Annotated in this window: 64 protein-coding genes and 1 pseudogene (1 of these 65 cut by a window edge); 31 read left to right on the forward strand and 34 right to left on the reverse strand. The window is 64.0% G+C overall.

The genetic code is table 11. The features are described from left to right. Positions 1-51: 51 nt before the first annotated feature. Positions 52-408 carry a hypothetical protein gene (locus AC0L2X_RS22845; protein ID WP_473600397.1) on the reverse strand — a complete coding sequence of 119 codons (357 nt, stop codon included), beginning with the start codon at positions 406-408 and terminating at the stop codon, positions 52-54. A gap of 190 nt (positions 409-598) precedes the next feature. Between AC0L2X_RS22845 and AC0L2X_RS22850 the strand changes: the two genes are divergently transcribed. After that, positions 599-895: a hypothetical protein gene (locus AC0L2X_RS22850; RefSeq protein ID WP_473560335.1), complete on the forward strand. Its 297-nt coding sequence runs from the start codon at positions 599-601 to the stop codon at positions 893-895. 203 nt (positions 896-1,098) lie between these two features. Here AC0L2X_RS22850 and AC0L2X_RS22855 read toward each other — a convergent pair whose 3' ends face one another. Next, positions 1,099-1,794, reverse strand: coding sequence for an XRE family transcriptional regulator (locus AC0L2X_RS22855; protein WP_292663302.1), 696 nt, complete (start codon positions 1,792-1,794; stop codon positions 1,099-1,101). Between the two features lie 82 nt (positions 1,795-1,876). On the opposite strand from AC0L2X_RS22855, the gene AC0L2X_RS22860 reads away from it, so the two are divergent. The 3 genes from AC0L2X_RS22860 (at position 1,877) to AC0L2X_RS22870 (ending at position 3,641) form a co-directional block, all read left to right on the forward strand. Beyond that, entirely contained in the window at positions 1,877-2,269 is a 393-nt protein-coding gene (locus AC0L2X_RS22860; RefSeq protein ID WP_473600398.1) for a hypothetical protein, read from the forward strand. 69 nt (positions 2,270-2,338) lie between these two features. Next, positions 2,339-2,974, forward strand: a complete 636-nt coding sequence (locus AC0L2X_RS22865; protein ID WP_473560339.1) for a GcrA cell cycle regulator — start codon at positions 2,339-2,341, stop codon at positions 2,972-2,974. A 61-nt stretch (positions 2,975-3,035) separates the two neighbouring features. Next, on the forward strand, positions 3,036-3,641 hold the full coding sequence (locus AC0L2X_RS22870; RefSeq protein WP_352661502.1) for a DUF6456 domain-containing protein: 606 nt from the start codon (positions 3,036-3,038) through the stop codon (positions 3,639-3,641). Between the two features lie 44 nt (positions 3,642-3,685). On the opposite strand, the gene AC0L2X_RS22875 is transcribed toward AC0L2X_RS22870, so the two are convergent. Together AC0L2X_RS22875 and AC0L2X_RS22880 are read right to left on the reverse strand one after the other, a co-directional pair. Next, complete coding sequence (locus AC0L2X_RS22875) at positions 3,686-3,994, reverse strand: hypothetical protein (protein WP_254819673.1); 309 nt, start codon at positions 3,992-3,994, stop codon at positions 3,686-3,688. A gap of 222 nt (positions 3,995-4,216) precedes the next feature. After that, positions 4,217-4,480, reverse strand: coding sequence for a hypothetical protein (locus AC0L2X_RS22880; RefSeq protein WP_352490059.1), 264 nt, complete (start codon positions 4,478-4,480; stop codon positions 4,217-4,219). A 271-nt stretch (positions 4,481-4,751) separates the two neighbouring features. Here AC0L2X_RS22880 and AC0L2X_RS22885 point away from each other — a divergent pair, with 271 nt between their 5' ends. After that, positions 4,752-5,030 carry a DUF2285 domain-containing protein gene (locus tag AC0L2X_RS22885; RefSeq protein WP_352490061.1) on the forward strand — a complete coding sequence of 93 codons (279 nt, stop codon included), beginning with the start codon at positions 4,752-4,754 and terminating at the stop codon, positions 5,028-5,030. Between the two features lie 243 nt (positions 5,031-5,273). Here the strand turns inward: AC0L2X_RS22885 and AC0L2X_RS22890 are convergent, their stop codons facing one another. The 3 genes and pseudogenes from AC0L2X_RS22890 to AC0L2X_RS22900 form a co-directional block, all read right to left on the reverse strand. Beyond that, a complete protein-coding gene (locus AC0L2X_RS22890; protein ID WP_473560341.1) occupies positions 5,274-7,244 on the reverse strand; it encodes an acyltransferase family protein in 1,971 nt (656 codons plus the stop codon). Positions 7,245-7,436: 192 nt separating this feature from the next. After that, a pseudogene (locus tag AC0L2X_RS22895) lies at positions 7,437-7,657 on the reverse strand (alkylphosphonate utilization protein). Positions 7,658-8,075: 418 nt separating this feature from the next. Next, positions 8,076-8,363: a hypothetical protein gene (locus AC0L2X_RS22900; protein WP_473560343.1), complete on the reverse strand. Its 288-nt coding sequence runs from the start codon at positions 8,361-8,363 to the stop codon at positions 8,076-8,078. Between the two features lie 260 nt (positions 8,364-8,623). Between AC0L2X_RS22900 and AC0L2X_RS22905 the strand changes: the two genes are divergently transcribed. Beyond that, complete coding sequence (locus AC0L2X_RS22905; RefSeq protein WP_473560345.1) at positions 8,624-10,609, forward strand: AI-2E family transporter; 1,986 nt, start codon at positions 8,624-8,626, stop codon at positions 10,607-10,609. 117 nt (positions 10,610-10,726) lie between these two features. On the opposite strand, the gene AC0L2X_RS22910 is transcribed toward AC0L2X_RS22905, so the two are convergent. The 8 genes from AC0L2X_RS22910 to AC0L2X_RS22945 form a co-directional block, all read right to left on the reverse strand. Then, a complete protein-coding gene (locus AC0L2X_RS22910; RefSeq protein WP_473560407.1) occupies positions 10,727-11,662 on the reverse strand; it encodes a phosphatidate cytidylyltransferase in 936 nt (311 codons plus the stop codon). Positions 11,663-11,684: 22 nt separating this feature from the next. Then, on the reverse strand, positions 11,685-12,347 hold the full coding sequence (locus tag AC0L2X_RS22915; RefSeq protein ID WP_292664595.1) for a lysophospholipid acyltransferase family protein: 663 nt from the start codon (positions 12,345-12,347) through the stop codon (positions 11,685-11,687). Positions 12,348-12,355: 8 nt separating this feature from the next. Next, the gene (locus AC0L2X_RS22920) at positions 12,356-12,784 is read right to left on the reverse strand and encodes a hypothetical protein (RefSeq protein ID WP_473560347.1); all 429 of its coding nucleotides are present in this window, start codon (positions 12,782-12,784) and stop codon (positions 12,356-12,358) included. Further along, the gene (locus AC0L2X_RS22925; RefSeq protein WP_473560348.1) at positions 12,781-14,124 is read right to left on the reverse strand and encodes a phosphatase PAP2/dual specificity phosphatase family protein; all 1,344 of its coding nucleotides are present in this window, start codon (positions 14,122-14,124) and stop codon (positions 12,781-12,783) included. Before AC0L2X_RS22925 ends, AC0L2X_RS22920 begins: the two co-directional genes overlap by 4 nt. A gap of 2 nt (positions 14,125-14,126) precedes the next feature. Further along, positions 14,127-15,914: a bifunctional alpha/beta hydrolase/class I SAM-dependent methyltransferase gene (locus AC0L2X_RS22930; protein ID WP_473560350.1), complete on the reverse strand. Its 1,788-nt coding sequence runs from the start codon at positions 15,912-15,914 to the stop codon at positions 14,127-14,129. 25 nt (positions 15,915-15,939) lie between these two features. Continuing rightward, entirely contained in the window at positions 15,940-16,542 is a 603-nt protein-coding gene (locus AC0L2X_RS22935) for a CDP-alcohol phosphatidyltransferase family protein (protein WP_352490075.1), read from the reverse strand. A gap of 109 nt (positions 16,543-16,651) precedes the next feature. Beyond that, a complete protein-coding gene (locus tag AC0L2X_RS22940) occupies positions 16,652-16,975 on the reverse strand; it encodes a hypothetical protein (protein WP_473560351.1) in 324 nt (107 codons plus the stop codon). 264 nt (positions 16,976-17,239) lie between these two features. Next, the gene (locus AC0L2X_RS22945; RefSeq protein ID WP_473560352.1) at positions 17,240-17,605 is read right to left on the reverse strand and encodes an endonuclease domain-containing protein; all 366 of its coding nucleotides are present in this window, start codon (positions 17,603-17,605) and stop codon (positions 17,240-17,242) included. A gap of 239 nt (positions 17,606-17,844) precedes the next feature. On the opposite strand from AC0L2X_RS22945, the gene AC0L2X_RS22950 reads away from it, so the two are divergent. Then, positions 17,845-18,057, forward strand: coding sequence for a hypothetical protein (locus AC0L2X_RS22950; RefSeq protein ID WP_352490081.1), 213 nt, complete (start codon positions 17,845-17,847; stop codon positions 18,055-18,057). Positions 18,058-18,214: 157 nt separating this feature from the next. Then, complete coding sequence (locus AC0L2X_RS22955) at positions 18,215-18,484, forward strand: DUF982 domain-containing protein (protein ID WP_473560354.1); 270 nt, start codon at positions 18,215-18,217, stop codon at positions 18,482-18,484. Between the two features lie 108 nt (positions 18,485-18,592). Here AC0L2X_RS22955 and AC0L2X_RS22960 read toward each other — a convergent pair whose 3' ends face one another. Then, positions 18,593-18,862, reverse strand: coding sequence for an usg protein (locus AC0L2X_RS22960; RefSeq protein WP_023718102.1), 270 nt, complete (start codon positions 18,860-18,862; stop codon positions 18,593-18,595). Positions 18,863-19,225: 363 nt separating this feature from the next. Here AC0L2X_RS22960 and AC0L2X_RS22965 point away from each other — a divergent pair, with 363 nt between their 5' ends. From AC0L2X_RS22965 to AC0L2X_RS22980, 4 genes are all read left to right on the forward strand, one after another. Next, the gene (locus AC0L2X_RS22965) at positions 19,226-19,540 is read left to right on the forward strand and encodes a co-chaperone GroES (protein ID WP_473600399.1); all 315 of its coding nucleotides are present in this window, start codon (positions 19,226-19,228) and stop codon (positions 19,538-19,540) included. A 58-nt stretch (positions 19,541-19,598) separates the two neighbouring features. Next, positions 19,599-21,230, forward strand: a complete 1,632-nt coding sequence (gene groL / locus AC0L2X_RS22970) for a chaperonin GroEL (RefSeq protein WP_473560356.1) — start codon at positions 19,599-19,601, stop codon at positions 21,228-21,230. 104 nt (positions 21,231-21,334) lie between these two features. Then, entirely contained in the window at positions 21,335-21,550 is a 216-nt protein-coding gene (locus AC0L2X_RS22975) for a hypothetical protein (protein WP_473560357.1), read from the forward strand. Beyond that, a complete protein-coding gene (locus tag AC0L2X_RS22980) occupies positions 21,547-22,176 on the forward strand; it encodes a DUF982 domain-containing protein (RefSeq protein ID WP_473560359.1) in 630 nt (209 codons plus the stop codon). The genes AC0L2X_RS22975 and AC0L2X_RS22980 overlap by 4 nt, the downstream gene beginning before the upstream one ends. Before the next feature lie 192 nt (positions 22,177-22,368). On the opposite strand, the gene AC0L2X_RS22985 is transcribed toward AC0L2X_RS22980, so the two are convergent. The 6 genes from AC0L2X_RS22985 to AC0L2X_RS23010 form a co-directional block, all read right to left on the reverse strand. Next, entirely contained in the window at positions 22,369-22,647 is a 279-nt protein-coding gene (locus AC0L2X_RS22985) for a GNAT family N-acetyltransferase (RefSeq protein ID WP_473560361.1), read from the reverse strand. After that, a complete protein-coding gene (locus AC0L2X_RS22990; RefSeq protein WP_473560413.1) occupies positions 22,559-22,864 on the reverse strand; it encodes a hypothetical protein in 306 nt (101 codons plus the stop codon). Before AC0L2X_RS22990 ends, AC0L2X_RS22985 begins: the two co-directional genes overlap by 89 nt. Before the next feature lie 97 nt (positions 22,865-22,961). Further along, positions 22,962-23,978: an ABC transporter permease gene (locus tag AC0L2X_RS22995; RefSeq protein ID WP_473560362.1), complete on the reverse strand. Its 1,017-nt coding sequence runs from the start codon at positions 23,976-23,978 to the stop codon at positions 22,962-22,964. Further along, complete coding sequence (locus AC0L2X_RS23000; protein ID WP_473560364.1) at positions 23,975-25,567, reverse strand: sugar ABC transporter ATP-binding protein; 1,593 nt, start codon at positions 25,565-25,567, stop codon at positions 23,975-23,977. Before AC0L2X_RS23000 ends, AC0L2X_RS22995 begins: the two co-directional genes overlap by 4 nt. A 226-nt stretch (positions 25,568-25,793) precedes the next feature. After that, on the reverse strand, positions 25,794-26,744 hold the full coding sequence (locus AC0L2X_RS23005) for a substrate-binding domain-containing protein (protein ID WP_352867706.1): 951 nt from the start codon (positions 26,742-26,744) through the stop codon (positions 25,794-25,796). A 229-nt stretch (positions 26,745-26,973) separates the two neighbouring features. After that, positions 26,974-27,981, reverse strand: a complete 1,008-nt coding sequence (locus AC0L2X_RS23010) for an aldo/keto reductase (protein ID WP_352564222.1) — start codon at positions 27,979-27,981, stop codon at positions 26,974-26,976. Between the two features lie 185 nt (positions 27,982-28,166). Here AC0L2X_RS23010 and AC0L2X_RS23015 point away from each other — a divergent pair, with 185 nt between their 5' ends. From AC0L2X_RS23015 to AC0L2X_RS23045, 7 genes are all read left to right on the forward strand, one after another. Then, on the forward strand, positions 28,167-28,391 hold the full coding sequence (locus tag AC0L2X_RS23015; RefSeq protein ID WP_473560366.1) for a hypothetical protein: 225 nt from the start codon (positions 28,167-28,169) through the stop codon (positions 28,389-28,391). A 292-nt stretch (positions 28,392-28,683) separates the two neighbouring features. Next, complete coding sequence (gene ligD, locus AC0L2X_RS23020; protein WP_473560368.1) at positions 28,684-31,182, forward strand: DNA ligase D; 2,499 nt, start codon at positions 28,684-28,686, stop codon at positions 31,180-31,182. A gap of 221 nt (positions 31,183-31,403) precedes the next feature. Then, a complete protein-coding gene (gene ku, locus AC0L2X_RS23025) occupies positions 31,404-32,318 on the forward strand; it encodes a non-homologous end joining protein Ku (RefSeq protein WP_473560370.1) in 915 nt (304 codons plus the stop codon). Further along, entirely contained in the window at positions 32,315-33,409 is a 1,095-nt protein-coding gene (locus AC0L2X_RS23030) for a tetratricopeptide repeat protein (RefSeq protein WP_473560372.1), read from the forward strand. The genes ku and AC0L2X_RS23030 overlap by 4 nt, the downstream gene beginning before the upstream one ends. A gap of 1 nt (position 33,410) precedes the next feature. After that, complete coding sequence (locus AC0L2X_RS23035) at positions 33,411-34,082, forward strand: hypothetical protein (protein WP_473560374.1); 672 nt, start codon at positions 33,411-33,413, stop codon at positions 34,080-34,082. Positions 34,083-34,298: 216 nt separating this feature from the next. Beyond that, entirely contained in the window at positions 34,299-34,943 is a 645-nt protein-coding gene (locus AC0L2X_RS23040) for an alpha/beta hydrolase family protein (protein WP_473560375.1), read from the forward strand. A gap of 9 nt (positions 34,944-34,952) precedes the next feature. Beyond that, positions 34,953-35,723 (forward strand): exodeoxyribonuclease III, encoded by a 771-nt coding sequence (locus AC0L2X_RS23045; RefSeq protein WP_473560377.1) that lies wholly within the window; start codon positions 34,953-34,955, stop codon positions 35,721-35,723. A 38-nt stretch (positions 35,724-35,761) separates the two neighbouring features. Here AC0L2X_RS23045 and AC0L2X_RS23050 read toward each other — a convergent pair whose 3' ends face one another. From AC0L2X_RS23050 to AC0L2X_RS23060, 3 genes are all read right to left on the reverse strand, one after another. Beyond that, positions 35,762-36,226, reverse strand: a complete 465-nt coding sequence (locus AC0L2X_RS23050; protein ID WP_473560379.1) for a GFA family protein — start codon at positions 36,224-36,226, stop codon at positions 35,762-35,764. A 96-nt stretch (positions 36,227-36,322) separates the two neighbouring features. Beyond that, entirely contained in the window at positions 36,323-36,526 is a 204-nt protein-coding gene (locus AC0L2X_RS23055) for a tautomerase family protein (protein ID WP_473560381.1), read from the reverse strand. Positions 36,527-36,559: 33 nt separating this feature from the next. Next, positions 36,560-37,300, reverse strand: a complete 741-nt coding sequence (locus AC0L2X_RS23060; protein ID WP_473560383.1) for an SDR family oxidoreductase — start codon at positions 37,298-37,300, stop codon at positions 36,560-36,562. Between the two features lie 100 nt (positions 37,301-37,400). On the opposite strand from AC0L2X_RS23060, the gene AC0L2X_RS23065 reads away from it, so the two are divergent. Next, positions 37,401-38,306 carry a LysR family transcriptional regulator gene (locus AC0L2X_RS23065; RefSeq protein WP_473560409.1) on the forward strand — a complete coding sequence of 302 codons (906 nt, stop codon included), beginning with the start codon at positions 37,401-37,403 and terminating at the stop codon, positions 38,304-38,306. Between the two features lie 742 nt (positions 38,307-39,048). Beyond that, a complete protein-coding gene (locus AC0L2X_RS23070; RefSeq protein ID WP_473560384.1) occupies positions 39,049-40,671 on the forward strand; it encodes an ABC-F family ATP-binding cassette domain-containing protein in 1,623 nt (540 codons plus the stop codon). A 61-nt stretch (positions 40,672-40,732) separates the two neighbouring features. On the opposite strand, the gene AC0L2X_RS23075 is transcribed toward AC0L2X_RS23070, so the two are convergent. Continuing rightward, positions 40,733-41,164 (reverse strand): SAM-dependent methyltransferase, encoded by a 432-nt coding sequence (locus AC0L2X_RS23075; RefSeq protein WP_473560386.1) that lies wholly within the window; start codon positions 41,162-41,164, stop codon positions 40,733-40,735. Positions 41,165-41,288: 124 nt separating this feature from the next. Here AC0L2X_RS23075 and AC0L2X_RS23080 point away from each other — a divergent pair, with 124 nt between their 5' ends. The 3 genes from AC0L2X_RS23080 to AC0L2X_RS23090 all read left to right on the forward strand — a co-directional run bounded on the left by AC0L2X_RS23080 (position 41,289) and on the right by AC0L2X_RS23090 (position 43,945). Further along, positions 41,289-41,459, forward strand: a complete 171-nt coding sequence (locus tag AC0L2X_RS23080) for a hypothetical protein (protein WP_023675693.1) — start codon at positions 41,289-41,291, stop codon at positions 41,457-41,459. Positions 41,460-41,651: 192 nt separating this feature from the next. Then, positions 41,652-42,773, forward strand: coding sequence for a KamA family radical SAM protein (locus AC0L2X_RS23085; RefSeq protein WP_473560411.1), 1,122 nt, complete (start codon positions 41,652-41,654; stop codon positions 42,771-42,773). Positions 42,774-43,150: 377 nt separating this feature from the next. Continuing rightward, positions 43,151-43,945: a hypothetical protein gene (locus AC0L2X_RS23090; protein ID WP_473560388.1), complete on the forward strand. Its 795-nt coding sequence runs from the start codon at positions 43,151-43,153 to the stop codon at positions 43,943-43,945. Here the strand turns inward: AC0L2X_RS23090 and yghU are convergent. After that, positions 43,942-44,829 (reverse strand): glutathione-dependent disulfide-bond oxidoreductase, encoded by an 888-nt coding sequence (gene yghU, locus AC0L2X_RS23095; protein ID WP_473560389.1) that lies wholly within the window; start codon positions 44,827-44,829, stop codon positions 43,942-43,944. The two genes, AC0L2X_RS23090 and yghU, sit on opposite strands and share 4 nt — an antisense overlap. Positions 44,830-45,058: 229 nt before the next feature. Here yghU and AC0L2X_RS23100 point away from each other — a divergent pair, with 229 nt between their 5' ends. After that, entirely contained in the window at positions 45,059-45,964 is a 906-nt protein-coding gene (locus AC0L2X_RS23100) for a S1C family serine protease (RefSeq protein WP_352564250.1), read from the forward strand. 15 nt (positions 45,965-45,979) lie between these two features. Here the strand turns inward: AC0L2X_RS23100 and AC0L2X_RS23105 are convergent, their stop codons facing one another. The 5 genes from AC0L2X_RS23105 to AC0L2X_RS23125 form a co-directional block, all read right to left on the reverse strand. Further along, positions 45,980-46,591: a hypothetical protein gene (locus AC0L2X_RS23105; protein ID WP_473560391.1), complete on the reverse strand. Its 612-nt coding sequence runs from the start codon at positions 46,589-46,591 to the stop codon at positions 45,980-45,982. 43 nt (positions 46,592-46,634) lie between these two features. Beyond that, entirely contained in the window at positions 46,635-46,799 is a 165-nt protein-coding gene (locus AC0L2X_RS23110; RefSeq protein WP_352661396.1) for a hypothetical protein, read from the reverse strand. 251 nt (positions 46,800-47,050) lie between these two features. Then, entirely contained in the window at positions 47,051-47,233 is a 183-nt protein-coding gene (locus AC0L2X_RS23115) for a DUF3606 domain-containing protein (RefSeq protein WP_352490958.1), read from the reverse strand. Positions 47,234-47,244: 11 nt separating this feature from the next. Then, positions 47,245-47,553, reverse strand: coding sequence for a hypothetical protein (locus AC0L2X_RS23120; RefSeq protein ID WP_352661393.1), 309 nt, complete (start codon positions 47,551-47,553; stop codon positions 47,245-47,247). Further along, the gene (locus AC0L2X_RS23125; protein WP_473560393.1) at positions 47,550-47,936 is read right to left on the reverse strand and encodes a hypothetical protein; all 387 of its coding nucleotides are present in this window, start codon (positions 47,934-47,936) and stop codon (positions 47,550-47,552) included. Before AC0L2X_RS23125 ends, AC0L2X_RS23120 begins: the two co-directional genes overlap by 4 nt. Between AC0L2X_RS23125 and AC0L2X_RS23130 the strand changes: the two genes are divergently transcribed. Together AC0L2X_RS23130 and AC0L2X_RS23135 are read left to right on the forward strand one after the other, a co-directional pair. Further along, a complete protein-coding gene (locus tag AC0L2X_RS23130; protein ID WP_473600400.1) occupies positions 47,935-48,096 on the forward strand; it encodes a hypothetical protein in 162 nt (53 codons plus the stop codon). The genes AC0L2X_RS23125 and AC0L2X_RS23130 overlap by 2 nt on opposite strands. A 122-nt stretch (positions 48,097-48,218) precedes the next feature. Further along, positions 48,219-49,178, forward strand: coding sequence for a prohibitin family protein (locus AC0L2X_RS23135; protein ID WP_473560396.1), 960 nt, complete (start codon positions 48,219-48,221; stop codon positions 49,176-49,178). 63 nt (positions 49,179-49,241) lie between these two features. On the opposite strand, the gene AC0L2X_RS23140 is transcribed toward AC0L2X_RS23135, so the two are convergent. Next, positions 49,242-49,808, reverse strand: a complete 567-nt coding sequence (locus tag AC0L2X_RS23140) for an RBBP9/YdeN family alpha/beta hydrolase (RefSeq protein WP_473560398.1) — start codon at positions 49,806-49,808, stop codon at positions 49,242-49,244. Between the two features lie 111 nt (positions 49,809-49,919). On the opposite strand from AC0L2X_RS23140, the gene AC0L2X_RS23145 reads away from it, so the two are divergent. Further along, positions 49,920-50,393, forward strand: a complete 474-nt coding sequence (locus tag AC0L2X_RS23145) for an Lrp/AsnC family transcriptional regulator (RefSeq protein ID WP_352490963.1) — start codon at positions 49,920-49,922, stop codon at positions 50,391-50,393. A 5-nt stretch (positions 50,394-50,398) separates the two neighbouring features. Here the strand turns inward: AC0L2X_RS23145 and AC0L2X_RS23150 are convergent, their stop codons facing one another. Then, on the reverse strand, positions 50,399-50,875 hold the full coding sequence (locus tag AC0L2X_RS23150) for an Lrp/AsnC family transcriptional regulator (RefSeq protein WP_473560401.1): 477 nt from the start codon (positions 50,873-50,875) through the stop codon (positions 50,399-50,401). A 157-nt stretch (positions 50,876-51,032) separates the two neighbouring features. Between AC0L2X_RS23150 and AC0L2X_RS23155 the strand changes: the two genes are divergently transcribed. The 3 genes from AC0L2X_RS23155 to AC0L2X_RS23165 all read left to right on the forward strand — a co-directional run. Next, positions 51,033-51,785, forward strand: coding sequence for a tryptophan 2,3-dioxygenase family protein (locus AC0L2X_RS23155; protein WP_473560402.1), 753 nt, complete (start codon positions 51,033-51,035; stop codon positions 51,783-51,785). A gap of 360 nt (positions 51,786-52,145) precedes the next feature. Then, complete coding sequence (locus tag AC0L2X_RS23160) at positions 52,146-52,577, forward strand: DoxX family protein (protein WP_254819626.1); 432 nt, start codon at positions 52,146-52,148, stop codon at positions 52,575-52,577. 299 nt (positions 52,578-52,876) lie between these two features. After that, on the forward strand, positions 52,877-53,148 hold the 5' portion of the coding sequence (locus AC0L2X_RS23165) for a hypothetical protein (protein ID WP_352490967.1). The gene runs 82 nt beyond the window's last position; 272 of the gene's 354 nt are visible here — the first part of the coding sequence; the start codon lies at positions 52,877-52,879; the stop codon falls past the right edge of the window.

Genomic DNA, 53,148 nt, shown 5'->3' on the forward strand with positions numbered 1-53,148 from the left:
GCGCGACGTCGGCGATCGCAATATCCGTTTTGACTTGCAAGGGGGGCGCCTTCAGGCGGTCTCGAGCGCCCAGAGACGATGGCCGTAGAGGCGGAAGAACCGGGCGAAGAGGCGCTGCTGCCTGGCGCGGGCGAGGTCGGCGGCGCGCCTTTCCTGCCGCCAGCGCGGCAGGTTGTGGAACATCGCCAGGAAGCGTGCGGCGTCCTCGAGTGCCTCCTCGGCTGACTGCGCCGGGCGGATCGCCACCAGGAACAGAGCGCGGCTCGGCTTCATCTGGTCAATCGCCGCCTTGCGCTGGCGATGACCCTGGCGTGCCTTGCGGATGCCGTCCTGGCGGATGGCCGCGAAAGCGGCAAGCATGGCCGGGCTGTCGCCGCTATAGCCGCAGGCATGGGCGAACTGGTCCATCGTCGTTCCCTTGCTGCCGGCCGGCTGCGGTTCTGTGGCTCGCGCGGATTCCAGTCCGCACCAGATATAAGCATAACTCAAATAATTGAACAAGTGAAACTTTCACGGTGATGTAGCGGAACCGACTCGACTCCGCTCTGAAAACCGATAATTATATGTGAACAAAGCAGGAACAATGATGGGGATGGCCATGGCATTGGTAGGCAAGGAAGCGACGATCGCCGATGTTGTGTCGATTGCCGTCGAGTGCATCGATTGCGGCCGAAACAGGTGGTGGAAGCCGGCTGAGCTCAAGCGGCATGGGGTGATGCCGGAGACACCGCTGGCCGCACTTTCAGGGCGCCTGATCTGCAAGGCCTGCAGGGCGGACGGCCTGCCGGGCGCGGCCGTCTCGATCCAGACCGCCTTCATCGACGACCGGCAACGGACCCGCGCCGAGGCGCGGATGCTCAACGGTCGAGACCTGGAGCAATCGAGGCGGGCTTGAGGGGAGGAACTTCCTTCTCCCCTTGTGGGAGAAGGTGGATCGGCGCGTAGCGCCGAGCCGGATGAGGGGTGCTGGAAGAAACTCGGCGTTAAAAAATATGGAACGATTTTAAAGCCTTACGTAGCGATCCGTCCGGCACCCCTCATCCGACCGAGCTTCGCTCGGCCACCTTCTCCCACAAGGGGAGAAGGGAAAGCGGTCCCTCAATACCCCAGCAATTCCTTGAGCGGGATGACGCGGAAGACGTTCTTGATGGCGTAGCGGTTGAAGGTCAGCGTCTTCGGCGGGTTGTACTGTTCGACGATCAGCTCAGCGGCGGTGCGCTTGACCAGCTTCTTGATGAAGGCCTTGCCGTTTTGCTCGTTCTCCTCGGGCAGCGTCTCGATCACCACATGGTCGCCGGGCACGGCGTCGCGGCCGCCGCAATAGATCATCTCGCCGGGCTCGTAGCGCGGCACCATCGAATCGCTCAGCACGTGCAGCGCAAACACATTGCGCAGATGCCGGATCCCCGGCGGCCGCTGGACATAGCCGGCCGGCTGGCCATTGAAGGTGAAGTCGCCATCGTCGCCGCCGACGGCGGTGCCGAGAAGCTGGATGTCCATCGGCCCGGCGGGCAGGGGGCCGGGATCGGTGACGATCTCGGCATCGGCGACCGGTCCGGCATCTTCGAGGAAGACGACCTCGCCCTTGCCGAGTGCCACCGGGTCGACGCGCAGGAAAGCGGCGGTCTTCAAGAGGTTCTCGGTCTTGGGCAGGTTGCGCCCGGTCTCCCAGTTGCCGACGGCAGCGACGTCGGTGTCGTTGTGCTCGGCAATGTGACGCATCACCAGGCCGCGCTGCTTGCGCGCCCGGCGGATCGCCGCTCCGACCTTGATCGACAGTGCAGTTTTCGCCATGGCTCCATCTGAGGCATAAGATTCGGTTTCGTCTATGCAAGAATCGCTTGCATTATGATTTGAGTTATGCTTTTATATGGGCATGCACAAGTCGCTTCACCAGCTTTCCGTCATCGAATCCGTCGTTCAGCGCGCCGGCAGCGCTCGCCTGGGGGCGGTACCGCAAACGATCGCCAAGGCCGTGCCAACCCTTTCCCCTTCGTCGCGGCTGTCCTCCTCCCCGGCCGGGACGATGCCCGAGGCTCGCGCCTCGGATCCGGCAGCGCAAGCGGCCGGAACGGCCGGAGCCGTTCCCCTCACGGCTCCGGCCACGAATTACCTGCCGGCCGGCAATCCGGATGCTGCGGTTTCCTGCATCCGCACCGAAGACGGCACGGTCATCGCCTTCGACAAGCGGACGGGCAAGGCAGCGTCCGGCGCAACAAGGCAGGCGGCCGAGATGAAGCTCGATCGCAGCGGACCACGCGAAGGCTGACCGGCTTTCGCGCCTGAGGCCGGCGAAGCCGGCACCGCACACAACCATCTTTGCAGGGAATGAAACATCATGGCCGCCCGCTATTCCGCCTCGGAACTGGAACAAATCGAGAACTGGCTGATGAGCGGACTGTCGGCCGCGAAGATCGCGACCCGGTTGACCGCGCTGCGCGGCCGCCCGGTCTCACGCGCGGCCATCATCGGCATCGTCCACCGCACCGCCCGTTTGCGCACCATCGGCCTTGCCAGATCCAAGGGCCGGTGTGGTGGACGCTCGGGCGGCCGGCTCGGAAATTCGGCGCCTGAGCCATCAAATGCCGCAGGCCAAGCGGAGGCGGCTCCGAAGGCCGAGCCCCGCTGCCGTCCCGCCAGGCTGTCGGCCAGGCTGGCGCCGCCGGCCTGGCAGCCGGGTCCGGCTCGGATTACCGGGACCGATGGCGCGCCGCTCGAAATGCCGGCGCCGCGGCCGATCGCCGCCGGCGGCCGCCAGCCGCATTTCGCCGCCATGCGCTTCATCGATTGCCTGTTCGAGCGCTGCCGCGCGCCGCTCGACACGACGCTGCAGGAGGATGCGGAAAACGACGCCCCCGGCAGCCGGCCCGGTTTGGACATGCTGTGCTGCGGACTGCGCACGAAGCCATCGAAAAGCTACTGCGCCTATCACGCGGCGCGCTTCCTGCGCACGCTGCCGGCCGAAGTGATTTGAGCCTGCTGGATGACGGAAGTTCGCCAGAGACCGACGACGGAAAACCAGGAGGACCGAACCGATGAGCACCAAAACCGTCCAGAAGATCAAAACCAGGCTGCCGCGATTGCCGAAGGGCGAGGCCGAGCAGGTGCGCATCCGTAAGGAGATCGGTCATGATTTCGCGCTGAAGGACGACCGGTTCGGCCGCAAGCGGCTGGCCAAGGGGACGCAGGAGGGCGCGCGCCTCTATGAGGTCTCCAATGACGGCCACACCGCGACCGGCGGCATCGTGCGGGTGCGCAATGTCGACCCGCTGAGCGGCCTCACCTCGCTGTCGCGCCAGCAGCGCGAGGCGGGCATGCGCTACCGCCAGGATTTTCGCGACTCGTCGGAGGCAACCGCCAAGCCGATGGCGTGGGCCGAGCGCGTCGACGGCGGCCGCACCGGCAGCGGCGTCGCCGAACACATCCTGTCCGCCGGCCGCGACCATGCTGAGGCCACCAGGGCGCTTGTCCATTGGGAGATCGCCGGCATCGTGCAAAAGGTCTGCTGTGCCGACACAACGGTCAAGAGCCTGGCGGAACAGGCCGGCGAGCCGCGCGACGTGGTGGTGAAACTACTCAAGATCGGGCTCGACATATTGGCCGTGCATTACGGCATGATGCTGATGCGCAAGCCGAGATGAGAAGCCCCGCCGATCCGGCCGGCACTACCGGCCGGATCGATCCGTCAACGACGGCAGACACGGATTCTTTCGATGATCCGGTGGTGATGACGCCAGTGCCTGATGACTTCGGTATGGCAGCGCCGGTGGTACCGGTACCGGTAGCGCGGCGCGTAGTCCTCGTTATAGACATCATAGCGGTAACGGGGGACGTACTCATCGTCGTAATCGGAATACCGATGGTGGCGATAATAATAGTCGTCGTCATAGCCGTTGCCGATGCCGATCGTGACGCTGCCGCCGGCGTTCGCCGGGCCGATCACGGAAGCCGCCGAGGCGACGGCGATCACCGAGGCAAGCAGGAGCTTCTTCATAGCTACCTCCTTCTTTAACGTCCCTCTAATAGAAAAACCCGCGAGGGGCAGCCTCGTTCCATAGATTGACAAGATGTAACGAACGGACGAGCCCGAAGTTTAGCCTGCTGGCGCGAAAATGCCGCTGGCTGCGGCGGGGGTCGGATCGCCGACGCAGCGTGGCCGCTCCTCTCATCAAACAGCGGCAATCGCGCGTCAGTCCCGTCTTTTGCCAACGTCTGCCTACAGAACATGGCCCAATTCCAGCAAAACGAAGGCGGTCGCACCCAGCACAGCGAGGGCGTAGGCCGCATAAAGAACAAGCAGCATCACCTCAAAGTCCCGGACGAAGCTTGCGGCAATCCTGGTCTCCTTGGGCTCCGCTTTCTCGACGCGGTCGGCTTCCAGCTGCTCCGTTGCCACGACGAGGCAGACGATCCTGTCGTTGTCGGCCGCCTGTAATATCCGTTCGGTCAAATCGACGGCAATCACCGGGTCGTCGGCCAACTGATCCCGCGGTAGCCGGCTTTCAGTGACGGTCTGGATTTCACGCTTTCTCACGCACGCATAATTGCGTCGACTAAATTAGGTTCCACTAAAATACATAGATTGCCTCGGACCCGATCGCCATGGGTGAGGCGTGAGCCCAGCTGGGCGGGGAACCCCCGCCCGAGGCCCGCATTTGTCGGCTGTCGAGGCGAATCTCGATCCGCATCCTCCGATCAAAGGGCGCGGGCTTCTTCATAGGCTGCTACGATGTGCCAGTGGGTAGATCGCAATGCTAAAGCTGCCAAACCTTCATATCGCGAACGCAGCGCCGACGTCTTCGGTACTGACCGGTTATGACGAAGATCGCATGCTTACTTATATCCGGCTGCTCGACGCTTCGGCGGAAGGAACCGATTGGCGCGAGGTCGCCCGCATCGTTCTGCATATGGATCCGGAGCGGGAGCCGGAGAGGGCTTTCCGGGCGTGGGCGACACATCTGGCGCGTGCACGATGGATGACCAGGAAGCGGAACGAACTGCGCCAATTGCATGATGAGTGGTGGGGATGAGCACCGTCTAAACGGAACTGCCGTCCCGGTCTGGCCGTTGAGGGAGAAGGCCAACATGGAAAAGCGACCAATGACTTCTTGGCCAGCCAATACTTTCGAGCTGTGCTGCCTTCTTGCAGTTCCGCTGTCGCTGATCCTTACGGTCTTCCTGGCTGGTCTTATCCTTAGCTGACGCCCGAGCTGACGCCCGGGATGGTTGCTTGCCGGGGGCCGGTGGGTCGGATCCGACAAGATCCGGTACCGTTACTTTACAGCCGCCGCCATCACATCCGAAAACAGCGCCCGCTCCACTGCCGGTTCCAGCGTTTCGGCGAAGGGCGTCGCCAGGTGGTGGCGGTCGCGGAAGGCGAGTTTGCCGTCGATGAAGACATGGCAGGTGGTCTGGTCGCAAAAGCGGTCAGTCATATCGATGTAAGCAGCGTTCGGTGTCGAGCGCACGATATCGCGCTCGACGGTGGCGATGTCGTCGTTTGCCGCCATGATCCGAGGCGTGTCGCATGTCGCGGGCGTCTGGCCCCGCCACAGCGCCCGCGCCACGCATTTGTCGGCGTAGTTTGCATTGTAGGGAACGTCCCTGATGACGGCGACCTTGATGCCGGCCTGGCTGAAGGCTTGAAGCGTCCAGGTGAGGCCCGTCCGCCACTGCGCTTGCCAATCGGCGTGCTTCAACTCCTCGGGCGATTCCTTCATCACATTGCCGATCGAGAACTCCGAGATCACCACCAGTTGCGGGTGCAGCGCGATGATGTCCTTGACGGACTGCTCGCGCCATTGATCGCATTCGGTGTAGTCGCGCTTCAGCCGCCAGTTCCAGGTCGTCACCCGTGAAGCCCGGCAGGAGGATTTGAGAAAGGTGACGACGCTAAAATTGTTCTTCTCGGCCGCCTTGATCAGCGGCGTCGACCAATGGTCGGCATGCGAGTCGCCGAACAGCACGACCGAGCGCTGGGCATCCTTGCGGCCGAACATGCAGGGTTTTGGCTTGACGGTCTCGAAATCGAGCACGCAGCCGCCATTGATCGCGCGCACGGTGGAGAGCTGGGCGGCACTGTCGGCGATGACGTGCTGTTCGGGGCTGAGATTGTGCTCGGCAAAGCGCGCATTGCCATAGGCGGCGACCACGCCGGCGCCGGTCAGCGCGACGGCGGGCACCAGCGCCCGCGCTGCTCCGGCCATCAGCCAGCCGTTGCGGCGGACCGGGTTCTCGATGAAATGATAGGTGAACATCGACAGAAGCAGCGTCAGCGCCGCGCAGGCAAAGCGGTCCAGGATGGACAGGTTGGGCGCCACCATCGCCGCATAGACGATTACCGGCCAGTGCCAGAGATAGAGCGAATAGGACAGCCGGCCCAACCATTGCATGGGGGCCAGCGCCAGCACGGCGCTCGGCAGATTGCGGCCGCCGCTGCCGCTGAGCAGCAGCAGCACTGTGCCGGCGACAGGCGCCAGCGCATTCACCCCGGGAAACGGCGAATCTTCGTCCAGCATCAGATAGGCCCAGGCGATCAGTGCCAGACCGAGGCATGCCTGGAGAGTGGCCAGTAATGGCCGGTCGCGCCAGATCTTTGCCGGCGCCATGGTCGCGAGGCCGCCGGCGGCGAATTCCCAGGCCCTGAGCGGCGAGAAATAGAAGGCCCAGGGCTGCGACACTTCCGTCAGCCAGGCGCAGGCGGCGAAGGAGGCCGCGCCGGCGACGCCGATGACGACGATAGCAGTGCGCTTGCCGGGGCGTAGCCATGCGGCGGCAAGCAGTAGCGCCGGCCATGCCAAATAGAACTGTTCCTCGACCGAGAGCGACCAGAAGTGGATGAACGGGTTGTTGGTGGCGTCGGCGGCGAAATAGTCGAACGACCAGCGGATCAGCCAGAGGTTGATCATGTAGGCGGAGGCGAACATGGCGCCTTTCGAATAGAGCGCCTGTTCCTCCGGCGACAGGATGAAGTAACCCGCGAACAGCGTGGCGAGGATGACGAACAGTGCCGCCGGCAACAGGCGCCGGGCGCGCCGGGCATAGAAACGCCAGAGGTTCAGCCGCCCGGTCTCGGTGATTTCCGTAACCAGGTGGCGGGTGATCAGATAGCCCGAGATGACGAAGAAGATGTCGACGCCGGCAAAGCCGCCGGGTAGGCCGGAGAGACCAAAATGGAAGGCGATGACACCCGCCACCGCCAGTGCGCGCAGCCCTTCGATGTCAGGCCGAAATGATGCCGACACAATCACCTCATGCAAGGAATACCCACCTCGCAAAGGCTCGACCCGATGCGCCGATATTGCAATGCAACAAATCTAACGCAGTGCAACATAGAGGGAGGGCGCGGCTCCGGCAGCTCCTCGCGTGGGCGATTCACTCACGTGAGCGATTCGAGAGCGACTGATATGGAAGCGAAGCGCAGGGTGCCGAAGCGATCACGCCTTTTTCAAAAACTCGGTCTTCAGCACCAGGCCCTTCACCTGCTTGGTGCTGCATTCGATCTCGCCGGGATTGCCGGTGAGGCGAATATTCTTCACCAGCGTGCCGCGCTTGATCGTCTCCGACGTGCCTTTGACCTTGAGATCCTTGATCAGGTCGCGGAGTCGCCCTCGTGCAGCGCGGTGCCATTGCTGTCTCTTATGATCGCGTCGGTCATGGCAGGTCTTTCGCGGGGCTCCGGTGCGGAGGCGGTTGGGTCATTACCCGGCCTATCTCACGGTTGGCGGCGAGGTTCAAGCGTGCTGGGATCATGCCCACTGGGTCAAGCGTGCCGGCAGCCAAACGTTCCGGCCGGCAATGCTATGCGGACGGCCAACCGGAAAACCCGGATTGCGAGCAGAACTCCCTGGGCGGTAGTGGCATTGCCGCTCCGCGACATGCGCTCCGACCAGGCGGTCATTCCATGCCAATGGCGCCACGGCAATCGAACAAAAGCCGTGGCCTTCATTACGCGGGTATTCCGGCACGAGTTCGAATAGCTGAGCGCCCGCCGGTGCAGACAAGAACGTCGCACGATGGCGGAGCTGCCCGCCCTATCGCTTGGTCCGTTATTGCAATCGGCAAAAAGCCGGCGGTCACTTGTTGAGCTGCATGGCCATCTTGCAGAAGTCAGCATGCGTCTTGGCAATGCCTGCGTCGCTGCATTCCTTCAACAGCATGGCCCGGTCGCTTGTGGACATGGCCATCCATGCCGCCTTGAATTCGGCTTCCGACTTCATGCTCTTCATGCCGGCGTCGGTGAAGAAGGGCGTCATTTTCTGCGGATCGTCGAGCGCCGAAGTGCCAGTTGCACCGGCGGCAAGCGCTGCGCCGGTCATCATCGAAAGCGCCATCGCGCCCATGCAAAGCATCTTGATGTTCATGATCATTCCTCCTGAGCTGCTGCTTTGAGGTTGTCCATCAGCGATCTACGAAGGAACGGCGTTTTGACCCAAAAGTTCCACGTTCTGGCGCAGGCATGGAACAGGATTGCCCGTGACGCCATTAATGCAGAAAATTCTACCATGACTGAATTTGCGGCGCTGCCGACCAGGGCAATCGGCGTCCAGCTGGGTGAGACGCTACGAAGTTGCACGCCGGCTCAATATGCCCGATCATGGCGACGGCGGGGCGGAGGTACCAAGTGGCGGCAAATCGTCGAAACGGCGCGCACCTGTCGGAGCCCCGGCGGGCGGGCATTGTTTCCGCGGCCAGGGCGCTTCCGCGCACATCCTTGCCCAGCGTAGCGTCGGTCGTGACGGCCGTCGCGGCGCTCTATTTCGGGCGCGAGGTCTTTCTGCCGATCGCAATCGCGCTGCTGCTTACCTTTGCGCTCGTACCCATGGTTTCGGCACTCAAGCGAGCCGGCATTCCGCGTCTTCCTGCCGTAATCGCCAGCGTGCTCGGCGCATTCACGGTGCTGGCGCTGTTCTCCTTCATCGTCGCCACGCAGGTCAGTGAACTGGCGCAGAACATTCCGCTTTACCAGGCGAATATCCTGACCAAGGTCCGGTCGCTCAAGGAAACCGGCGTCGGCGGCGGCATCGTTTCCAGATTGAGCCGGGTGATCGAACGCGTCGGCCAGGAGCTCGACAGACCCGAGCCCGCACAACCCGCCGCCGATCAGCCTCCGCGGGAACCGATCCCGGTCGAAATCGTCGCGCGCGAACGACCGCTCGAGGTCCTCCAGAATCTGATCGGCCCGCTGCTGAGCCCGCTGGCATCGGCCGGACTGATCGTCGTGGTCGTCATATTCATGCTGCTCGAGCGGGAGGATCTGCGCGATCGCTTCATACGCCTCGTCGGCTACGGCGACCTGCATCGAACCACCGAGGCGCTGCAGGATGCCGGCAAGCGCGTCGGCCGCTACCTGCTCATGCAATTGGTCGTGAACATCGTCTATGCCGTCCCGATTGCAATCGGACTTTGGCTGCTGGGCATACCCAATCCATTGCTGTGGGGTTTGCTGGCGCTGGCGCTGCGCTTCGTCCCCTATATCGGCCCGGTCATCGCGACGCTGTTGCCTCTGTTCCTGGCGCTGGCCGTGGCGCCCGGCTGGTCGCTCGTGCTATGGACCGCCGGGCTTTTCGTGGTGGTGGAACTGATCACCGGCAACGTGATCGAACCCTGGCTCTACGGCTCGCGCACCGGGCTGTCGCCGTTGGCCATCATCGTTGCGGCGATCTTCTGGACCTGGCTCTGGGGCCCATTGGGCCTGGTTCTGTCGACGCCGCTTACGGTCTGCCTCGTCGTGCTCGGCCGCCATGTGCCGCAGTTCGAATTCCTCGACGTTCTGTTCGGCAACGAACCCGTGCTCGAACCGCACGCCCGGCTTTACCAGCGGCTGCTGGCCGGCGATCCCGAGGAAGCGACGGACCATGCCGAGGAGATGCTGGAGGAAAAATATCTGGTCGAGTTCTACGACGAGGTCGCGATTCCCGCACTGCTGCTCGGCGAGCAGGACCGGGTGCGTGGTGTGTTGAGCGATGAGCAAAGACAGCAGGTCGCGGGCAGCGCGCTGACGATGGTGGCCAACCTCGACGACAGCGCGCAGGAGGAGGCGGAAGCGGACGACACGGCCGCAGCCGAGGACAACGGCTCAGGCGAGGACAAGCAGGTTCAGGGGGAGGACGACACCGAACTGCCGGATGGCACGGGCATGTCGGTGCTGTGCGCCGGAGGGCGCGGCGAACTCGACGACGCGGCTGCCGCCATGCTGGCGCAGGTGCTCGAAGTCCAGGGCGCCACGGTGTTGAGGGCGAGCTTCGCCGAGATGGAACCGGGGAGCATTCGCCGCCTTGAGCTCGACGCCGTCGATACCGTCGTCGCCGGATTTTTGAACCCGGATTCCGTCAAGCACGGCCGGTTCCTGGTCCGTCGGCTGAAACGCGCCAAACCAAGCTTGCGGGTGGGCATCGTGTTGTGGTCGGAACCCGACAGCGACAACCAAGAGGCAGATGCCAGATTGGCCAATGAGATCAACGCCGATTTCGTCGCACACGACATGGTCGGCGCGGTGCTCGGTGCGTTGTCCAGCGCTCCGCCGGTGGCGCTGAAGACCACCGCCAAACGCCGCATGCGCCGCCTGGCGCCGGCGCGCAAGAAAGAGCCGCTCGCCGCGGCAAAATGACCGCGGCGAACGACCGCGGCAGGTGGGGTTATTACTGTTTTCGCGAAAGACGGATCAGGTGCTTCGCAAGGGTCGGGCTTAACCGTCCGGACAGTGGCGCAGCAAAGGGCGTACCCCTCACACAGTCCAGAAATAGCGCACCGTATGGAAGAAGACCGGGGCGGCGAAGACCAGGCTGTCGGCGCGGTCCATCATCCCGCCATGGCCTTCGATCAGATGGCCCCAGTCCTTGACGCCTTGATCGCGCTTGATGGCGGAGGCGACCAGCCCCCCAAGAAAGCCCATCAGGCAGGCGATGAAGGCGACGCCGGCTGCCTGCAGCGGCGAAAACGGCGTCAGGAACGACAGCAGCGCACCGAGCAGGCTCGACGCCGCCAGCCCGCCGACCAGCCCCTCCCAGGTCTTCGACGGCGAGACCGTCGGCGCCAGGAGATGCCGGCCGAACAGCTTGCCGAAGATATATTGCAGCACGTCGCTGCCTTGCACGGTGATGATCAGGAAAGCGATCAGCAACAGGTTGCGGCCTTCGAAGCCTGGCACCTCGAGCGTCAGCAGCGCCGGCACGTGGCTGACGCAGTAGACCGAAATCATGACCGCCCATTGTTGCGCCGAGACACGCTCGAGAAAGCGCTCGGTATCGCCGTGCAGCGCTGTGATCGCGGGCATCAGCAGGAAGCAGTAGACCGGGATGAAGATGGTGAACATGCCGTACCAGGCGGTCCATACCAGCCAGTACTGGAACGGGATGACGATGCCGAACATGCCGAGCAGCACCCAGTGGTCGCTGCGGCGGCTGTGTGTCAGCGTCACGAATTCGCGCAAAGCGGCGAAGGAAATCAGCGCGAACAGAATGGTCATGCCGGGACGGCCGAAAAAGAAGGCAACGGTGATCGCCACCACCATCACCCACCAGGCATTGATGCGCTGGGTCAGGTTGACCAGCGCCGGCGACAACGGCTTTGGCGCGCGCCACGACAAGACGCCGGCGACGATGCTGGCACTGATCAGCACCGCCAGCAGGCCGACAATCAGAATGAGGGTTTCGTGCATCATCGGCAGCATTTTGCCTTGGTCCTCAATCGTCTCGCTGCGGCCGGGGGTTCAGCGCCAGCAGCGTTTCGCGGGCGCGGTCGAGAAAGGCGCGGCGTTCCTCACCCGGTTGAATGGCGATCGGCGCGCCGAAGACGACGCGGCAAAGCAGCGGCACCGGCACGAATTGCCCCTTGGGCAACACCCGCGACATGTTCTCGATCCAGCACGGGATGAGTTCGACATCGGGCCGCGCCATCGACAGATTGTAGAGGCCGGAGCGGAACGGCAGCAGCGGTTCGTCGGTCATGTTGCGCGTGCCTTCGGGAAACAGGATCAGCGAATGGCCCTGGTCGAGCACCGACAGCATGATCGAGATCGGGTGCTGCGTTTCGTCCGTCCATTGCCGGTGGATCAGCACGGAAGACAGCATGTCCTCGGCAATGAAACGGCGCAGCCGCGTCTTGCCCCAATAATCGGCGGCCGCCACCGCATGGGTACGGGCGCGTTCCTTCTCGCTAAGGCAGGCCGACAGCAGGATGAAATCGCCGTGGCTGGCATGGTTGGCGAAGTAGATGCGCTGCCGGTCCGATGGCTGGCTGCCGTTCCAGATCGGCCGCACGCCGGTGACCACCCAGGCCAGCGCCGACAGGCCGACCGAGGTCACCGTCTGCAGCAAGGTATAGGTGCTGACGCGAAGCTTTGTCATGGACGGGCTCAAAAGAATGCCGCGACGACCGAGGCGGCCGCGAACAGACTGAAGGCGATGCGCTGCCTGGCGAGCAGGCGGCGCGTGCCGGCCATCCGCTGGTCGAGCGAGCGGCCGCCGGCCGCCGTGGGTTTCAGCCGCATGCGCGCCAGCACGTCGTCGATCGCCGCACAGCCGCCTGCCTCGCTGGCGTGGCTGGCCATCAGCCGGAACAGCAGCGCGTCGAACAAAAGCAGGGCCGACAGAATAATTGTGGCTATGGCACCCGCGGCGGCGATCAGCCAGGCCGCTGCGGACAGCGACGATGTTTGCGGCGCAGCCGCCAGGCCGATGACCGGCGCAGCCAGCAAGGCAGCAGCAATCAACAGCAGCGGCCATGCCACCTGCACCATCAGCCCGGCGGCGAACGCTTCGGCCTTGTCACGATAGGCGGTCATGTCGCCGCGTCCATGCCAAGATGCACCGGCCGGCCCGCGGCGGCGAGCTGGCCTCGCGCCTGATCCGGCGTCGCGGCCCGGCCGCTGGCGACCAGCCATTCGGCGACGACGGCGGCGCTGCGTTGGAAGCCGAGCGCACAGCAGACCAGCACCGTGCCCTGGCTCTGCGCCGTCTCGATCGCCGCCACCGCTTGCGCACGCGCCTCGCGAGACGGCGGCAAAAGGTCGACCATGGGCAGGCTCACCCAGCGGATCGAGGCGCCACGCGGCCTTTCCAATTCGCCGGCAAGATCGATCACCGTGCCGAAGGCGTCGGCCTCGGCGGCGGTCGGAAAACGGCCAAGGCAAACACCGTCGGCGATGACGATCTGCGCCGGAAGCTTTCGCGTCCATGCCCAGACATTGACCTTGGCGGCAACCCGGTAGGGCCACAGCAGAAGACGGCTGGCCAGCGACACGCGGCCATCGGCTGTTTTCTGGAACACCTTGGCGCCGGCGCCGGCATAGGCGAAAGCGACTATGGCCAGCGCCAGTGCCGGCCACAACAGGATGAGCCACACCGCCGAGACCAATGCCCCGGCAGCGGCGCCGGCCAGCGCAAGGCTTGCGCCAAACGCATAGAACAGCGCCAGCCGCCGCGCGTTCGGATCAGCGCTCAGGCGGAAGCCGGCGAACGGCAGCTCGCCGTCGCGCGGAAACAGCCACAGGGCGAAAAGGCCGAGCAGCGCGCCGGTTGGAATGTCGACGAAATGGTGCTGCCACGTCGTCAGCACCGAGGCGCCGATCAGGAAACACCAGACATGCCAGGCGAAGCCGGCGATGCCGGTCAATCTGTGACGCCAATGGTCCCAGATGATGACCAGCAGTGCGATGTGCAGTGACGGCGCCTGATTGAAGGGTTTGTCGAAGCCGCCGAGCACGGCGAACATGAAGCCGGGCAGGCCGCTCGTCTGCGGGCGCACGAAGGTCGCCGTCAGCGGGAACAGGATGAAGCAGGCGACGGCGACAATCTGCGCCGTCAGATAGCGGCCGGCAAGGCGGTCGACGCCGCTCTTCGAATTGTTCAACAGCAGCGACAGGCCATAGAATAGATTGATCGACCAGTAGGGCATGATCGTCCAGGCAAGGAACGGGATGCCATGCTCCCAGCCGAAGACGATGCTGCCGACATCGTCGCGCCGCGACGCCAGCCAGTTGGCGAAGCCGTAAGTGGCGTAGAAGAACGGTGCCAGAAATGCCAGCCACAGGGCGGCGCGCAGGACTATCCCGGGATACGGCTCGCGCGGCAAGGCCGGAAGGGCAGGGGCATCGCGAGGTAAGGCAGAGGTAGGCAAATCCATGCTCAGACGCGCCGCGCGACCGAAACGGTGAAGATGCCCCACTGGTCGATGCGCTGGTCGAGCTTCTCGAAGCCGGCGGCCGCCACCAGCTGGTCCATCTCGGCCTGCGTGCGGCGGCGCATCACCCAGGCCTGGCCGCCGCGGTGCGAGGTCAGGCTGCGCGCGATCATCTCGAGCTGCGGATGCCAGGGCTGGTTGGTGTAGACGAGCAGGCTTCCGGGCTGCATGGCGCTGGCCAGTCCACCGAGCGAGCGGCCGATCATGGCATTGTCGGAAAACAATTCGTAGAGCCCCGAGACGATGGCGAGATCCGGCGCCGGTTCGAGCCCGGCCAGCATCGTGGCGTCGAAGGCGTCACCTTGATGGAACGAGACGGTCGCCGGCAGCCTGCGCTCGGCGATCAGCTTGCGGCCGAGCGAGACGTTGAGCTCGGAGAAATCCTGCAGCCGAACGCTTGCCGGTGGCTCGGCGCATTTCTGCACGGCATCGAGCACGTAGCGGCCATGGCCGGCTGCGATATCGACGATATGGACCGGCCGGCCGGCGGCCTTGAGCGAGGAGGCGGCGCTGCCGATCAGCTCTTCCAGATGCAGCTTGCGCTGGCGGATGCCGCGCCAGCCGATGGCGTCGAGAAAGGTGCGGTCGATCATGCGGCCGATGGGGCTGATGCCGCGCGCCTCGTTCTCGTAGACATAGTCGAGCGTCGAGCCGGAATCGAAGCCGGTGGCAATCCCTGTCTTCATGCCGGACGACAGCCAGGCGCCCATGCGGATCGAGGCGCGGCTCATTGCCCAGTAGAGGCCCCTGGGCGACAGCAGCGGCAGCGGTGAGGCCAGCCGGTCGGCCTCGTCGCGTGTGTAGCCGGCGCGATCGGCCTCGATCAGGTCGACCGGCTTTTCCGGCGCCGCGAATTGCTTTTCGAGGAAAGGCCTGATCAGGTCGAGTGCCTTGTGGCGGTCGCGCTCGCCCAGCGTGTCGTGAAAGAAGCCGGCCAAAACATGCCGCTCCTTGGCCGGGCTCGCCAGATTGACGAAAAACTCGTGCTGCGGTCCATGCCGCACCACCCAGTCGCTGCCGGAAATCAGAACCTGTGTCGGCACGGTGATGGCGCGGGCGTCGGCGACGATGCGCGCGGCATGGTCGTAGAGCTCGACCAGGATGTTGGAGGCGATCGGCCGGGTGATCAGCGGGTCGGCGTCGAAGGAGGCGATGCGTTCGGGGTCATGCGTCAGGAATTTCGCCTTGACGTAGGAATTGACGAAGAAGCGGCCCTTCAGCTTCTGCCACAACGCAATGCCTTGCTTGGCGAAGGGCACGTAGAGCTTGACCGAGAAGGCCGGCGAGGCCAGCACCAGGGCGCGAATGTCGGGCGCGTAATCGTGCACCCAGGCGGCAGCAAGCACGGCGCCGAAGGATTGCGCGATCAGCGCGATGTCGCGCCGCGCAAACCCGTCGCTGCCGATCTCGCCCACGAAACAATCGATGTCGCGCACCAGCGCGGCAAACGACGGCGCATAGCCGCGTTCGCCGGCGGAGCGGCCATTGCCGCGCGCGTCCCAGGCATAGAAGGCGTGGTCGGGCATCTGGAGCTCGTCGACCAGATGCGCCATGCGGCCGCCATGCTCGTGGCCGCGGTGGAACAGCAGGACGGCGCCCTTGCGGTTTTCCGACAGCGCCGGCCAATAGCGATAGAAGATCTCGGTGCCGTCATGGCTCTTGAAGCTGCGCTCCTGCGCCACCCGCTCGATGTTGGCTGAAGCCACTGCGGCAACCGTCTGTTGGTGAAGCATGTTGTTCTCCCTGGCGAGACCGAATTCAGCTGCCGCTCCCGTTAAGGCCGCTGCGTATCCGGTTGATGGCGGTCGCCAGCGAGAGTGTAGCCATGGCCGGAAACACGAGCGGCGTGAGCGCCGGGACCCACAGGCCGGACGCGATAAGCACGGCGAGGATGCCGAGCGCCAGCGCCCGGTCGCTCTTGCCGAACGGGCCGGCATAGTTGCGCCCGGTTCCTGCGGCGATGCCGAGCACGCCGGCGAACTCCGTGATCATCGCCGCGATCGCAAACGCAACGACGCCCCAGGCAGGAAAAAGGACGGCAAAGGCCAGGATCAAAGCGAGATCGGAGACAACGTCGCAGAGCTCGTTGAGATACATGCCGAGCGTCGAGGCCTGGCCATGTTCCCTTGCGAGCATGCCATCGATCGCATTCAGCGCCATTCGCGTAAACAGCACGAGCGGCATCAGCAGAAAGACCACGCGGTGGCCGGCAAGGGCTGCCACCACAAAGCCGGTGGCGAGCGAGAGGGCCGCGGCCAGCAGCGTGATCTGGTTGGCGGTGACGCCGGCCCTAGCCAGGCCATCGGCAAGCGGCCGCAGCCTGGCCTGGAAGGCCGGTTTCAGCGCATAAAGCGTCGGCATATGCGAACCCCCCGGCCGCGGTGCAAATGATGTTGGCGAGGATGGGCAATTGGCGCGCAAGACGCAAGGGCGGCTGCCTGCCACTTTTCGAGATCCGGTTGTGTCGACGCTAGCTTTCGCTGTTGCCATCGTCGCCCAGGAACCGTGCGGGCAAGCTTTCTTCGGCCGCCGCCCAGGCGCGACTATGATAACGCCGCAGGACGAGAATGCAGGTCGCGAACAACACGAACGGCCTGCCCATTTGCGCGACGAAGGACAAGGCAATCGTTGCACTCGAGACCGAGGTCAGGAACAGATCGGCTCTCTGGTTCGCTTCCTGAATGGTCGCGGCGCGAGCGTTTTGCAGCACGAAATGCTCGGTCGTCAGGCACTGCAGGGCGTGCTGCGCCTGGTCAGGCGGAACCGGAGCGTCGGGAGAACGGGTCATCGACATTTGCCCTCTTCCAAGAGCCGGCGCTCCCTGGGTTCCGCCGGCCCCATTTCGGCGACCTGTGCTTTCGATCTGGTTGTCGTCCGCCGCAAGTCAAGGCCCGGTGGTTTTCTTGTGCCGGATCGTTGCGCCAAATCTCGCAAAGGGGGCGCCGTCGGCGAAACAGCCAATCTCCCCACTTGAGGGGGAGATGTCCGGCAGGACAGAGGGGGGCGCTGTCCCGCAAGCCTTGCTGATCTAAGCCCGGCATCCGAGCTCAACGCATGTCTACCGAGCCAAGCCAGCCGCAATCACGATGTGCTGACAGACATTGTCGATATCGCGAATAACGTCGTCGTTCCAGAAGCGCAGGACAGTCCAGCCCAGCCTTGCAAGCCTTGCACTTCTGCCAGCGTCCGATCCCGTGGCTTCGAGTTCGGCGTGCTGGCAACCATCCAACTCGATGATCAGCTTTTTGTTCGGGCAGGCAAAATCGACGATATGGCCTGCGATTGGCATCTGCCGCCGAAATGCCAGCCCCATGAGACGATGCGCCCGGACTTCATTCCAAAGCTTCAGTTCGGCGTCCGTCATGGCCCTGCGCATTTTGCGCGCATTGCCGCGGTTGTTTGCAGGCACTGGGTGGTGAGTCATTTGCCCATCGGCCCTCTGATTTGTCTGGTTACTAGCTGTTCTAATTTCGATAGATTCGAGGGACAGCGCCCCCCTCTGGCCTGCCGGCCATCTCCCCCTCTAATGGGGAGATTGGCGGTTTCGCCGGCTGGCCTCAGTCGCCAACGCTGACTTCCCCGGCGGTTATTGTCTGCTGCAGGTCAAGACCCAGATTCTTCTGTTGCCGGGCCCATTCCCGGCACTTGCAGATGGAGCTGACCATGACACGCGACGAGATCATTTCTGTGCTGGGCCCGGTCGACGAAGCCGTGATCGCCGACATTGCGGCGACGGACGGGACGGTCCAGGAATTGCGCGAGGCCCTGGCCTGGATCGCCGCCGACGAGGCTCTGGTGAACGAGGGCCGGCCGCTGCCGACGGCAAGGGTAGCGACGCTGATCGAACTGCTGCAAGGGCCGGACGAGGACGAATAACCGGCTGTAGCCGCGATGCTCTTGAACCGCGCCCCATGCTCTTGAACCGCGTAAAGAGGCGAACCATGTCCTTCAGCGGCGCCGGCCGGCCGCTGGCACCGCCAGCATAGCGTTGCTTGCTCAAACAAGAAGACGATCAGAAAACAAGGAGGAAGTGATGGACGACGTCCGCTTTGCCGAACCGATCATGTTGAAATTCCAATCCAGCGAGCGCAAGGTCGCCAGCAGTTGGGAAGCCATCGAATGCATGCGCCAGCAGTGGCCGGACCGTGCACGCGGCCGGAGTTGGCGCGCGGCCTATCGGACCTGCCGCGACGCGCTCGACGGCTGGCGCACTGCGCGTGATGCGCGCAAGGCGTTCGTCAGGGCGGCGCGCAAGGCCGGATTGCTCGCAACGGCCCGCAAGCCTGTCGACCACGCCGGCTAGTCCGGACCCCCCTCCGATATTGTGAGGTCCAAAACAAGTGGGGAGAGGCAGCTGCCTTTCCCCGTTTCGGAGACTTTGCCCGCTGTCTAGCGGCAGTTCGGCTGCTCCTCAGTGGACGGTGATAATGCCGTTTACGGCCCGCCATTCGGAAGGCTGGATCAGGTGATGATGGGCGACGCGTACCGAATGCAGCGGGCCTTCGATCTCGCGCTCCCAGAAATCGAGGAAATGCTTCAGCGTCGGGAAATCGGGGGCAATATCGTATTCCTGCCAGATGTAGAGCTGCAGCAGACTCCGATGATCGGGCAGGCGGTAGTGGATCTCCGCCGTGGTGAGGCCAAACCCTTGCATCTGGAGCTGAAAGTCCCTGCTGGTCATGCGATCGTCCTTTCCGTTGAAATCTCGGTCCGTTGAAATCTCAGTCCGCAAAACGCCTCGCCTTCCACATAGGTTCCAGCCGCCACGAGCGGCCCCGGACGGGCGGGATTTTGAAAATATCCTGCCAGAATTTGAGCCGCATGTAGCTGAGAGCAGCTAATGTGCGAACGATTACAGCGTATTGGCACTCTCAGGTGCCGAGTGCTAAAATTTTTGCCTGATCCTCTTGAAAGCTGAAAAAAGCGCGACTAGTTCGTATGCGCGCGATGCCTGATGAAGGGTCGCGCACCCCGTGCCGGGCCGATATTACCGGTCCGGTCAGGAGGATTTTCGAAAATTTGTTTGTCCCGAGAGGAGAACGACATGACGTTCCGTCCATTGCACGACCGTATCCTGGTCCGCCGCATCGAGGTCGACGAGAAGACCGCCGGCGGCATCATCATCCCCGACACCGCCAAGGAGAAGCCGCAGGAAGGCGAGGTCATTGCCGCCGGTCCGGGCGCGCGCGACGACAGCGGCCAGTTGCAGCCGCTCGACGTCAAGGTCGGCGACCGCATCCTGTTCGGCAAATGGTCCGGCACCGAGATCAAGCTCAATGGCGAGGATTTGCTCATCATGAAGGAGGGCGACGTGCTGGGCGTTATCGAGGGCGCCGGCGAGATGAAGAGGGCCGCCTGAGCGGGGCCTGAACAAGCATTCCGGTCAACGAAAGCTGCCTATTCGAAGGAGTGATCCAATGGCTGCCAAAGATGTGAAATTTCATACCGAAGCCCGCGAGAAAATGCTGCGCGGCGTCGATATTCTCGCCAATGCGGTGAAGGTAACGCTCGGTCCCAAGGGCCGCAATGTCGTCTTCGACAAGTCGTTCGGCGCGCCGCGCATCACCAAGGACGGCGTGACTGTCGCCAAAGAAATCGAGTTGGAGGACAAGTTCGAGAATATGGGCGCGCAGATGGTGCGCGAGGTCGCCTCGAAGACCAGCGACACCGCAGGTGATGGCACCACGACTGCGACGATTCTTGCTCAGGCCATTGTCAGGGAAGGGGCCAAGGCGGTCGCTGCCGGCATGAACCCGATGGATTTGAAGCGCGGCATCGACAAGGCGGTCGACGCCGTCGTCGCCGACCTGAAATCCAATGCCCGCAAGGTGACCAGGAACGACGAAATCGCTCAGGTCGGCGCCATCTCTGCCAATGGCGATGCCGAGATCGGCCGCTTCCTCGCAGAGGCGATGGAAAGGGTTGGCAATGAGGGTGTCATCACTGTCGAGGAAGCCAAGACCGCTGAGACTGAGTTGGAAGTGGTCGAAGGCATGCAGTTCGACCGTGGCTATCTCTCGCCCTATTTCATCACCAACCAGGAAAAGATGCGCGTCGAACTCGAAGAACCCTATGTGCTGATCCACGAGAAGAAGCTGTCCAACCTGCAGGCCATGCTTCCTGTGCTCGAAGCCGCCGTGCAATCCGGCAAGCCGCTGTTGATCATCGCCGAGGACGTCGAAGGCGAGGCGCTGGCGACGCTGGTCGTCAACAAATTGCGCGGCGGCCTGAAGGTTGCAGCGGTCAAGGCGCCGGGCTTCGGTGATCGCCGCAAGGCCATGCTGGAAGACATCGCCATCCTGACCGGCGGCACGGCGATCTCGGAAGACCTCGGCATCAAGCTCGAGAACGTCACACTGGAGATGCTCGGCCGCGCCAAGAAGGTGCTGATCGAGAAGGAGAACACCACCGTCGTCGACGGTGCCGGCCGCAAGGATGAAATCCAGGCGCGCATCAGCCAGATCAAGGCGCAGATCGAGGAAACCACCTCCGACTACGACCGCGAGAAGCTGCAGGAGCGGTTGGCCAAACTCGCTGGCGGTGTCGCCGTCATCCGCGTCGGCGGCTCGACCGAGATCGAGGTCAAGGAGCGCAAGGATCGCGTCGACGACGCCATGCACGCCACACGCGCGGCGGTCGAGGAGGGTATCCTGCCCGGCGGCGGCGTGGCCCTGCTGAGGGCGGCGAAGGCGCTCGATAACGTCGTCGTCGACAATCCCGATCAGAAGACCGGTGTCGACATCGTGCGTCGCGCCATCGAAGCGCCGGTGCGCCAGATCGCCGAGAACGCCGGTGCGGAAGGTTCGATTATCGTCGGCAAGCTGCGCGAGACGACCGACTTCGGCTATGGCTGGAACGCCCAGACCAACGAGTTCGGCGACCTGTACGGGCAGGGCGTCATCGATCCGGCCAAGGTCGTGCGCACTGCGCTGCAGGGTGCCGCCTCTGTTGCCGGCCTGTTGGTGACGACCGAGGCGATGGTGGCCGAGAAGCCGAAGAAGGAAACGCCCATGCCTCCGATGCCGGGCGGTGGCGGCATGGACTTCTAAGGCCAGGCTTCCAAGGCGCGATTTCGAAAACGGCAGATGGACCGTGTCCGCCAAAAGCGGGCACGGTCTTGCCGGTCCGGTACTAATGCTGAGCAGGTGTTGCCATGGATATGATGGACAGTTTTGGAAAGATCGCGGCGCCGACCCGCCCGAAGAACGATTTCAACTATGAGACCGATTGCAGGGCAGCGCTGGCGCCTTTGGTCGACGGCTTGCTGGATATGGCCGAGTCGGCCGGCTGGGACCGCCACAAGGCGGCCTACACGCTGATGTTTCTGTCGGCTCAACGCGTGGGAGCCGGCACGGAGGAGCGCAAATGATCGCGGCGCGGATGCGCGAATGCCTGCGCCTGCTGCGGTGGTCGGAAAACGATTTCGCCGAAGAGGCGGGGTATCCCATAGCCAAGGCAAAGGCGTGGCTCTACGGGCGCGAACATCCGCCGCTGGGCGTGGCGGCCTGGCTCGAGGCGCTGGTCAAGGTGCATCGGCTGCTGCCGCGGCCGGGCATGCAAGCCGTATCGCATTCGCCGATCGACGCCGTCCTGCAGGCGGATCGAAGCGCCCGCGCGGTTGAGTTCCGAAAGGAGCCGAGTGAGCCAGGAAAGGAGAGTGTCATGGATCGTGCTTCGTTCGACAAGCCGGTTACCATCCTCACCGGCCTCGGTACGCCGACGAAGATAGAAAGCGCGGCTGAGGCCCATGCGCTTTTGGCTGAGTGGCCGGCGGCAAGCCGGACGGCGGCGCACGACATTGCCGCAAAAGCGTGCCGTGCCGCATTGGAAGGAGAGATCGACGCCGAAACCGCGCGCGCCACCTTCGTCGCCTTCGCCCGCCGCAACGACCTGCTTGCGCCGCAGACGACCGGGATGGTTGCCGGCGAGAGCGTTGCTGGCGCGACGGTTGCCGACTGGGCAACGCGCCCACAGCGTGTCAACGCCCCGGCCTGAGCTGGCGCTGTCGGCAAAGCTGCCAATCTCCCCTCTCGAGGCAAGATGTTCGGCAGGACAGAGTGGGTCGCCGCGCGTGAAACGCCAACCTTCTCTCGCATGGCATCGCGCCAGCCGAGGCGACCCCCTCTGTCGCCTTCGGCGACATCTCCCCCTCGAGGGGGGAGATTACCGCTCAGCCGCTTTCGCCTGCTAAGCCATCGGCAGCAGCCGGCGCATGATCAGCGAGGCGTGGCCGCCCACCCCGTGTGCAGCCGGCCGGCGCTCGACGACCTCGAAGCCGTGCTTGCGATAGAAGGCGATTGCGCGGTCGTTGCCGTCGATCACTTCCAGCGCGATGCTGGGAATGCCCGCATGCGCGGCAAGAACGGCATGCAGCAGGTCAGCGGCAAGGCCGGTACCGTACTCGCTTTTGCCTATATGCAGCCGCTCGAGTGACCTCGCCCTTGTCGTCCATCGCGGCCATCGCATAACCGGCGAGCGAGCCGTCAGCCCGCTCGGCGACGAAGGACATCTTGCTGTCATCCCCGAGCTCGGCCGCCAGCCGCTCCGGCGCGTGCCTCTCGTCCGAAAGCCGTGCCGTGGTCTCGGCACCCAGAATCGGCGAATAGATGTGTCGCCAGGATTGGCCCAGCAGCCGCGACACCGCCGGAATTTCCTGTTCGGTCATGGTCCTTATTTGAGTCATTGGCACCTCGCCTCAGAAACCTGCCCCTTTGAGCGGAGATGTTCGGCAGGACAGAGAGGTGCTTGTCCCGCCGACCTGGATAGGTACGGCACCTGTATCACCGCCTTACCCGCGATTTCAGCCAGCGGTCGAAGGCCACGGCGAGGATGAGGATCAGGCCGATGACGATGCTTTGCGTGTAGGACGAGACGTTGTTGAACTGCAGCCCGTTCTGCAAGACGCCGATCAGTCCTGCACCGACCACCGTGCCGCCGACGCTGCCGATGCCGCCGAACAGCGAGGTGCCGCCGATGACGACCGCCGAGATCACCGTCAGCTCGTAGCCGATGCCGGCGACGGCTTCGGAGGAGTTGAGCCGCGCCGACAAAACGAAGGCGGCAAGGCCGGCGAAGAAGCCGACGATGATGTAGACCGAGATCAGGATGCGGTCGACGCGCAGGCCGGAGAGGCGCGCGGCCTCGGCATTGCCGCCGACGGCGTAGACCGCGCGGCCGTAGCGCGTGTAGCGCAGCACGATGTGGCAAAGGATTGCGGCAATCGCGAAGATGATCGCCGGCACCGGAACCGGGCCGATCAGGCCGGTACCGAACCAGCGCATCGAGGCGTCGAAGCCGGAGATCGGGCCGCCATTGGAGATTGTCAAGGTCAGGCCGCGAAACACGGTGAGGCCGCCAAGCGTGACGACGAAGGGCGGAACTTTCAGCCTGGTGATGGCAAAGCCCTGGGCGCCGCCGGCCATGGCGCCGACGACGACGGCGGCGAGAAGGGCGGCGAACCAGCCATAGCCTTGCGTGCCCGTTGTCGACAGCGACAGCGTGTTGGCGGTGCCGCCTTTGGCTACCACCGCCGCGACCATGCCGCAGAAGGCGAGCAGCGAGCCGACCGACAGGTCGATGCCGGCGGTCAGGATGACGAAGGTCATGCCGAGCGCGATCAGCCCGGTGATCGAGATCTGGCGCATGATGTTGAACAGGTTGATCGGGTCGATGAAGCTCGGCTTCAGCACGGTGAAGACGACGATCAGCAACGCCAGGAACATCAGTGGGCCGAAGCTCATCAGCAGGCGCGCAATATTGACGCCGCCGCGCTGGCTCCGTTCGGTCGTGCTGGTCATTGCGTTGCTTCCTGCTTCTGGTCTTCCTGCTTCTGGTCCAGCGCCATCAGTTCCATCAGTTTCTCCTCGTTCGCCTCGACGCCGGGCATCTCGCCGGTGATGCGCCCGCGCCGCATGGTGACGATCCTGTCCGACACCGCAAGCACTTCGGGCAGCTCGGAGGAGATCATCATGATGGCGATGCCGCGCGCCGCGAGCTCCACCAGGATCTGGTGCACCTCAGCCTTGGCGCCGACATCGACGCCGCGCGTCGGTTCATCGACGATCAGCAACTTGGGGTCGCGCGCCAGCCAGCGGGCAAGGATGACCTTCTGCTGGTTGCCACCGGACAGTCCCTCGATCGCCTGCTCGGGCGAGGCCATGCGGATCGACAGCATCTTCCTGTAGTTCGCCAGCGCTTCTCGCTCGCGCCGCTCGGCCATGAAACCGGCGGCATTGGAGTAGCGGTCGAGCGCGGCGACGGAAAAATTGGTGAGAATGCCGAGTGCTGCGAAGATCGCCTGGTGCTTGCGGTCTTCCGGCACCAGCCCGATGCCGAGCTCGATGGCATCGGCGGGTGAGGCGGGCGCGATCGGCTTGCCGTCGAGCCTGATGGTGCCGGCGGCAATGCGGTCGGCGCCGAAGATGGCGCGAGCGAGCTCGGTGCGGCCGGAGCCGACGAGCCCCGCGACGCCGAGGATTTCGCCCGCCTTGAGGTCGAGATCGACGCCTTCGAGCACGATCGCGTGCGGCGCCTGCGGATCGCGCACCGTGCGCAGGCCGCGCACCGAGAGCCGGACGTCGCCGGCGACATCGCGCTGCGTCGGCCTGGCATAGAGCTCGGAAGCGGCGCGGCCGACCATCTTCTCGATAATCTTCGGCAGCTTGATCGGCCCACCTTCGCGGTCTAGATGGCCGGCCAGCCTGCCGTCGCGCAGCACCGTCATGCGGTCGCAGATCGCCGATGCCTCTTCCAGCCGGTGGGTGACGAACATGATGGCGACGCCGTCCTTGCGCAGCCGGCCCATGATCGACATCAGCCTGTGCACTTCGGTTTCGGTCAGCGCCGAGGTCGGCTCGTCCATGATGATCAAGCGGCTCTTCAGCGACAGCGCACGGGCGATCTCGACCAGCTGCTGCTCGGCCACCGACAGCGCCGACACCGGCGTCGCCGGGTCGAGGTCGAGGCCGACGCGAGCGATGATCGCGCGCGAATCTTCCTCCATCTTCCGCCAGCTGACCAGCCCGAACCGGCCGAGCGGCGCGCGGCCGATGAAGATATTCTCCGCCACGGTCAGCGTCGGGATCAGGCTCAGTTCCTGGTAGATGGTGACGATGCCGTGGCGCTTGGCATCCTGCGGATTGTGCGGGCTGAATTCGACCCCATCGAAGACGATGCGGCCGCTGGACGGCGGCATCACGCCGGACAGGATCTTGAGCAGCGTCGATTTGCCGGCGCCGTTCTCGCCGAGCAGGCCGAGGATCTCGCCGGGGCGGACTTCGAGCGAAACGTCGTTCAGCGCGGTGACGCCGGCAAAGCGCTTGGTCACGCCCTCGACGGTGAGGAGGGCGGGAGAGGGTGATGGCGCAGTGGCTTCAGTCGCGGGCAAAGGTTACTCCCAATTTGCGATTGATGGCGGGACAGCGCCCCCCTCTGCCCTGCCGGGCATCTCCCCCACGAGGGGGGAGATTGGATGTCACCTTGGCTTTCGCCAATCTCCTGCGCTGCAAAAACGGCGCTATCGGCGAAGCTGCCGATCTCCCCCCAAGTGGGGGAGATGCCCGGCAGGGCAGAGGGGGGCGCGACAGAACGCTACTTTTGCTGCTGCGGGCCCCCTACTTCGTCTCGCCCAGCCTCTCCGCCTTGTCGAGATTGTCCTTGCCGATGACGATCGGCGTCAAAAGCACCAGCTTTTCCTTCGGCTCGGTCTTGTCCCTGGCGTAGGCGACCGCGATCTGCACCGCGGTGCGCGACTGCTCGCCAGGGAATTGCTCGACCGTGCCGGCCAGCTTGCCGTCGCGCACGGCGACCAGCGCTTCGGGAAGCGCGTCGAAGCCATAGATCTTGACGTCGGTGAAGTTGCGCGCCGCGCAGGCTTCAACCGCGCCAAGCGCCATGTCGTCATTGGCGCAGATGATCGCGTCGGGCTTGCCGTTGGCAGCAAGGCCGGCCTCGGTGACGGACAGCGCCTCGGCGCGGGCGAAGTTGGCGGTCTGCTCGAAGATGATCTGGTACTTGTCCTTCATCGGATCGAGGACGTTGTGCACACCCTTGTTGCGGTCGATCGCCGGACCGGCGCCGGGCTGACCCTGCAGATGGAAGATCTTGGCGCCGTTCGGGAACGCCGCCACCATGGCCTGTGCTTCGGCCTCGCCGCCCTTGACATTGTCGGCGCCGACATGGGCGAGGATGCCTTCGACGCCCTCGACGCGGCGGTCGATGGTGACGACGGGAACGCCGGCCTTCACCGCTTCCTCGATAGCTGGGGCCAGCGCGTTGACGTCGAGCGGCGAGATGACGATGGCGTTGACCTTTTGCACCAGTGCCGCTTCGATATCGGCGGTCTGCTTGGGCGCCGAGTTCTGGCCGTCGCTCTCGATCAGGTTGACGCCCTGCGCCTGGGCTTCCGCCTTGATCTGGTTCAGCATGTGCACGAAGAACGGAAAGCCGAGGCTCGGCACCGAACCAAGAATGGTCAGCTTGTCCTGGGCAATAGCCAATTGCGGAGCGGCCAGCGCCAAGGCGCCCATCGCCGCGGACGACAGCAGGAATTCACGTCTGTTGATCAATTTAGTCTCCTCCCAGATGAGCGCACGACCCCGGAACCGGAATGGGATTTCCGGAAGGTTCCTTGCGTCGATTCATAAATGGAGTGTCCTTTGAGCGCCCAACTCGTGTTTGAAGGGACGCAACGGCGCTCCAGCCGGTCCACCGCGACGTTCTCCTCCGCTCGATGCCGGCCGGCGGATGCTAGCCAAGGCCGGAGCTTTGCGCAAGAACGGGAGAACGCAAGACCTACCGATCGATCATCACCATGGTGCGCTCGCCGTAGCGCGGACCGGCGACCTTTCCCGGCGCCAGCGCGTCGTCGAGCACCTGCATCTCGGCTGGGTCCAGCCTGATCGAAGCCGCGGCGACGTTCTCCTCGAGGTATTTTCTGCGCTTGGTGCCGGGGATCGGGACGATGTCGATGCCGAAGTCGCTCCCCTTGTGGAGCAGCCAGGCCAGCGCGATCTGACCTGGCTTGACGCGCTTCGCCGCGGCGATGTCGAGTACCGTGGCCGCCGCCTGCATGTTGGCGTCATAGTTGGCGCCCTGGTAGCGCGGATCGCCGCGCCGGTAATCGCCCTCCGCATAGTCTTCGGCGCGCCTGACGTCGCCGGTGAGAAAGCCGCGGCCGAGCGGCGAGAACGGCACCAGGCCGATGCCGAGTTCCTTCAGCAGCGGAATGATTTCCGGCTCCAGATTGCGCTCCCACAGCGAGTATTCGCTCTGCACTGCCGACACCGGATGCAGGGCATGCGCCCGGCGGATGTTGGCGGCGCCGGCTTCAGAGAGGCCGAAGAAGCGGACCTTGCCCTGAGCGATCAGCTCGCCGACAGCGCCCGCCACATCCTCGATCGGCACCGCCGGATCAACGCGGTGCTGATAGAGGAGGTCGACGTGGTCGGTGGCGAGCCTCCTCAGCGAACCTTCCAAAGCCTCGCGGATATGTTCGGGCCGGCTGTCGCGCTCGGTGCCGACTTGCTTGCCGTTTTCAATGCGGAAGCCGAATTTCGTCGCGATCGTCACCTCATCGCGCCGGCCCTTCAGCGCGCGGCCGAGCAGTTCCTCGTTGGTGAACGGCCCGTACACTTCCGCGGTGTCGAGGAAGGTGCAGCCGAGTTCGATGGCGCGGTGCAGCGTGGCGGTCGATTCCGCCTCATCGGCCGGGCCATAGGACTGGCTCATGCCCATGCAGCCGAGACCGATTGCCGAGACTTGCAGCCCCTGGCTGCCGAGTTTGCGCATCGTCAATGTCATGTGAAGTTCTCCGGATCAGCATCGCTTTCCAAGCCGCCAGGTTCAATATAGCGCACCGGCTCGGTTTCCACAGAGCGGGAGGCGCCACCGCGCGAGGGCTCGCAGCGGCCGCCAAATTGACAGCCGACCCGCTCTCGGCCATCCTTAAGGCACGCCGCCTTGCGGCTTGTGCGTGAGCAACCAGCATGGCCAGTTCCGTCGCCAGTCAGAAATCCAAGCGCGCCGCGGTGCGCAACGCGCTCGATCGCCACAAGGTCTACATCACCGCGCAGCGTTTTTCGGCCGGCAGCTACAGCGCGCGGGTGCTGGTCGACGGCGAGGCCTATTGGGTCGACGAATTCCGGCTCAGGCAGCTGCAGCAGGGCCTGTCGCCGGCCGAGCTCGAATTGACGCCGGCCACCGACGATTGAGCGTGGCGATTGGTGGCAGCGATGTTTCGGCTAGTCACCTGATGCAGTTAGCATCCATCTTTTCGAGCCGGCGTAGAGTTCTGTCGCGCCCCCCTCTGTCCTGCCGGACATCTCCCCCACAAGGGGGGAGATCAGCAGCTTCGGCGCCAGCCCTCCTTCTGCAACGTCGAAGATTAGCGAAGGTCGCCGTGACATCCAATCTCCCCCCGTGTGGGGGAGATGTCCGGCAGGACAGAGGGGGGCGCGAAGGAACGAGACGTTTGCACTTGGCTGCCGTGCTTTGGTCGAGCCCATGACCGCTCCCTCCAAGCTGAAGACCTATCGCGCCAAGCGCGAGTTCACGAGGACACCGGAACCAGCCGGCGGTCTGGTTGCCGGTGAGGGCAATCGTTTCGTCGTCCACAAGCATCACGCCACCGCCGATCACTACGATCTGCGCCTGCAGGTCGGCGACGTGCTGAAGAGCTGGGCGGTGCCGCGCGGCCCGTCGCTCAATCCCGCCGACAAAAGGCTGGCGGTCGAGACCGAGGACCATCCGCTCGAATATATCGACTTCGAAGGTGTCATTCCCGAAGGCGAATATGGCGGCGGGCCGATGATCGTCTGGGATACCGGCGTCTGGGCGCCGATGGACGATGTCGAAAAGAGTTTGCGCACCGGTTCCTTCAAGTTCAGGCTCGCCGGTGAGAAGCTGAATGGCGGCTGGATGCTGACGCGGCTGAAACCGAAGCCCGGCGAGGATGAGGGCAAGAAGAACTGGCTGCTGTTCAAGGAGCGTGATCTCGCCGCCGACGCCACACTCGACATATTGGAAGCCCGCTCGGAAAGCGTCAAATCCGGACGCCGCATCGAGGAGCTGGTGGCAGCGCCGAAGCCTGCCGCCAAACCTGCCAGGCCGATGGTGCTGAAACCCGGCGCTTTGCCGGGCGCCGTCAAGGCGGCGCCGCCTTCCCGGATCGAGCCGCAGCTGGCTACGCAGGTTCCGAAGCCGCCGGGCGGCGATGACCCCGCCGCCCGAACGGGCGAAGCCTGGCTGCACGAGATCAAGTTCGACGGCTACCGCACCATGGCGCATGTTTCCGACGGGAAGGTCAGGCTGATCACCCGCGCCGGCCTCGACTGGACGAAGCGCTATGGCGACCTGCCGCTTGCATTCGCCAGGCTGCCGTGCCGCGAGGCGATCATCGACGGCGAGGTCGTCGCGCTCGACGCCAAGGGCATCAGTCGCTTTGCGCTTTTGCAAGACGCGCTCGCCGAAGGCGCCGGCAACAAGCTCCACTTCTACGCCTTCGACCTTCTCTATCTCGACGGCTGGGACTTGAGACAAGCGCCGCTCCGCCGGCGCAAGGCGCTGCTTTCGCAACTGCTGTCCGGTCTCGGCGCCAATTCGGCCATCCAGCTCAGCGATCATGTCGAGGGCGACGGCCAGGCGCTTTATGACCAGGCATCCGAGATGGGGCTCGAGGGTGTCGTCTCCAAGCGCGCCACGGCAATCTACCAGAGCGGCCGCACCAAGACCTGGACCAAGACCAAGGCGCTCCAGACCGGCGACTTTGTCATCGCCGGCTACACGATCTCCGCTGCGGCAGAGGGGTTGGCTGCGCTTGGCCTCGGTGAATTCGAAGACGGCGAACTGCATTATCGCGGCAAGGTCGGCACCGGCTTCGATGCCGCGACCGCAGGCGAATTGCTGGCGCGGCTGGAGCCGCTAAGGGCGGGTGCATCCGCGCCCGAAGGGGTTCCCCGCGAAATCATGCGCGAGATGAACTGGGTGCGGCCGCTGCTTTCGGCGCATATCCACTACGCCAACCGGACCACCGACAATGCGCTGCGCCATGCGGTGTTCCGCGGCCTGCGCGACGTCGGCCTGTCGACGCCGGTTTCGGCCAAGCGCAAGCGGCTGATCGCCGAGGCCGACCTCGCAACAATCTGGGTGACCAACCCGACGCGGCGGCTGTTCGGCAAGACCGGCCCGACCAAGCTCGACATCGCAGTCTATTACGCGCTGGTCGGCGATTTCATGCTGCCGCATATCCTTGGCCGGCCGGTGTCGCTGGTGCGCTGCCCGACCGGCAGACCGCAGGACTGTTTCTTCCAGCGCCACGCCTTCACCGGCATGCCTTCCTCGGTGGCGACCTTCGAGGCGACCAATTCGGAGGGCGAGACCAAATCCTATCTCTCGGTGGAAGACGCCAAGGGCTATCTGGCTCTGGCGCAGTTCGGTGTCGTCGAGTTCCACACCTGGGGCACCCATCGTACGCGGCTCGACAAGCCCGATTTGATCGTTTTCGATCTCGACCCGGGCGAGGGGATCGTCTGGCGCGAGGTGGTGGAGGCGGCGGTGCATATTAAGGGCGAGCTGGAAGCGCTAGGGCTGGTGCCGTTCGCCAAGACCTCCGGGGGCCACGGCATCCACATCACAGTGCCGGTGACGCAAAAGCAGAACTGGAAGAAACTGCACCAGGCGACCAGCGCCATCTCCACGCATCTTGCCGCCACCGCGCCCGACACTTTCACCACCACCATGGGCAAGGACAACCGCAAGCGACGCATCTTCATCGATTATCACCGCAATGCGCGCGGCCACACTTCGGCGGCTCCCTATTCGCTGCGCGCCCGCACCAATTTGCCGGCCTCGACGCCGGTCAGCTGGAGCGATCTGGAGACCATCGACGCTCCGCAGGATCTGAATTATTCGTCGCTGCCGGGCCTGCTGGCGACGTCAGGCGATCCCTGGGCCGACATGGAAGATTTCGCCCGGGATTTGCCGGTGATAGGCACCGCGAGGTAGTCCTGCGGGCGCGGCGCCAGACTCCATCGACGCTCCGGAAAATTTGAATTATTCTTCGCGACGGACCTCTTGCCTGCAGGCGGCTCCCAGCGGAGGAAGATTTCGCTAGGGATTTGCCGGTATTGTAAGGGGCAATGTAGGATTTCGGCAGCCCCGTTCGTCCTGCGGACGAATGAACGCTGCGAACAGTTCGACAGCACAAGGCCGCGTAGGAGTATTTCATGGCGCCCAGGGCAAGTTGGAAGGGTTACCTCAAGCTCAGTCTGGTCAGCTGTCCGGTCCGGCTCTATCCGGCGACGAGCGCCAGCGAGCGCATCAGCTTCAACCAGCTGCACAAGAAGACGCACAACCGCATCAACATGAAGCCGGTCGACCCCGAGCTCGGGCTGGTCGAGCGTTCGGACCTGGTCAAGGGCTACGAATACGAGGACAAGCAGTACATCATCATCGACGATACCGATCTCGATGCGGTGCGCATTGAATCCAACCATACGATGAACATCGAGGCCTTTGTCGACGAGCATTCGGTCGACGTCATCTACCAGGACGCGCCCTATTACCTGGCGCCGGATGGCGCAATGGCCGAGGAGACCTTTGCCGTGCTGCGCGAAGCGATGCGCAAATCCGGCAAGCTGGCGATCGCGCGCCTGGTGCTGTCCAGCCGCGAGCGCGTCGTGACGATCGGCGCGCGCGAGAGCGGCATGTTCGTCTGCACCTTGAGGAATCCGAACGAAGTGCGTGGCACGGCTGAATATTTCGGCAACATCCCGGCCGGAAACCCCGATCCGGAAATGCTGCAATTGGCCGAAGCGCTGATCAAGCAGAAGGAAACCACCTTCGATCCGAAGAATTACGAGGACCGCTACGAGATCGCGCTGATGACGATGATCCGCGAGAAGCTCAAGGGCCACAAGCCGATCATCGCGGCCGCCCCTGAGCGCGGCAATGTCATCAATCTCATGGATGCGCTGAAGGCGAGCCTGTCGCAATCGGCCAAGCCGCCGGCCAAGTCGAAGAGCAAGGCCGATGAAACCGCCAAGCCTGCGGCGAAATCCGCCAAGGCCGGGGCCGGCGCGACCAAGGAAAACCCGCTCAAGGCGAACCTTCTCAAAGCCGTCGGCAAGAGCAAGGCGTGACGGCTCTCGCCGGCACGGTCTTCGGCATCGTCGGCGCGCTGGCGGCCTTTCCGCTCAGGCTGGCGACGCGCGAGGTCGAGCGCCAGCACGGCCAGTTGCGGCGCGGCGTCACTCGGCGCACCACCCATGTCGTGTTGGGCCGCATGTTGCTCGCCAGGGCCGGCGATGGCGAGATCGAGCGCCGCGTCGCTGCGGAACGTGCAGCCGGGCGCAGGCTGGTCAGCGAGAACGGCTTCCTGCGCCTGCTCGGGCTGATGAAGGCGCCGGAGGCTTCGGCGCTGTCGCGGCAGTCGCTGATCGACCAGTCGCGGCTGACCGGCGCGGATCTCGACTTCTTGTCGCTGTTCGATGCCTTCGAGCATGATTGTGAACCGTATTCCTTCCGCGACCTGATCCTCGCCCGCAAATATGCCGGGCTGGTCGCCGGCGGCGCCTCTTGGGGGGCGATCGCACGGTCGGTGCACCGCTCGGGCCCGATCGCTTCGCTCACTGCCAAGTCGCTCAATGTCGGCTCGCAGCACGGGCGGGCCGATGCGATCTATCTCGAGGGCGGTCAGAGCGAGCTCGACGGCCAGCTGCTGTTCGATTTGGGTTCGCAGGATGACGACACACTGGAAGAGCTGTTCGCCGATGCCGAGGCGGCGGAAGAGGCTGAAGACCACGAGCAGGCCGCGGTACTCTACCAGCGCTGCCTGGCCATCGACCCGAGCGATGCCATCGCCGCTTTCAACCGCGCCAACTGCCTGCGCGCCGCCGGCCACGCGGCGGAGGCGGCGCACGACTATGCCCGCGCGATAAAGCTCGATCCCGGGTTCGTCGAGGCCTGGTTCAATCTCGCCGGGTTGATGAGCGAAGAGGGGCGGGTGGCGTCGGCGCGCCGCCATTTGCTCAAGGCGATCGCATTGGATGCGAAGTACGCCGATGCGGTGTTCAACCTTGCGAGGCTGGAGTTCGACGCCGGCAATCTCGCCGAGGCGCAGCGTCGCTGGGTGCGCTATCTCGAGCTCGATGCCAATTCCGAATGGGCGCGCATGGCGGCCAAGGGGATACAGTTCGTCGATTTGCAGCTGGCGCGGATGTCGGCTTCCTGAGATGCTCGACGCAAAGACCATTCGAATACGGGTTGCTGACGAGCTACATACGCGACTTGGCGAGGGTTGGTTCAAACCGGACGGCACCAAGCTCATCGTCTCGACAGTAGATAACCTGACCGATTTTGGCATCGAGTTGGATTGCTATACGGACCGCCGATATGGCCAATACGACTGTTCGATCGCAGCCGTTTTCAAATGGAAGAAGTTTTCTAGGCTATGGAAGGATTTTGATGCTTGGTATGAGATCAAGGATCCGAGTTCAGCTCAGTTCAAGACCAAAAGCTCTCGACAACTGAGCCATCCATTTCTCAGGGTGGGTTTCGATACCATTGACGGGGATTTCGTCAAAGGTCGGGATACCTTCTGGGTGGCGAATGAAGTGGATCTCGATGCGTTTGTAGTCCGATGCGTTACCGACATTGACGGCAAGGTCGGCGCATGGATCAGGAAATGGTTTACCTGGGCCTCAGCGCTGGAAGTGATGGACGGCAATGAACAATTGTGCGGCTCATGGCGTGATACAGCATATTTCTGCCTGCTGGAACAGGTTCACGGGCGTGAGGTTGCTTGCAAATGGGTAGGTGACATTGATGCGACTGGCTGGCCCGAATTTCTGGCCGCTCAGGTCGAGTATCTTCAGCTACAGGTTTGCGGTGGGGGCTCCGTATAAAAGGATCGCAATGCCTGCGCTTAAACACCCCCCTCTGTCCTGCCGGACATCTCCCCCTCAAGGGGGGAGATCGGCAGCTTCGGCGCTCCGCGTGCCTTTCAGCTTTGGTGGTTGGGGAAAACGCCGACGTCATCCAATCTCCCCCCTTGAGGGGGAGATGTCCGGCAGGACAGAGGGGGGTGCGAAGGAACTCGGCCTTTATCTGCGGGCCACCCCATGACCACCTTTCTCTTCGACGGCCCCGAAACCGCTGCCATCACTATCCTGCTCGCCCACGGCGCAGGCGCTTCGATGGACTCGCCCTCGCTGACCGCCACGGCAAAAGCGCTCGCGGCGGCCGGCTTCCGCGTTGCGCGCTTTGAATTCCATTACATGGCGGCCCGCCGCTATGGCCACCGCAAGCCGCCGCCGCGCGCCGAGACGGTTAACCCGGAATACATCAAGGCGATCGCCGACCTCCGGGCGAAGGGCGTGACGGGTCCGCTGATCATCGGCGGCAAGTCGATGGGCGGACGCGTCGCTTCGATGATCGCCGACGAGATGTTTTCGAAGGGCGAGATCTCGGGCCTGCTTTGCCTCGGCTATCCCTTCCATCCGCCGGGCAAACCGACGCAGCTTCGGACAAAACACCTCGCCGATCTCAAGACGCCGACATTGATCTTCCAGGGCACGCGCGACGAGTTCGGGACCAAAGACGAGGTCGCGACCTATGCTCTGTCAGACGCAATCGAGATATTCTGGCTGGAAGACGGCGACCATGATCTGAAGTCGCGCAAAAACATCTCCGGTTTCTCCACCGCCGATCATCTGAAGACGCTCGCTGATGCGGTGAAGGCGTGGACCGAACGCATCGTGCGCTGAAGCAGGCCGATGAAGATCGCCACCTTCAACGTCAACAACATCAACGGCCGGCTGCCGAACCTGCTCGCATGGCTGGCCGCCGCCAAACCCGACATCGCCTGCCTGCAGGAGCTCAAGACCAGGCAGACGCAGTTTCCGCGCACCGCGCTGGCGGCCGCCGGCTACGGCGCGGTTTGGGTCGGGCAGCCGACCTGGAACGGCGTCGCCATCCTGTCGCGTGGCTCAGAACCCGTTCTGACCCGCGAGGCGCTGCCCGGCGACGATAGCGACCAGCAGGCGCGCTACATCGAAGCGGCGGTCAACGGTATCGTCGTCGCGTCGCTCTACGCGCCGAACGGCAACCCGCAGCCCGGCCCGAAGTTCCAGTACAAGCTCGCTTGGCATGAGAGGCTGGAGGCGCATGCGGCGCAGTTGCTCGACACCGCCCTGCCGGTGGTACTGGCCGGCGACTACAACATCGTGCCCGAGCCGCGCGACATCTACCCGACCCGCTCCTATGACGACAACGCGCTGGTGCAGCCGGAAAGCCGGGCATCGTTCCAGCGGCTGCTCGACCAGGGCTGGCTTGACGCGCTGCGCAAGAAGCACCCGACGGAGACGCTCTACACATTCTGGGACTATCGCCGCAATCGCTGGCCGCGCGACGCCGGCCTGCGGCTCGACCATATCTTGCTTTCGAAGAAGCTGTCGCGCCGGCTGGTAGCGGCGGGCATCGATCGCGACGTGCGTGGCGAGACCGGCGCCAGCGACCACGCGCCTGTCTGGGTGGAGTTGAAGTGAGGCACGAAAGCTGGCGTCGCCTTCCGGGCGGCGGACAGTCAGGTTGGCCGCGCCGCTTCGCGGGCGAAGGCCTCGATCAAAGGGGCGTATCCCTCGAGGTCGGGCTGCGTAGCGAAACTGTGGGTAGCGGCGGTCGAAGCCCAGGGCAGCTTTTCCGACGTGAAGACTTCGACGAAAGGCACATACCAATGGTGCTCGTCCAGCATGGTCGCACGAATGTTGACGAGAAAATCCAGGCCATGCGGACGCGTGAACATCCAGTTCTTGCAGTGCGGGCAATAGAGCTGCCGGTGCGGGCCGTGCAGGCCGCCGAGCACCGGCTCGCCTTGCGTTATGGCGAAACCGTCGCTGGGCACAGCGATGGTCAGGGAATACGCGCTGGCGCTCAGTTTCTGGCAGCCGGTGCAGTGACACGCCATTGTCAGCAAAGGCGGGGCGCTGATGCGAAAGCGTATTCCGCCGCACAGGCAACCGCCGTCCCAAGGTAGCTTCCAATCGTCCATTGCTAGCCTCGCGTTAGCTCTGCCAGCGATCTAGCGCGCGACCGCCAAGCTGCAATCTCCCCCTTGACGGTCCCACGAGGGAGGAGATCGGCAGCTTCACGTCCTTCCCCCAGGGATCGTGAACACCACGTCGGCGCGGCCGTAGCCGCCATCGGCGACCTCCTCGATCAGCACCATCGTGTAAGGGCGCACGCCTTCGCCGAACATCTCGACGAACAGGGCTGTGGTCTTGTGGACGAGGTCCTCCTTCTGTCCGACGGACAGCGCGCGCTCAGGCACCTTGAAATTTGCAAACGGCATGATGTCGATTTCCTGTTGGTTGTGGAGGTAAAGTCAGACCGTGCCGCCATTGGCGCGCAGCACCTGGCCGTTGACCCAGCCACTGTCCGGTCCGGCGAGGAACGACACCACGGCGGCGATGTCGGTAGGCTGGCCGACCCGCCCGAGCGGGATCATCCTGGTGATCGTCTCGACCAGTGCCTCGGACTTGCCTCCGAGGAACAGATCGGTGGCCACCGGCCCCGGCGCCACGACATTGACGGTGATGCCGCGCGGCCCGAGTTCCTTGGCCAGCACATGGGTCATCGCCTCGACGCCGGCTTTGGTGGCAGCGTAAACGCCGTAGGTCGGCTGGTAGAGCCCGACCACGCTGGACGAGAAGCTGATGATGCGGCCGCCCTCGCGCAGCCTTCTTGCGGCCTCGCGCATGCCGCGGAAGACGCCACCGAGATTCACCGCGACCTGCTGCTCGAAACCGGTGTCGTCCATCTGCGCGATCGGCGCGAGCTTCATGATGCCGGCATTGTTGACCAGCACGTCGAGGCCGCCAAAGGCCTGCTCGGCTGCGTCGAACAGATGCGCCGCGCCCTTGGGATCGCCGACATCGGCCTGGACGGCGATCGCCGTGCCGCCTGCCGCCTCGATCCCGCGCACCACGCCTTCGGCGGCTTCGGCGCCCCTGGCATAGTTGACGACGACCGAAAAGCCGTCGCGTGCCAGCCTTCTGGCAATTTCGGCGCCGATACCCTTCGAGGCGCCGGTTACCAGCGCCACCTTTCCATTCCGCGTAGCCATGTCAGCTCTCCAATTCTTGTCGGCTGAAAATAGGCGATAAATCCTGCGGGATAATCGCTCGGGACTTGCCAACACCATTCGGATATGGCGAACAATGGCGATGGACAGTCTCGACCGGATGCGCCTGCTTGCCCGTGTGATCGAGCGCGGCAGCTTCACCGCGGCGGCCGCCGATCTGTCGATGTCGCGATCGACCGCGACCGAGGCGATCAAGGACCTCGAGGCGCGGCTGGGGGTGAGGCTGCTCGAACGCACCACGCGCCATGTCAGGCCGACGTTGGACGGCCAGGCCTATTACCAGCGCTGCCTCGCCATCCTTGCCGATGTCGAGGATGCCGAGGCCGGCTTTCAATCGGCGCAGCCGCAGGGCCTTTTGAGGATCGACGTGCACGGCTTCATGGCCCGCCATTTCATCCTGCCGCGGCTCTCCGAATTCCTCGACCGCTATCCCGGGATCGACCTCCATATCGGCGACGGCGACCGGCTGGTCGATCTGGTGCGCGAGGGCATCGACTGCGTGCTGCGTTCCGGCGAACAGGCCGACAGCGGCATGATCGTGCGGCGGGTGGCAACATTGCGCGAAGTCACCTGCGCCAGCCCCGCCTATCTCGAAAAGCATGGCGTGCCGGCAACCCTCGACGATCTCGAAGGCCATCTGATGGTCGGCTTCCGCTCGTCGCGAACCGGCGAGGTCATGCCGCTCGAATTCACCGTCGGCGGCGCGTTGCGATATGTCAGCCTGCCCAGCCGGGTGACGGTCAACGGCTCCGACACGATGGCGGAGCTGGCGCGTCTCGGCTTCGGCCTGGTGCAGGCGCCGCATTACCGCTTCGCCGGGGATTTCGCACGCGGCACGCTTGTCGAAGTGCTGCCGGACTACCCGCCGTCACCGACACCGCTGTCGGCGCTCTACCCGCAGAACCGCCAGCTCGCGCCGCGCGTACGCGTGTTCATCGACTGGGTAACCGGGATTTTTGGCGAGGATGGGACATCGGGCCGGCTGTGATCGTGCACCGGCCGCCGGCTACTTTGCGAAGGGCGATCGGACGAGATAGATATCACGCTTGGGTTTAGTGACAAGATCGGGACCGGGCGGCGAGCCGGTGCGACTTGAGGGCGGGCGCGCCGCCGGCGCCCATGAGGTGACCGGCCGGATCGGGTGATGGTCCTGCTGCAACCAACGTGTTGACCGAATGCAGTAGCCAATAGGGAAGCTCCAGTGAGAAGATTTCTTATAGTCGGCGCGATTATGCTCGCAACCTACGGCGCCTCGCACGCCCAGACGGTGGACGAAGGCATCCACCGCGACGCTCATGGGCCGTCGACGATGTGCGGTTTCCATGGTGCTGACGCAATGGATCTGGTCAAGCAGGTGAGGGCGTCTCCAGCCTTGCGTCGGGTTGCTGCCTCATCGCGCTTCGAACTGTTCGTTTCTGCTGACGGGCTGACGCAGTGGAGTTTCACAAGGCCCACCGAACAGGCGTATCCCGCCATAACCTGCAATCACCTCAGCAGGGACCGGCAGGGCAGTTTGTACCAAACACGGACTATGCGATGCGAAGCGGGTCGCCGGGCATGCGATAGGCTCTTTGCCGAGTTCCAGCAGCTGGACGAGCGATTCCGGCGGGCGATGCGCAAGTAGGGTTCAGACAATTTGGCGCGGGGCGCCTCGCCACTTGCGGGCTTCCGCAAGCGCGGCCTATCGCGTATTGGCGCGGGACCTCTCCTTTGGCCTTTCCCGGAAAACCATGATTCGTCTCGAAAGCATCAGCAAGCAGAACGGCAGGCAGATCGTCTTCATTGAAGCCTCCGCGGCGTTGCAGAAGGGCGAGAAGGTCGGGCTGGTCGGGCCTAACGGCGCCGGCAAGACGACGCTGTTTCGCATGATCAACGGCGAGGAGCAACCCGACGAAGGCCAGGTCTCGGTCGATCGCGGCGTCACCATCGGCTATTTCAGCCAGGATGTCGGCGACATGTCCGGCCGCAGCGCCGTTGCCGAAGTGATGGACGGCGCCGGGCCGGTGAGCGAAGTGGCGGCCGAGATGCGCGAACTCGAGCATGCCATGGGCGATCCCGATTGCGCCGGTGAAATGGACGAGATCATCGCCCGCTACGGCGAGGCACAGCATCGCTTCGAGGAGCTCGACGGCTACGCGCTGGATGGGCGTGCCCGCGAGGTGCTGGACGGCCTCGGCTTCAGCCAGGAGACGATGGACGGCGACGTCCGCAAGCTGTCGGGCGGCTGGAAAATGCGCGTGGCGCTGGCCAGGATCCTTTTGATGCGGCCCGACGCCATGCTGCTCGACGAACCGAGCAACCATCTCGACCTCGAAAGCCTGATCTGGCTGGAGCAGTTCCTGAAGAATTATGACGGTGCGCTGCTGATGACCTCCCACGACCGCGAGTTCATGAACCGCATCGTCAACAAGGTGGTCGAGATCGACGGCGGTTCCCTGACCGCTTACTCCGGCAACTACGAATTCTACCAGCAGCAGCGCGCGATTGCCGACCGGCAGCAGCAGGCGCAGTTCGAGCGCCAGCAGGCGATGCTGGCCAAGGAGATCGCCTTCATCGAGCGCTTCAAGGCACGTGCCTCGCATGCCGCCCAGGTGCAGAGCCGGGTGAAGAAGCTGGACAAGATCGACCGTGTCGAGCCGCCCAAGCGGCGCCAGAAGGTGTCGTTCGATTTCCAGCCGGCGCCGCGCTGCGGCGAGGACGTGGTGACGCTGAAGAACGTGCACAAGGGCTATGGCAGCCGCTCGATCTACGAGGGATTGGATTTTCAGGTGCGCCGCCGCGAGCGCTGGTGCATCATGGGCGTCAACGGCGCCGGCAAGTCGACGCTGCTGAAGCTGGTGGCTGGCGCTTCCGAGCCGGACAATGGCACGGTGGCGCGCGGGCCCAGCGTCAAGATGGGCTATTTCGCCCAGCACGCCATGGAAGTGCTGGAGGGCGAGCGCACCGTGTTCCAGACACTGGAAGACGCGTTTCCGCAGGCCGGTCAGGCGCCGCTCAGGGCACTGGCCGGCTGCTTCGGCTTTTCCGGCGACGAGATCGAGAAGAAATGCCGCGTGCTGTCGGGCGGCGAGAAGGCGCGGCTGGTGATGGCGTTGATGCTGTTCGACCCGCCCAATTTGCTGGTGCTGGACGAGCCGACCAACCACCTCGACATCGCCACCAAGGAGATGCTGATCACGGCGCTGTCGCAGTACGAGGGGACCATGCTGTTCGTCTCGCACGACCGCCATTTCCTGGCAGCGCTGTCGAACCGGGTGCTGGAACTGACGCCCGAGGGCATCCACACCTATGGCGGCGGCTATACCGAATATGTCGAGCGCACCGGGCAGGAGGCGCCGGGGTTGCGGAGCTGAGGCCGGCTCTGCCGCTAACGGTTACCTAGCGCTCGATTCCGGAAGCGAAAGCATGAGCTGCTCAGACGTGTATCGCAATTTCGCGCAGCGGATCGCCGCCGTCGATGAACAGCCGGCCTTGCGCGGTCAACGCGGCGCCGAGCCGTTGCAGGGCGATTTTTCCTGCTTCGGGATGACGCCCGTCCAGCGCGCCGACGCGCACCGCAACGGCAATGTCGAAGTGCTTCTCGTCCGCCTCCAACTCGAAATCCTCGATGGCGACCTGGCGAAGACTCAGCCGGCCTGCCGCAATCTCGGCGCGTGAGGCGGCCCCGGCCTGTGCGATGGCCTTGGCCGAGCGGTCGATCGCCAGCACGTGCCCGTCGCCGATCCGGCGCGCGATCTCGCGCGCTGCGGCACCCGGTCCGCAGCCGATCTCCAGCACTCGCATGCCCTGCCGCAAGGGCAGCGCATCGACGATGGCCAAAAGCCTTGGCGACAAGTCGTTCGCCATACCCTCTTCTCCAGCTTTTTCGCGATCCGAGATTAGCGACCACGCCCGGCGACGGGAAGGCCGAGAGACGCGGGCATTGCCGATGGGGTCAGCTGGTGTTTTGGGTACTGGTTGAGGAGGGGGAATGATCGACATCGAAGAGGTCGACGATCCGGTCTCGACCGCGGGCGACCGGGCGGACCCCGAGCGGCCCGGCGTCGTTGACCTGAGGGGTAGGGAGGGAACTGGCGCCGAGCCTAACCGGTTGGGGGGTAGATCACCGGCCGTTTATGTGTATACGCTCAAGCTAATATAAGAGCAAGCTAATGTTTTGCGTCAGCGATGTGGGCGATTGTCCTGATCAGTGGCCGGTTGTGGCTTCCTGCCGCGCCCTCCAACCCGGCCAAACACCGCTTATTGCCTTCAAGTCCTGGCTCCAATGCTGTACCCCGGCCCGAAATTCAAGGAGCCTGCGATGACCTCACATCCCGACATCCCCGACGCCGGCATGGCGGTCGATGCGGCCGGCGTGGCAGCCGATGACCGGCGCGCTCGCGAGGCGGATGCCGCATGGCAGGACGATGTCCGCGAGGGCGTGCGGCATATAGGCGATCTGGATTCGCTGCCGCTGTCGCCGGCCGAGCGGGCGGCGGCCGAAGCCGCGGCCACGCGCCACAAGGTTCGCATTCCCAAGTCTTATCTCGACCTGATCGACTGGAACGACCCCGCCGATCCGATACGGCTTCAGGTCATCCCGTCGCCCGACGAACTGGCAGAACAGGAGGGCGAGCTCGACGATCCGATCGCCGACCACCCCTTCAGTCCCGTGCCGAGATTGACGCATCGACATGCCGACCGGGTTCTGTTGTTCCCGACCTATCAATGCGCGGTCTATTGCCGGTTCTGCTTTCGCAAGGAGCAGCTGACCTCGATCGGCCGCGGCTATACGCGCGAAGCTCTCGATGAAGCCTTCGCCTATATCGCGGCCCATCCGGAAATCCGCGAGGTGATCCTGACCGGTGGCGACCCGCTGTCCTTGCCGGATAAGGCGCTGGCGGAAATCCGTGCCCGCGTCGAGGCGATCCAGCATGTGCGGCTGTTGCGCATCCACACTCGCGTGCCCGTCGCGCTGCCGTCGCGCGTCACCGGCGGGCTGGTTCAAGCCCTGCAAGGCCGACTGATGGTCACCGTCGTCACCCATTTCAACCACCCACGCGAAATCACCGAGGCGACTGAGCGGGCCTGCCGCACGTTGCGGCAGGGCGGCTTCGTGCTGCTGAACCAGAGCGTTCTGCTGAAAGGCGTGAACGACACGGTGGAGGTGCTGGAAGAGCTGTGCCGCGAGCTGATGTATCGCCTTGGCGTCAAACCCTATTACCTGCACCACGGCGATCTCGTGCGCGGCATGGCGCACCGGCGCACCACGATCGCCGAGGGCCAGGCGCTGGTCAGCGCCTTGCGTGCGCGCCTGTCGGGCATCTGCAATCCCGTCTACGTGCTGGACCTGCCGGACGGCGGAGGGAAAGTGCCGCTCGGCCAGTCCTATCTCGAGGCCCGGGAGGGGGAGACGTGGCGGATACGTGGCCAGGATGGGGCGGTGCGGGCGTACAGGGAGGTTGCTGGGGAGTAGGGGGGCGCGCAGCCGCCGAACCGTCGAGGTCGCGTTCAGCTTATGTAGTAATGTCCCATATAGATATCATGGTCTAGACAGGACATGTTCGGTTCTGGGAATGTGCATTGGACGTTCCGCTAGTTTAGTCAACTAATATATATCGCCCAACTGATGTCGTCGTTTTTGGGCTAGCGGGAAAACCTGCCTGCTGCTTGTACGACGGTGCCTAGGGGCACATTTTACAATCGGCTGGCAAAGCTCGCTTTTGTTGATGTCAGCCTAAATCCGGCCGGTGTTTCGATGCGGTGCTGAGGCTATAAAGCTGTTCAACCGGGCGGCATCGAGACGCATTTCGGCCGGTCGAGAGGGTTGTGGTGATCGACGGAACGCCAAATGTGATCTTGCTGATCGGCAGCGCCCCGGATGTGGTGCGCTGCGCGGCCTGGCCCAAGCAGGCCTTCGGCAAGATTGTCGCCATCAACAACGCCTGGCGCGTGCGCCCTGACTGGGATTTCCTCGTCCATGCCGGCGATTTCCCGGCGGAGCGGATGCCGCAAGGCGATCCCCTGCAGCAGGCGCAGATCTTCAGCGCCTCGCATTACGTGCCGGCGCAAAACAGCTTTGGCGGCTTCGTCTATGCCGGCGGCACTATGTCGATGACGGCGGCCTACTGGACGATCCACAGCCAGAAGCCGGACGTGCTGGCATTCCTTGGCTGCGACATGATCTACGACCAGCCCGGCAACACGCATTTTTACGGCGTCGGCCGCGCCGATCCGCTGCGCAACGACGTCACCCTGCGCAATCTCGAGGCGAAGTCGGCCCGCCTGCTCATCCATGCGCTTCGGCGCGGCTGCCTGTGCGTCAACCTATCCGACCTGCCCCGCAGCCGGCTGATCTTCCCGCGGCTGACGCTCGATGAACTCGGCGCGCTTTCTTCCTCGCAGCTTTCGGAAATGAAGGCGGAGATGCTTGCCGGGCTGCGGCTCGATCAGGCGGAGGAGGCCGACAGGATCGAGAAGGAACTCGGCTATTTCTTCGAGGATGGCATGTACTGGAAGCACCTCGACAAACTCGACGAGAAATTCCTGGCCAGCATCGACCGGCTGTGGATGGCGGCGGTGGAGGCGGGCCAGCCGAAGCTCCCGATCTCCCCCACAAGGCGGGAGATCGGCGCGTCGTCCGCTTAGCTTTTGGCCGCCGCGAGCTTGTCTTGCGTCTTCGTCTCGAAATCGCTGGCGTCATGGCGCTCGTGCAGCTGCATCGAAGGCTCGCCGAAGGTGCGGTTGACCATGCGGCCGCGCTTGACCGCCGGCCGCGCGTCGATGGCGTCGGCCCAGCGCTGCACGTTCTTGTACTGCTCCACCTGCAGGAACTCGCCGGAATCGTCATACATGCGGCCCTTGGCCAGCCCGCCATACCAGGGCCACACCGCAATGTCGGCAATCGTGTAGTCGCTGCCGCCTAAATACTCGCTTTCGGCGAGGCGCCGGTCGAGCACGTCCATCTGCCGCTTGGTTTCCATGGCGAAGCGGTCGATGGCATATTCGATCTTCGTCGGCGCATAGGCGTAGAAATGGCCGAAGCCGCCACCGAGATAGGGCGCCGAGCCCATCTGCCAGAACAGCCATGACAGGGTCTCGGCGCGAGCCGGCTGCTCCGTCGGCAGGAATTCGCCGAATTTTTCGGCGAGGTAGAGCAGGATCGAGCCGGATTCGAAGATGCGGACCGGCTTTTTCCCACTGCGGTCCATCATGGCCGGGATCTTCGAGTTGGGGTTGACCTCGACGAAGCCGCTGCCGAACTGGTCGCCGTCGTTGATCCTGATAAGCCAGGCGTCGTATTCGGCGCCGCTGTGGCCGAGCGCCAGAAGTTCCTCCAGCATGATCGTCACCTTGACGCCGTTCGGTGTCGCCAGCGAATAAAGCTGCAGCGGATGCTTGCCGACCGGCAGCTCCTTGTCATGCGTCGGGCCGGCGATCGGCCGGTTGATGCTGGCGAAGGCGCCGCCATTTGGCTTGTTCCAGGTCCAGACTTTTGGCGGCGTGTATTGGTCCGTTGCGTAGTCGTTCATTCGGGAGGCCTTTGGAAGGGTTGGGTTGGGAGGATATCAGAGTATCAACTTGGGTAATGGCGGAGGAACTTTGCATAGGGCAGCTTCGGATAGCCGTAGGTACAGATAGGGCTGCCGGCGCTGTTGCAAAACCCCGGCGCGAACGGCGCGGCGCCGGCCCCTTGCGCCTGATCACCTGCGCCATACCTATAGCCCATATCAGCCTGCGAACATTGCCAGGAACCAAAGCATGAATATCGAACCCCTTTTGCGATCCATCGTGGCCGTCCGCGCCACCGTGCCGGAGGACGCCTTCACGGCAAACGCACTTGGCACCCGCCGCGAGGGCAGCGGCGTGGTCATCCGCGGCGACGGGCTGGTGCTCACCATCGGCTATCTCATCACCGAAGCGGAGGAGGTCTGGCTGGCCGACCAGGACGGGCGCGTGGTTCCCGCCCATGCGCTCGCGTACGACCAGGAGTCGGGCTTCGGCCTGGTGCAGGCGCTGGCGCCGCTCGGGCTGCCCGCCATTGCACTCGGCGATGCGTCCAGGGCGAAGATCGGCGATCCCGTCGTGCTCGCCGACGGCGTCGGCCGCTCGGTGCGGGCGCGGATCGTCACCAAGCAGGAGTTCGCCGGCTATTGGGAATATCTGCTCGACGAGGCGATCTTCACGGCGCCGGCTCACCCCTCATGGGGCGGCGCCGGCCTGATCGGCGCGGATGGCAGGCTGCTCGGCATCGGTTCGCTGCGCCTGCAGATGAGCCGCAACGGCGAGGTCGCCGACATCAACATGGTTGTGCCGATCGATCTGCTGCCGCCCATCCTCGACGATCTGCTGACGCGCGGGCAGGTCGCCAGGCCGCCGCGGCCCTGGCTCGGCGCCTTCTCGGCCGAGAGCGACGGCAAGGTCGTGGTAATGAGCGTCGCCGAGGGCGGTCCGGCCGCCCAGGCGGGCCTTCGCCAGGGCGATGTCATCTCGGATGTCCGCGACACGGCGGTCGACGGGCTCGCCGATTTTTATCGCAAGCTTTGGAAGAGCGGCCCGGCGGGCGCCGAGATCCCGCTCCGGGTGCTGCGCGACGGCCGCGAAACCTGGCTGCGCGTCAAGTCCGCCGATCGCAACAGCCTGCTGTGGAAGCCGCCGCTGCAGTGAGGCAACCGAAACCTCTCACTCTCCGCACGCGCTGAAGCCAGTGCCCGGGGTCCATTCCGCAAATGGGATGACCTTGCCTTCGACCGATACGGTCGCTTGCCTGGTGGTGCCGTCCGCCAGTTTCTTGCTGCTTTTGCCCTTGCCGGTCAGCACATTGTAGTCGCAGTCGCCGGCAACATTGTCGTCCATGTAATCCCAATACTCGTAGGCGAAACCGGCGACGACGAACGTGCCATTGCGCCAGGCGAGCGTCAGCGTCTTGTTGGTCCGCTCGCTGCCGATCTCCATCGCCGGGATATAGAGCTTGATCGAGCCGTTGGGGAGCGCGGTGAGTTCTGGCTCGGTGTCGGATGTGGCGGGGCCTGGCCGGTCGTAGTTCTTCCATTCACCGTAAATCTGTTCATGCACGACCCCGGCAGGTCTGAGAAAATCGCCGTCGCCGTCCCTGAGGAACAAATGCAGGTCCATGGGATGGCCGGGCTCGGTCTCGACGATCATCGCCAGATCGGCGGCACCGTCGCCGTTCCAGTCGCCGGTCGCCGCCGTGATGATCTTCTGCGTCTCGATCGGCTCCGCCAGGGCGGCGGCCGGCAGCAGCAGGACCAGACCGAATATTGTCGATCGCATGTAAATCCCCCGAGCTTGGGCAGGCCTGAGACGCAAGCGCTTCTCAGGAGGCCCGGCTCTGCCGCATCTCGGAACGGCTCGTCTCGTTGAGCAGCCGGCAGAGCGAAACCGCTTCACGACGACTCAGGCCGATCAGCGCGATTTCCGAAAATTGCGCCGGCAGATCATGAACGATGTCCCACACCATCCATCGGCCGTTCGGCTCCATGACACATTCGTAGCGCAATAGTTGTTCCTGCATCCGACCCCCGGCTTTGCTCACCGGACTGGTACAGTGTCGAGGTAAATGAGTTGTTGCGCCGCGAGAGTATTCCGCGGCTGTCAAAACCAGGCGTTGAATCCCGCAGCCGCGACGCGCGAGCAGCGGCCCGCACCGGGCCGATGGTGCCGATACGCTCGACAAGGCGGCAGGGGCAGGGACGCTTCTGGCGTGAACGGAGGCCGCCGCCAAAATTTGGATCAGGCGTTGCGGCTGGCCATATGGGCGTCGAGCTTCCTCCTCGAGGGGCCGTAACGCTTGATGATGGTTGCGGCCTCGCTTTGCGGTATGCCGTATTTGCGGGCAAAAGCAGCGACCTCGTAAGGCTCTTCGCTGGAGACCAGTTTGCGATCCTGCTTGGTCTTGGATTTGTCGTCGGCCATGGCGTCCTCCATCACATCTGGTCGTTATAGGGCTCCTTGGTCCGGCCGACCATCCTGGCCAGTTCGGCAAAGGACGGTACGCCGGTTTCACCCTGGGCATTGTTGGCCGCCTGCAGCAGCCTGAGCGGAAAGCAGACGGCGTCGCGGTTGGATGGCGACATGTCTTCATAGAGACGCTCGTCGCTGGTCATCGCCGCCTCGGCCCGGCGCAACGCGATGTCGACCTCGTCGACCGATAATAGGCCCTTGTGGACCAGCGCGTTGTTGACGGCCGCGATCGCCATCATCAGTCCTTCGAGCTGGAGATTGGCGACGTTCATCGTCTTGCGTCCTTGCCGGACTTCTTGGCGGTGGCCTTGTCGTCTGGCCGGATCGCTGCGCGGGGCGGGTTCTGGCCCTCCGAATGCCGGGTCTTGTCGTCGAAATCGTCAGCCGGCCTGGTCAATCCCATGCCGCCGGGCGGTGGCTTGTTGCCGGCCGCATCCTGCGAGAATTCGTCGGCAGCGTCGGGGCTCGTCTTTGCCGGATATTTCCTCGCTCCGGTCTCGTAGCGGTTCGGGTCGTCGGCCATGTCCTGTGCTCCGGTTGCAATGAGCAGATAACTTTCATGCGGCAGCAGCGGTTCCGTGGCGAAATCGACCTTGCCGGTGCGCAAGCCTTCGCAATCTGTCGGGTTTAGTGCATTCTTGTGCATGCCAACCATGCTTCGCTCCGACGCGCCGGCAAAATGCTGCTCCTACTGCGGCGGGCGCGACCACGACTACGAGGATTGCCCGAAGCGCAAAAGCGATGCCGAACGGCAGAAGGAGACGCCAGGCAACGCGCACCTGCCCGCTGCCGCGACTGCAGGGGAAATCCGCTAGCCAGCCTGAACCACCCCGCCGGTCCGGCCGGCCGGCGCGAAGGTCCTTCCGTATCCGGAGGATTGCAATGCCGCCACTATTGTGGGCAAAAGCAGCACGGGCAATCAGGTTGGGGTGGGGCAATGACCGAAACGCAAGGCAGTTCAAGCCGTCCGCAGGGCAAGCCGGGGGCGGCATCGGGGTCGATCGGTTCCGGCCTGATCGCACTCGTCATCGTAGCGCTCGGCGTCTTTGCGCTGTTTGGGTCCTGGTATACGATCGACCAGGGCGACCGCGGCGTGCTCTTGACCAACGGAGCGCTGAGTTCGGTCGTCGATCCCGGACTGCATTTCAAGCTGCCGTGGCTGCAGCGCGTCGAGAAGATCAGCCTGCGCCAGCAGGTGCTCAAATGGGGCTGCGAGAACCAGAACGATTGCAGCGGCCTGCCGGCCATGCAGGCCTATTCGCGCGACCAGCAGCCGGCCGACATGCGCGTCACCGTCAACTTCCACGTGCCGGCCGCCGAAGTCAGCAACGTCTACACCAATTACGGGTCGATCGAGGCACTGGCCGACCGTGTCATTGCCAGGAAAGCACCGCAGGAGATCAAGACGGTGTTCGGCCAGTACGACGCGGTGTCGGTGATCCAGAACCGGGCGAAGTTCAACAAGGATGTCGCCGAGGCCATCGCGGCGGTAACCGACGGCCCGGTGATGATCGACAGCGTGCAGGTCGAGAACATCGATTTCTCCGACGCCTACGAGCAGGCGGTCGAAGCCAGAATGACGGCGCAGGTCGAGGTGCAGAAGCAGGAACAGAACCTGCAGCAGGAAAAGATCAAGGCCGACATCGCCGTCACCCAGGCCAAGGGCCGCGCCGACAGCGTCAAGGCCGAAGCCGAGGCCAGCGCCTACAAGACCAGGGTCGAAGGCGATGCGACCGCGGAAGCCATCAAAGCCCGCGCCGCGGCACTTGCCAACAATCCGCTGCTGGTCGAACTGACCAAAGCCGAGAAGTGGGACGGGGAGTTGCCGAAGTCGATGATCCCGGGTTCGACAGTGCCGTTCCTCGAACTCAGCACGCCCGCCGCAGCAGCGAACTGAGGCGCGGCGTCGCGGCGCACAAACCAGGTCAGGGCGGCGGCGCGGTAGCCGTTCCCGGTGCGGTCACGGCTGAAGCACGGCGCCTTGGGCGATTGCTTGCGTTTTCCTGAGAAAAGCCGCCAGCAGTTCCGTTCCCGCCGGCCAGTCGCCGAGACCGCTGTCGCCATTGATGTGGCCAAGCGGCCCGGCGATATGGAGATCGCTGCCCCAGCGCTCGGAGTTCGCCCTGACATAGTCCAGCGAGCCGTAGGGATCGTTGGTGCTGGCGACAATCAGCGACGGAAAGCGAAGCCGTTGCTGCGGCGCGTCGGCGAAGGCCAGGGCGGAGGAGGGGAAGGCCGGCGACGCCGGGTCCGGAACCGCGACCAGCAACGCGCCGCTGATCTCGCGGGTGGAGATCCGCTGCCAGTGTACGACGAGCAGACAGCCGAGGCTATGGGCGACGAGCACGGGTGGTGTCTTTGCCAGGCCTACAGCGGTGTCCAGCGCAGCCACCCAGTCGTCGAAATCCGGCGCGTCCCAACTCGCCGGGTTGAACCGACGCATCGCCGGGTTTGCCTGCTGCCAATGCGTCTGCCAATGGGCTTTGCCCGATCCGCCGATGCCCGGCACAATGATGAAGTCGGTCATGCGAAGCCCTTCTTTCCTGATGCGGCGCGTGCAATTCTAGGTCTTCTCCCGGGCGGCGGAATGAGAGGTCATCGGAAAGCAGCGAAGAAATCCGATGGATTAAAGGCGATCATGCGAAACAGCGATTATCGGCCAAGGCTCGATCCCACCGATCTGGCGATCATCGAGATCATGCAGGAGGACGGCCGCATCGGCATCTCCGAGCTTGGCCGCCGCGTCGGCCTGTCCCAGCCCGCCACCTCGGAACGGGTGAAGCGGCTGGAGGAGCGCGGCGTCATCACCGGCTACAAGGCGGTGATCAATTCGGCAGCGCTCGGGCTCGGCACCATGGCGGTCATCCGCCTGCGCACCACGCATGTGCATATCCAGGCCTGCCTGAAGAAGTTCGCCCAATTGCCGGAGGTGGTCGAGGTGCTGCGGGTGACCGGCGAGGACTGTTTTCTGGTCAAGGTCGTGGTCCCGTCACCGCCCGATCTTGAAAGCATCGTCGACAGCATCGGCCACTACGGCACGGTGACGACAAATGTGGTTCTGCGCGCCGAGCAACCGAAGCGGCTGGGACGCGAATTGATGACCAGGGCCTGACCGGTCTATCGCTTGGTCTGCGTATGCCCGACGGCATTGGCGAACGAGATGCCGCCCTTGATCTCGCGCATCGCCATCGAGGTGATCGTGCGCCGCACGCCGGGCAGCCGGCTGAGCTCCTCGCGCAGCATCCTGTCGAGCGCCATCATGTCGACGGTGACGATCTGCAGGAGATAATCGGCCTCGCCTGTCGTGGCGTGGCAGCGGCGGATCAGCGGATGCTTTTTGACCGCCGCCTCGAAGGCGTCCGACAGTTCGAAATCGATCGACACCTGGATGAAGGCTTCGATGCCGAAGCCGAGCTTGGCCGGGTCGATCAGGGTCGAGTAGCCGCGGATGACGCCGGCGTCCTCCAGCGTCTTGACCCGCTTCCAGCACGGCGTCTTGCTCAAGCCGACCTCATCGGCGAGCGCGGCAAAGGAGATGCGGGCCTCGCGTTCGAGCGCCGCGACGATCTTCCGGTCGACCGCATCCAGCATCATTCGTTCTTCCAATCTGCTTCAGAGACAACTTTCGTCCTTCGTTTCCTGCCAATCGAATAACAGAAAGGGACAATGTTCGGCAAGAAAGCGATTAGACTCAAGCGACCGGGATCCAACAAGCGCCTGCGGCCCGGCGGCCGCGGCAAGGAGCATGGCCATGGATAAGCAGGACTATTATGCCCGCATCGAAAAGCCTGAGATGCGCGACTATGGCGTCTACCTCAAATGCGACAGCCTGCTTGCCTGCCAGAAGCCGCTGGCCGAGATGGTGAATGCCGACGAGCTGCAGTTCCAGATCGTTCACCAGGTCGAGGAGCTGTGGATGAAGCTCATCGCCTACACGCTGGTCGATGTCGTCGATTTCCTGGAAAGGCAGGACACGCATCGCATCGTCACGCTGATGGCGCGCGTGCACCGGCTGATGCGGCTGATGACGGCGCAGCTCGACCTGCTCGAAACCATGTCGCCGAAGGAGTACCAGCAGATCCGGCTGCAGCTCGGCAATGGCAGCGGCCAGGAATCACCGGGCTTCAAGCAGCTGCTGCGCCTGCCGCCCGATCTGTGGCGAGCCTTCAAGACGTCCTACCTCGACGGCCGCGGCCTCTCGGTCGAGGACGTCTACGATGCCGGCTACGATCACGGCGACAGCTATGTCGTGGCCGAAGCGCTGGTCGAGTTCGACGAGCTGTTCCAGAAATTCCGTGCCAACCACCTCTACCTCATCCACCGCACGATCGGCCTCGGCGCGAAATCGCTGAAAGGCCGGCCGGTCGAATTGCTGGAGGCCGGCGCCCGCCACCGCTTCTTCCCGGAACTCTGGGACATACGCTGGGCGATGACCGACCGCTGGGGCAGCCAGTATGGAACGGTGCGGGAGCCGATCAGCCAGCCAGGGGCCAAGGTGAGGTAGTCCTGAACCTGGTTGCTCGCCCCAATAGAGGCGGGCAATCGCATACGGGGGTCCCCCTCATCCGGCCGCTTCGCGGCCACCTTCTCGCCGCTGGGGAGAAGAGCCTGGCACCAACGCAGGCGACCTCCTCTCCTCTCGGGGAGAGGTCGGATTGCCCCGAATTGCCCTTCGCAATTCGGTTGGCAATCCGGGTGAGGGCACTTGCCCATATGCGCCCTGCCTCCACTGGGCGAGGAACCCAATCCTGCAAGGCCTCCTCGCCCCGCGCTTGTATCTCTCAGGTTTTTCGGGGGATGATGTCGGGCTTGCGGCCGGTGGTGCGTCCTTGGGGCACAACCACGTAACTCTTGGGAGGACATCATGACCTTGGAAACCGCTCAATCAACCGTCCAGTCGCCGTGGCAGACCGCGGCAATCCTTATCGCCCGCCTGATCTTCGCTGCCGTCTTCCTGATGGCCGTCATCTTCAAATTCGTCGATATCGGCGCCACCGCCGGCTATATCGCGGCGGCCGGGTTTCCATTCCCGCTGTTCCTGGCCTGGTGCGCAGCCCTGCTCGAGGTCGTCCTCGTCCTATGCTTCCTGACCGGCGCCTTCTTCTCCTGGGCAGCACTCGTCGCAGGCGCCTATGTGCTGTTCCTGGGCTTCGCCTTCCACGGGCCGTCGCACTGGGCCGGCAACCAGGCGGAGTTCGGCTTCTTCGTCGATCACTTCACCTTCCTGGCCGGGCTGCTGTTCGCCGCCGTGCACGGGCCGGGCCGCGTCCTGGCGCTGAGGCTTGGCAGGGGGTGATCCGGAATTTTGGATCCGGCGTTCCGCAAAGGCGCTCAGAAGGGTGGCTGCGACAATGGCGGTCGGGTCTATGACCGCGACCAGGGCCAGATCGGCAGCACGATCCGCATCAGCATCGTCGTGACGATCGAGAGCGGCCGGGTACCGTCATTCCGGCCATCCGCAGGTCGAGCGCAATAAAAGCGACAGCTAAAGTACGAGCGTTCGAGGTTTATGCTTTTAGTAGATGCGCCTGCATTCCCCTCTGTACTTCCAACTTTCCGCGGGCTAAGCAAGACACGGGTCTTGAGGGGGAATTCATGAACATCGCCACGCGTTTTGCTGCCGCCATGATCGGCGCGTCACTGCTTGCCGGCTGCACAACGTTGACCGAAGGCGAATTCAACACGATGCATGCCACGCTTGAAGGCAGCCCTGTCACCAAGCGCACGGCGATCAACGAATGCATTGCACGCGAGAGGTCCACCCCGCTCGCCGAAAGAAAGACTTTCGCGGCGTTCATGAATGTCAGTGTCGCCAAGCACGATAGCGCATTCTGTAATCGGCTCTATAATGCCGTTGCAAATGGCAG

The sequence above is a fragment of the Mesorhizobium sp. WSM4828 genome, from assembly GCF_055811175.1.

Coding starts and splice junctions, on each gene's coding strand:
- AC0L2X_RS22845 (WP_473600397.1), bottom strand. CDS start 408: ATGGACCAGTTCGCCCATGCCTGCGGCTATAGCGGCGACAGCCCGGCC.
- AC0L2X_RS22850 (WP_473560335.1), top strand. CDS start 599: ATGGCATTGGTAGGCAAGGAAGCGACGATCGCCGATGTTGTGTCGATT.
- AC0L2X_RS22855 (WP_292663302.1), bottom strand. CDS start 1,794: ATGGCGAAAACTGCACTGTCGATCAAGGTCGGAGCGGCGATCCGCCGG.
- AC0L2X_RS22860 (WP_473600398.1), top strand. CDS start 1,877: ATGCACAAGTCGCTTCACCAGCTTTCCGTCATCGAATCCGTCGTTCAG.
- AC0L2X_RS22865 (WP_473560339.1), top strand. CDS start 2,339: ATGGCCGCCCGCTATTCCGCCTCGGAACTGGAACAAATCGAGAACTGG.
- AC0L2X_RS22870 (WP_352661502.1), top strand. CDS start 3,036: ATGAGCACCAAAACCGTCCAGAAGATCAAAACCAGGCTGCCGCGATTG.
- AC0L2X_RS22875 (WP_254819673.1), bottom strand. CDS start 3,994: ATGAAGAAGCTCCTGCTTGCCTCGGTGATCGCCGTCGCCTCGGCGGCT.
- AC0L2X_RS22885 (WP_352490061.1), top strand. CDS start 4,752: ATGCTAAAGCTGCCAAACCTTCATATCGCGAACGCAGCGCCGACGTCT.
- AC0L2X_RS22900 (WP_473560343.1), bottom strand. CDS start 8,363: ATGAACATCAAGATGCTTTGCATGGGCGCGATGGCGCTTTCGATGATG.
- AC0L2X_RS22910 (WP_473560407.1), bottom strand. CDS start 11,662: ATGATGCACGAAACCCTCATTCTGATTGTCGGCCTGCTGGCGGTGCTG.
- AC0L2X_RS22915 (WP_292664595.1), bottom strand. CDS start 12,347: ATGACAAAGCTTCGCGTCAGCACCTATACCTTGCTGCAGACGGTGACC.
- AC0L2X_RS22920 (WP_473560347.1), bottom strand. CDS start 12,784: ATGACCGCCTATCGTGACAAGGCCGAAGCGTTCGCCGCCGGGCTGATG.
- AC0L2X_RS22925 (WP_473560348.1), bottom strand. CDS start 14,124: ATGGATTTGCCTACCTCTGCCTTACCTCGCGATGCCCCTGCCCTTCCG.
- AC0L2X_RS22930 (WP_473560350.1), bottom strand. CDS start 15,914: ATGCTTCACCAACAGACGGTTGCCGCAGTGGCTTCAGCCAACATCGAG.
- AC0L2X_RS22935 (WP_352490075.1), bottom strand. CDS start 16,542: ATGCCGACGCTTTATGCGCTGAAACCGGCCTTCCAGGCCAGGCTGCGG.
- AC0L2X_RS22940 (WP_473560351.1), bottom strand. CDS start 16,975: ATGTCGATGACCCGTTCTCCCGACGCTCCGGTTCCGCCTGACCAGGCG.
- AC0L2X_RS22945 (WP_473560352.1), bottom strand. CDS start 17,605: ATGACTCACCACCCAGTGCCTGCAAACAACCGCGGCAATGCGCGCAAA.
- AC0L2X_RS22950 (WP_352490081.1), top strand. CDS start 17,845: ATGACACGCGACGAGATCATTTCTGTGCTGGGCCCGGTCGACGAAGCC.
- AC0L2X_RS22955 (WP_473560354.1), top strand. CDS start 18,215: ATGGACGACGTCCGCTTTGCCGAACCGATCATGTTGAAATTCCAATCC.
- AC0L2X_RS22960 (WP_023718102.1), bottom strand. CDS start 18,862: ATGACCAGCAGGGACTTTCAGCTCCAGATGCAAGGGTTTGGCCTCACC.
- AC0L2X_RS22965 (WP_473600399.1), top strand. CDS start 19,226: ATGACGTTCCGTCCATTGCACGACCGTATCCTGGTCCGCCGCATCGAG.
- groL (WP_473560356.1), top strand. CDS start 19,599: ATGGCTGCCAAAGATGTGAAATTTCATACCGAAGCCCGCGAGAAAATG.
- AC0L2X_RS22975 (WP_473560357.1), top strand. CDS start 21,335: ATGGATATGATGGACAGTTTTGGAAAGATCGCGGCGCCGACCCGCCCG.
- AC0L2X_RS22980 (WP_473560359.1), top strand. CDS start 21,547: ATGATCGCGGCGCGGATGCGCGAATGCCTGCGCCTGCTGCGGTGGTCG.
- AC0L2X_RS22985 (WP_473560361.1), bottom strand. CDS start 22,647: ATGCGATGGCCGCGATGGACGACAAGGGCGAGGTCACTCGAGCGGCTG.
- AC0L2X_RS22990 (WP_473560413.1), bottom strand. CDS start 22,864: ATGACTCAAATAAGGACCATGACCGAACAGGAAATTCCGGCGGTGTCG.
- AC0L2X_RS22995 (WP_473560362.1), bottom strand. CDS start 23,978: ATGACCAGCACGACCGAACGGAGCCAGCGCGGCGGCGTCAATATTGCG.
- AC0L2X_RS23010 (WP_352564222.1), bottom strand. CDS start 27,981: ATGACATTGACGATGCGCAAACTCGGCAGCCAGGGGCTGCAAGTCTCG.
- AC0L2X_RS23015 (WP_473560366.1), top strand. CDS start 28,167: ATGGCCAGTTCCGTCGCCAGTCAGAAATCCAAGCGCGCCGCGGTGCGC.
- ligD (WP_473560368.1), top strand. CDS start 28,684: ATGACCGCTCCCTCCAAGCTGAAGACCTATCGCGCCAAGCGCGAGTTC.
- ku (WP_473560370.1), top strand. CDS start 31,404: ATGGCGCCCAGGGCAAGTTGGAAGGGTTACCTCAAGCTCAGTCTGGTC.
- AC0L2X_RS23035 (WP_473560374.1), top strand. CDS start 33,411: ATGCTCGACGCAAAGACCATTCGAATACGGGTTGCTGACGAGCTACAT.
- AC0L2X_RS23040 (WP_473560375.1), top strand. CDS start 34,299: ATGACCACCTTTCTCTTCGACGGCCCCGAAACCGCTGCCATCACTATC.
- AC0L2X_RS23045 (WP_473560377.1), top strand. CDS start 34,953: ATGAAGATCGCCACCTTCAACGTCAACAACATCAACGGCCGGCTGCCG.
- AC0L2X_RS23050 (WP_473560379.1), bottom strand. CDS start 36,226: ATGGACGATTGGAAGCTACCTTGGGACGGCGGTTGCCTGTGCGGCGGA.
- AC0L2X_RS23055 (WP_473560381.1), bottom strand. CDS start 36,526: ATGCCGTTTGCAAATTTCAAGGTGCCTGAGCGCGCGCTGTCCGTCGGA.
- AC0L2X_RS23060 (WP_473560383.1), bottom strand. CDS start 37,300: ATGGCTACGCGGAATGGAAAGGTGGCGCTGGTAACCGGCGCCTCGAAG.
- AC0L2X_RS23065 (WP_473560409.1), top strand. CDS start 37,401: ATGGACAGTCTCGACCGGATGCGCCTGCTTGCCCGTGTGATCGAGCGC.
- AC0L2X_RS23070 (WP_473560384.1), top strand. CDS start 39,049: ATGATTCGTCTCGAAAGCATCAGCAAGCAGAACGGCAGGCAGATCGTC.
- AC0L2X_RS23075 (WP_473560386.1), bottom strand. CDS start 41,164: ATGGCGAACGACTTGTCGCCAAGGCTTTTGGCCATCGTCGATGCGCTG.
- AC0L2X_RS23080 (WP_023675693.1), top strand. CDS start 41,289: ATGATCGACATCGAAGAGGTCGACGATCCGGTCTCGACCGCGGGCGAC.
- AC0L2X_RS23085 (WP_473560411.1), top strand. CDS start 41,652: ATGGCGGTCGATGCGGCCGGCGTGGCAGCCGATGACCGGCGCGCTCGC.
- yghU (WP_473560389.1), bottom strand. CDS start 44,829: ATGAACGACTACGCAACGGACCAATACACGCCGCCAAAAGTCTGGACC.
- AC0L2X_RS23100 (WP_352564250.1), top strand. CDS start 45,059: ATGAATATCGAACCCCTTTTGCGATCCATCGTGGCCGTCCGCGCCACC.
- AC0L2X_RS23105 (WP_473560391.1), bottom strand. CDS start 46,591: ATGCGATCGACAATATTCGGTCTGGTCCTGCTGCTGCCGGCCGCCGCC.
- AC0L2X_RS23110 (WP_352661396.1), bottom strand. CDS start 46,799: ATGGAGCCGAACGGCCGATGGATGGTGTGGGACATCGTTCATGATCTG.
- AC0L2X_RS23115 (WP_352490958.1), bottom strand. CDS start 47,233: ATGGCCGACGACAAATCCAAGACCAAGCAGGATCGCAAACTGGTCTCC.
- AC0L2X_RS23120 (WP_352661393.1), bottom strand. CDS start 47,553: ATGAACGTCGCCAATCTCCAGCTCGAAGGACTGATGATGGCGATCGCG.
- AC0L2X_RS23130 (WP_473600400.1), top strand. CDS start 47,935: ATGCTTCGCTCCGACGCGCCGGCAAAATGCTGCTCCTACTGCGGCGGG.
- AC0L2X_RS23125 (WP_473560393.1), bottom strand. CDS start 47,936: ATGGTTGGCATGCACAAGAATGCACTAAACCCGACAGATTGCGAAGGC.
- AC0L2X_RS23135 (WP_473560396.1), top strand. CDS start 48,219: ATGACCGAAACGCAAGGCAGTTCAAGCCGTCCGCAGGGCAAGCCGGGG.
- AC0L2X_RS23140 (WP_473560398.1), bottom strand. CDS start 49,808: ATGACCGACTTCATCATTGTGCCGGGCATCGGCGGATCGGGCAAAGCC.
- AC0L2X_RS23145 (WP_352490963.1), top strand. CDS start 49,920: ATGCGAAACAGCGATTATCGGCCAAGGCTCGATCCCACCGATCTGGCG.
- AC0L2X_RS23150 (WP_473560401.1), bottom strand. CDS start 50,875: ATGATGCTGGATGCGGTCGACCGGAAGATCGTCGCGGCGCTCGAACGC.
- AC0L2X_RS23155 (WP_473560402.1), top strand. CDS start 51,033: ATGGATAAGCAGGACTATTATGCCCGCATCGAAAAGCCTGAGATGCGC.
- AC0L2X_RS23160 (WP_254819626.1), top strand. CDS start 52,146: ATGACCTTGGAAACCGCTCAATCAACCGTCCAGTCGCCGTGGCAGACC.